This is a genomic window from Streptomyces sp. NPDC034670, from assembly GCF_055574875.1.
Window position 1 is genome coordinate 177,002 of sequence record NZ_JBVITR010000002.1, and the last position, 55,026, is coordinate 232,027.

53 protein-coding genes (1 of these 53 running past the window's edge) are annotated in these 55,026 nt (G+C 73.9%); 24 read left to right on the plus strand and 29 right to left on the minus strand.

The genetic code is table 11. The features are described 5' to 3' along the window. Window positions 1-92 precede the first annotated feature (92 nt). Together ACZ56B_RS02300 and ACZ56B_RS02305 are read right to left on the minus strand one after the other, a co-directional pair. A complete protein-coding gene (locus ACZ56B_RS02300; protein WP_468785330.1) occupies window positions 93-4,082 on the minus strand; it encodes a glycoside hydrolase family 9 protein in 3,990 nt (1,329 codons plus the stop codon). 552 nt (window positions 4,083-4,634) lie between these two features. Then, a complete protein-coding gene (locus ACZ56B_RS02305; protein WP_468785332.1) occupies window positions 4,635-5,564 on the minus strand; it encodes a zinc-binding dehydrogenase in 930 nt (309 codons plus the stop codon). Between the two features lie 98 nt (window positions 5,565-5,662). Between ACZ56B_RS02305 and ACZ56B_RS02310 the strand changes: the two genes are divergently transcribed. Next, complete coding sequence (locus ACZ56B_RS02310; protein ID WP_468785334.1) at window positions 5,663-6,322, plus strand: TetR family transcriptional regulator; 660 nt, start codon at window positions 5,663-5,665, stop codon at window positions 6,320-6,322. Between the two features lie 143 nt (window positions 6,323-6,465). On the opposite strand, the gene ACZ56B_RS02315 is transcribed toward ACZ56B_RS02310, so the two are convergent. Then, the gene (locus ACZ56B_RS02315) at window positions 6,466-7,113 is read right to left on the minus strand and encodes a phosphoribosyltransferase (RefSeq protein WP_468785336.1); all 648 of its coding nucleotides are present in this window, start codon (window positions 7,111-7,113) and stop codon (window positions 6,466-6,468) included. Window positions 7,114-7,241: 128 nt separating this feature from the next. Between ACZ56B_RS02315 and ACZ56B_RS02320 the strand changes: the two genes are divergently transcribed. Continuing rightward, on the plus strand, window positions 7,242-7,754 hold the full coding sequence (locus ACZ56B_RS02320; protein WP_468785338.1) for an archease: 513 nt from the start codon (window positions 7,242-7,244) through the stop codon (window positions 7,752-7,754). Between the two features lie 123 nt (window positions 7,755-7,877). Here the strand turns inward: ACZ56B_RS02320 and ACZ56B_RS02325 are convergent, their stop codons facing one another. Next, entirely contained in the window at window positions 7,878-8,303 is a 426-nt protein-coding gene (locus ACZ56B_RS02325) for a CBS domain-containing protein (RefSeq protein WP_468785340.1), read from the minus strand. 124 nt (window positions 8,304-8,427) lie between these two features. Continuing rightward, on the minus strand, window positions 8,428-8,856 hold the full coding sequence (locus ACZ56B_RS02330; RefSeq protein WP_468785342.1) for a VOC family protein: 429 nt from the start codon (window positions 8,854-8,856) through the stop codon (window positions 8,428-8,430). 208 nt (window positions 8,857-9,064) lie between these two features. Between ACZ56B_RS02330 and ACZ56B_RS02335 the strand changes: the two genes are divergently transcribed. After that, window positions 9,065-9,268: a hypothetical protein gene (locus ACZ56B_RS02335; protein ID WP_468785344.1), complete on the plus strand. Its 204-nt coding sequence runs from the start codon at window positions 9,065-9,067 to the stop codon at window positions 9,266-9,268. Window positions 9,269-9,319: 51 nt separating this feature from the next. On the opposite strand, the gene ACZ56B_RS02340 is transcribed toward ACZ56B_RS02335, so the two are convergent. Continuing rightward, window positions 9,320-10,120 carry an aminoglycoside adenylyltransferase domain-containing protein gene (locus tag ACZ56B_RS02340; RefSeq protein ID WP_468785345.1) on the minus strand — a complete coding sequence of 267 codons (801 nt, stop codon included), beginning with the start codon at window positions 10,118-10,120 and terminating at the stop codon, window positions 9,320-9,322. Between the two features lie 35 nt (window positions 10,121-10,155). Then, window positions 10,156-10,692, minus strand: a complete 537-nt coding sequence (locus ACZ56B_RS02345) for a cysteine hydrolase family protein (protein WP_468785347.1) — start codon at window positions 10,690-10,692, stop codon at window positions 10,156-10,158. A 152-nt stretch (window positions 10,693-10,844) separates the two neighbouring features. Between ACZ56B_RS02345 and ACZ56B_RS02350 the strand changes: the two genes are divergently transcribed. Beyond that, a complete protein-coding gene (locus ACZ56B_RS02350; RefSeq protein WP_468785349.1) occupies window positions 10,845-11,288 on the plus strand; it encodes a type II toxin-antitoxin system PemK/MazF family toxin in 444 nt (147 codons plus the stop codon). Here the strand turns inward: ACZ56B_RS02350 and ACZ56B_RS02355 are convergent. Then, window positions 11,242-12,138 carry a TIGR02452 family protein gene (locus ACZ56B_RS02355; RefSeq protein ID WP_468785351.1) on the minus strand — a complete coding sequence of 299 codons (897 nt, stop codon included), beginning with the start codon at window positions 12,136-12,138 and terminating at the stop codon, window positions 11,242-11,244. The two genes, ACZ56B_RS02350 and ACZ56B_RS02355, sit on opposite strands and share 47 nt — an antisense overlap. A gap of 298 nt (window positions 12,139-12,436) precedes the next feature. Here ACZ56B_RS02355 and egtA point away from each other — a divergent pair, with 298 nt between their 5' ends. From egtA to egtD, 4 genes are read left to right on the plus strand one after another with little or no spacing between them, the layout of a single operon-like run. After that, window positions 12,437-13,831 (plus strand): ergothioneine biosynthesis glutamate--cysteine ligase EgtA, encoded by a 1,395-nt coding sequence (egtA, locus tag ACZ56B_RS02360; protein ID WP_468785353.1) that lies wholly within the window; start codon window positions 12,437-12,439, stop codon window positions 13,829-13,831. Continuing rightward, window positions 13,828-15,144, plus strand: a complete 1,317-nt coding sequence (gene egtB, locus ACZ56B_RS02365) for an ergothioneine biosynthesis protein EgtB (RefSeq protein ID WP_468785355.1) — start codon at window positions 13,828-13,830, stop codon at window positions 15,142-15,144. Before egtA ends, egtB begins: the two co-directional genes overlap by 4 nt. Beyond that, a complete protein-coding gene (gene egtC, locus ACZ56B_RS02370; RefSeq protein WP_468785357.1) occupies window positions 15,144-16,007 on the plus strand; it encodes an ergothioneine biosynthesis protein EgtC in 864 nt (287 codons plus the stop codon). Before egtB ends, egtC begins: the two co-directional genes overlap by 1 nt. Then, window positions 16,004-16,966: an L-histidine N(alpha)-methyltransferase gene (gene egtD / locus ACZ56B_RS02375; protein WP_468785359.1), complete on the plus strand. Its 963-nt coding sequence runs from the start codon at window positions 16,004-16,006 to the stop codon at window positions 16,964-16,966. Before egtC ends, egtD begins: the two co-directional genes overlap by 4 nt. Window positions 16,967-16,987: 21 nt before the next feature. On the opposite strand, the gene ACZ56B_RS02380 is transcribed toward egtD, so the two are convergent. Continuing rightward, entirely contained in the window at window positions 16,988-18,247 is a 1,260-nt protein-coding gene (locus ACZ56B_RS02380) for an extracellular solute-binding protein (protein WP_468785361.1), read from the minus strand. A 228-nt stretch (window positions 18,248-18,475) separates the two neighbouring features. Between ACZ56B_RS02380 and ACZ56B_RS02385 the strand changes: the two genes are divergently transcribed. Continuing rightward, window positions 18,476-18,691 (plus strand): dodecin, encoded by a 216-nt coding sequence (locus ACZ56B_RS02385; RefSeq protein ID WP_468785363.1) that lies wholly within the window; start codon window positions 18,476-18,478, stop codon window positions 18,689-18,691. 28 nt (window positions 18,692-18,719) lie between these two features. Here ACZ56B_RS02385 and ACZ56B_RS02390 read toward each other — a convergent pair whose 3' ends face one another. After that, complete coding sequence (locus tag ACZ56B_RS02390) at window positions 18,720-19,211, minus strand: phosphatase domain-containing protein (RefSeq protein ID WP_468785365.1); 492 nt, start codon at window positions 19,209-19,211, stop codon at window positions 18,720-18,722. 259 nt (window positions 19,212-19,470) lie between these two features. Between ACZ56B_RS02390 and ACZ56B_RS02395 the strand changes: the two genes are divergently transcribed. Further along, a complete protein-coding gene (locus ACZ56B_RS02395; protein WP_468785367.1) occupies window positions 19,471-20,490 on the plus strand; it encodes an LLM class flavin-dependent oxidoreductase in 1,020 nt (339 codons plus the stop codon). 44 nt (window positions 20,491-20,534) lie between these two features. Here the strand turns inward: ACZ56B_RS02395 and ACZ56B_RS02400 are convergent, their stop codons facing one another. From ACZ56B_RS02400 to ACZ56B_RS02425, 6 genes are all read right to left on the minus strand, one after another. Next, on the minus strand, window positions 20,535-21,491 hold the full coding sequence (locus ACZ56B_RS02400) for a DUF2382 domain-containing protein (RefSeq protein WP_468785369.1): 957 nt from the start codon (window positions 21,489-21,491) through the stop codon (window positions 20,535-20,537). A gap of 103 nt (window positions 21,492-21,594) precedes the next feature. Then, on the minus strand, window positions 21,595-22,401 hold the full coding sequence (locus ACZ56B_RS02405; protein ID WP_468785371.1) for a lysophospholipid acyltransferase family protein: 807 nt from the start codon (window positions 22,399-22,401) through the stop codon (window positions 21,595-21,597). Further along, window positions 22,398-23,171 carry a GNAT family N-acetyltransferase gene (locus ACZ56B_RS02410; RefSeq protein WP_468785373.1) on the minus strand — a complete coding sequence of 258 codons (774 nt, stop codon included), beginning with the start codon at window positions 23,169-23,171 and terminating at the stop codon, window positions 22,398-22,400. The genes ACZ56B_RS02405 and ACZ56B_RS02410 overlap by 4 nt, the downstream gene beginning before the upstream one ends. Before the next feature lie 240 nt (window positions 23,172-23,411). Then, window positions 23,412-24,161 (minus strand): succinate dehydrogenase/fumarate reductase iron-sulfur subunit, encoded by a 750-nt coding sequence (locus ACZ56B_RS02415; protein WP_468785375.1) that lies wholly within the window; start codon window positions 24,159-24,161, stop codon window positions 23,412-23,414. After that, window positions 24,158-26,107 (minus strand): fumarate reductase/succinate dehydrogenase flavoprotein subunit, encoded by a 1,950-nt coding sequence (locus ACZ56B_RS02420; protein ID WP_468785377.1) that lies wholly within the window; start codon window positions 26,105-26,107, stop codon window positions 24,158-24,160. The genes ACZ56B_RS02415 and ACZ56B_RS02420 overlap by 4 nt, the downstream gene beginning before the upstream one ends. A gap of 2 nt (window positions 26,108-26,109) precedes the next feature. Further along, window positions 26,110-26,781 (minus strand): succinate dehydrogenase, encoded by a 672-nt coding sequence (locus tag ACZ56B_RS02425; RefSeq protein WP_468785379.1) that lies wholly within the window; start codon window positions 26,779-26,781, stop codon window positions 26,110-26,112. Window positions 26,782-26,912: 131 nt separating this feature from the next. On the opposite strand from ACZ56B_RS02425, the gene ACZ56B_RS02430 reads away from it, so the two are divergent. Further along, a complete protein-coding gene (locus ACZ56B_RS02430) occupies window positions 26,913-27,797 on the plus strand; it encodes a LysR family transcriptional regulator (protein ID WP_468785381.1) in 885 nt (294 codons plus the stop codon). An 85-nt stretch (window positions 27,798-27,882) separates the two neighbouring features. Here ACZ56B_RS02430 and ACZ56B_RS02435 read toward each other — a convergent pair whose 3' ends face one another. The 5 genes from ACZ56B_RS02435 to ACZ56B_RS02455 all read right to left on the minus strand — a co-directional run bounded on the left by ACZ56B_RS02435 (window position 27,883) and on the right by ACZ56B_RS02455 (window position 32,994). Then, complete coding sequence (locus ACZ56B_RS02435; protein WP_468785383.1) at window positions 27,883-28,269, minus strand: nuclear transport factor 2 family protein; 387 nt, start codon at window positions 28,267-28,269, stop codon at window positions 27,883-27,885. A 51-nt stretch (window positions 28,270-28,320) separates the two neighbouring features. Further along, a complete protein-coding gene (locus tag ACZ56B_RS02440; protein WP_468785385.1) occupies window positions 28,321-30,465 on the minus strand; it encodes a putative bifunctional diguanylate cyclase/phosphodiesterase in 2,145 nt (714 codons plus the stop codon). Next, window positions 30,462-31,274, minus strand: a complete 813-nt coding sequence (locus ACZ56B_RS02445; RefSeq protein ID WP_468785387.1) for an SAM-dependent methyltransferase — start codon at window positions 31,272-31,274, stop codon at window positions 30,462-30,464. Before ACZ56B_RS02445 ends, ACZ56B_RS02440 begins: the two co-directional genes overlap by 4 nt. 337 nt (window positions 31,275-31,611) lie before the next feature. After that, the gene (locus ACZ56B_RS02450) at window positions 31,612-32,541 is read right to left on the minus strand and encodes an SCO0930 family lipoprotein (protein WP_468785481.1); all 930 of its coding nucleotides are present in this window, start codon (window positions 32,539-32,541) and stop codon (window positions 31,612-31,614) included. A 231-nt stretch (window positions 32,542-32,772) separates the two neighbouring features. After that, window positions 32,773-32,994, minus strand: coding sequence for a hypothetical protein (locus tag ACZ56B_RS02455; RefSeq protein ID WP_468785389.1), 222 nt, complete (start codon window positions 32,992-32,994; stop codon window positions 32,773-32,775). Between the two features lie 259 nt (window positions 32,995-33,253). Between ACZ56B_RS02455 and ACZ56B_RS02460 the strand changes: the two genes are divergently transcribed. Both ACZ56B_RS02460 and ACZ56B_RS02465 read left to right on the plus strand, forming a co-directional pair. After that, entirely contained in the window at window positions 33,254-33,382 is a 129-nt protein-coding gene (locus ACZ56B_RS02460) for a hypothetical protein (protein WP_468785391.1), read from the plus strand. Window positions 33,383-33,407: 25 nt separating this feature from the next. Beyond that, complete coding sequence (locus ACZ56B_RS02465) at window positions 33,408-34,172, plus strand: bestrophin-like domain (protein WP_468785393.1); 765 nt, start codon at window positions 33,408-33,410, stop codon at window positions 34,170-34,172. 107 nt (window positions 34,173-34,279) lie between these two features. On the opposite strand, the gene ACZ56B_RS02470 is transcribed toward ACZ56B_RS02465, so the two are convergent. Then, window positions 34,280-35,575, minus strand: coding sequence for a hypothetical protein (locus ACZ56B_RS02470; protein WP_468785395.1), 1,296 nt, complete (start codon window positions 35,573-35,575; stop codon window positions 34,280-34,282). A gap of 332 nt (window positions 35,576-35,907) precedes the next feature. On the opposite strand from ACZ56B_RS02470, the gene ACZ56B_RS02475 reads away from it, so the two are divergent. Beyond that, window positions 35,908-36,576 carry a class F sortase gene (locus ACZ56B_RS02475; protein WP_468785397.1) on the plus strand — a complete coding sequence of 223 codons (669 nt, stop codon included), beginning with the start codon at window positions 35,908-35,910 and terminating at the stop codon, window positions 36,574-36,576. Between the two features lie 30 nt (window positions 36,577-36,606). Here the strand turns inward: ACZ56B_RS02475 and ACZ56B_RS02480 are convergent, their stop codons facing one another. Further along, complete coding sequence (locus tag ACZ56B_RS02480) at window positions 36,607-37,455, minus strand: polysaccharide deacetylase family protein (protein ID WP_468785399.1); 849 nt, start codon at window positions 37,453-37,455, stop codon at window positions 36,607-36,609. A 202-nt stretch (window positions 37,456-37,657) separates the two neighbouring features. On the opposite strand from ACZ56B_RS02480, the gene ACZ56B_RS02485 reads away from it, so the two are divergent. Both ACZ56B_RS02485 and ACZ56B_RS02490 read left to right on the plus strand, forming a co-directional pair. Then, window positions 37,658-38,119: a universal stress protein gene (locus tag ACZ56B_RS02485; RefSeq protein WP_468785401.1), complete on the plus strand. Its 462-nt coding sequence runs from the start codon at window positions 37,658-37,660 to the stop codon at window positions 38,117-38,119. A 105-nt stretch (window positions 38,120-38,224) separates the two neighbouring features. After that, window positions 38,225-39,637, plus strand: coding sequence for an amino acid permease (locus ACZ56B_RS02490; RefSeq protein ID WP_468785403.1), 1,413 nt, complete (start codon window positions 38,225-38,227; stop codon window positions 39,635-39,637). Window positions 39,638-39,708: 71 nt separating this feature from the next. Here ACZ56B_RS02490 and ACZ56B_RS02495 read toward each other — a convergent pair whose 3' ends face one another. After that, entirely contained in the window at window positions 39,709-40,524 is an 816-nt protein-coding gene (locus ACZ56B_RS02495) for an alpha/beta fold hydrolase (protein WP_468785405.1), read from the minus strand. Window positions 40,525-40,581: 57 nt separating this feature from the next. Here ACZ56B_RS02495 and ACZ56B_RS02500 point away from each other — a divergent pair, with 57 nt between their 5' ends. Continuing rightward, entirely contained in the window at window positions 40,582-41,067 is a 486-nt protein-coding gene (locus tag ACZ56B_RS02500) for a MarR family winged helix-turn-helix transcriptional regulator (protein ID WP_468785407.1), read from the plus strand. A 24-nt stretch (window positions 41,068-41,091) separates the two neighbouring features. On the opposite strand, the gene ACZ56B_RS02505 is transcribed toward ACZ56B_RS02500, so the two are convergent. Then, entirely contained in the window at window positions 41,092-42,246 is a 1,155-nt protein-coding gene (locus tag ACZ56B_RS02505; protein ID WP_468785409.1) for a CapA family protein, read from the minus strand. Between the two features lie 211 nt (window positions 42,247-42,457). Here ACZ56B_RS02505 and ACZ56B_RS02510 point away from each other — a divergent pair, with 211 nt between their 5' ends. The 3 genes from ACZ56B_RS02510 to ACZ56B_RS02520 all read left to right on the plus strand — a co-directional run bounded on the left by ACZ56B_RS02510 (window position 42,458) and on the right by ACZ56B_RS02520 (window position 44,550). Continuing rightward, window positions 42,458-43,003 carry a sigma-70 family RNA polymerase sigma factor gene (locus ACZ56B_RS02510; protein WP_468785410.1) on the plus strand — a complete coding sequence of 182 codons (546 nt, stop codon included), beginning with the start codon at window positions 42,458-42,460 and terminating at the stop codon, window positions 43,001-43,003. Window positions 43,004-43,139: 136 nt separating this feature from the next. Next, window positions 43,140-43,661: a hypothetical protein gene (locus tag ACZ56B_RS02515; RefSeq protein ID WP_468785412.1), complete on the plus strand. Its 522-nt coding sequence runs from the start codon at window positions 43,140-43,142 to the stop codon at window positions 43,659-43,661. A 235-nt stretch (window positions 43,662-43,896) separates the two neighbouring features. Continuing rightward, on the plus strand, window positions 43,897-44,550 hold the full coding sequence (locus tag ACZ56B_RS02520; RefSeq protein WP_468785413.1) for a zf-HC2 domain-containing protein: 654 nt from the start codon (window positions 43,897-43,899) through the stop codon (window positions 44,548-44,550). 22 nt (window positions 44,551-44,572) lie between these two features. Here ACZ56B_RS02520 and ACZ56B_RS02525 read toward each other — a convergent pair whose 3' ends face one another. After that, complete coding sequence (locus tag ACZ56B_RS02525; protein WP_468785414.1) at window positions 44,573-46,711, minus strand: SpoIIE family protein phosphatase; 2,139 nt, start codon at window positions 46,709-46,711, stop codon at window positions 44,573-44,575. Window positions 46,712-46,894: 183 nt separating this feature from the next. Between ACZ56B_RS02525 and ACZ56B_RS02530 the strand changes: the two genes are divergently transcribed. After that, window positions 46,895-48,316 carry a lipase maturation factor family protein gene (locus ACZ56B_RS02530; protein ID WP_468785415.1) on the plus strand — a complete coding sequence of 474 codons (1,422 nt, stop codon included), beginning with the start codon at window positions 46,895-46,897 and terminating at the stop codon, window positions 48,314-48,316. A gap of 31 nt (window positions 48,317-48,347) precedes the next feature. On the opposite strand, the gene ACZ56B_RS02535 is transcribed toward ACZ56B_RS02530, so the two are convergent. Beyond that, window positions 48,348-51,374: an alpha-mannosidase gene (locus tag ACZ56B_RS02535; RefSeq protein WP_468785416.1), complete on the minus strand. Its 3,027-nt coding sequence runs from the start codon at window positions 51,372-51,374 to the stop codon at window positions 48,348-48,350. A gap of 248 nt (window positions 51,375-51,622) precedes the next feature. Between ACZ56B_RS02535 and ACZ56B_RS02540 the strand changes: the two genes are divergently transcribed. Both ACZ56B_RS02540 and ACZ56B_RS02545 read left to right on the plus strand, forming a co-directional pair. After that, window positions 51,623-53,026: an amidase gene (locus ACZ56B_RS02540; protein WP_468785418.1), complete on the plus strand. Its 1,404-nt coding sequence runs from the start codon at window positions 51,623-51,625 to the stop codon at window positions 53,024-53,026. Between the two features lie 195 nt (window positions 53,027-53,221). Continuing rightward, entirely contained in the window at window positions 53,222-53,647 is a 426-nt protein-coding gene (locus tag ACZ56B_RS02545) for a VOC family protein (protein ID WP_468785420.1), read from the plus strand. A gap of 15 nt (window positions 53,648-53,662) precedes the next feature. Here the strand turns inward: ACZ56B_RS02545 and ACZ56B_RS02550 are convergent, their stop codons facing one another. Together ACZ56B_RS02550 and ACZ56B_RS02555 are read right to left on the minus strand one after the other, a co-directional pair. Then, on the minus strand, window positions 53,663-54,145 hold the full coding sequence (locus ACZ56B_RS02550) for a GNAT family N-acetyltransferase (protein ID WP_468785422.1): 483 nt from the start codon (window positions 54,143-54,145) through the stop codon (window positions 53,663-53,665). Between the two features lie 53 nt (window positions 54,146-54,198). After that, window positions 54,199-54,372: a hypothetical protein gene (locus ACZ56B_RS02555; protein ID WP_468785424.1), complete on the minus strand. Its 174-nt coding sequence runs from the start codon at window positions 54,370-54,372 to the stop codon at window positions 54,199-54,201. Between the two features lie 472 nt (window positions 54,373-54,844). Between ACZ56B_RS02555 and ACZ56B_RS02560 the strand changes: the two genes are divergently transcribed. Beyond that, window positions 54,845-55,026: the 5' end (the start) of a hypothetical protein gene (locus tag ACZ56B_RS02560; RefSeq protein WP_468785426.1), read on the plus strand. Its footprint extends 265 nt past the window's final position; only the first 182 of its 447 coding nucleotides appear in the window; the start codon lies at window positions 54,845-54,847; its stop codon lies off the right edge, out of view.

Consider the following 55,026-nt stretch of genomic DNA (forward strand, 5'->3'; position numbering starts at 1 on the left):
CCTCCCCCCCCCTCCCCCTCCCCCCCCCCCCCCCCCCCCCCCCCCCCCCCCCCCCCCCCCCCCCCCCCCCCCCCCCCCCCCCCCCCCCCCCCCTACGCCCTGCGGGCCACGTCGGCCGCGAAGGCGCTCACCCAGGCCAGTGCCGAGTTCCAGTTGATGGTGATCTCGTTGACCGACCAGGCCTCCAGGTTGTCGACGTAGCACAGCTGAGGTGCGCAGCCGTGCAGCCACGCGGCGGCGAGGGGGTCCTGGAGAGCGGAGTTCGGACCACCTGCGACCGACCCGGCGGGCGGGTTGGGCAGCGTCGCGTCGAAGGACTTCGCGTACCAGCGGCTGTGCTGGTTCTTCGCGTCGTTCTCACCGTACCCGGTGATGTACGACTGCCCGAGGGCGTTGCGGCCGAGCAGGTAGTCGAAGCCCTCGAAGACGGCGTCGGCGTACTTCGCGTCGCCCGTCAGGTCGTACGCGGTGGCCAGGACCACCTGGTTGTTCAGCACCGACGCGTTGGAACCCCAGTCGTACCTCCCGCTCGCCGGCGTGTACGTCTGGCCGAACCGTTCGGCCCGCTGGAAGGAGACGAGACGGTCCGCGGCGCCCGTCACCCATCCCCGGATCTGCGCCCGGTCGGCGAGGCCGTCGCCGAAGCGCGCCAGGTCGAGTTGGGCGAGTGCGGCCACCGATCCCCAGTAGAAGCCGTTCTGGCTGAACGCCTCCCCGGCGGTGTGGTGCCGGCTCGACCGGACCGCGCTGAGGTAGCCGCCGTCCTTCGTCGTGAGGTAGAGCTCGGCCGCCGCCCAGTAGAACTCGTCCGACACGTCGTCGTCGGCGTACGGGCCGCCGCCGACGCGGTCGGCGGCCGGGGCGTACAGCGCGGGATGGGCGCGGGCCGCGGCGTAGGCGCGTTCGGCGGCGGTCCGCAGTTTCGCGGCGAAGACGGGATCGAACCGCTGGTAGACACGCGCGCCCTGGGCGGCGACGGCCGCCAGGTTGAGCGTGGCCGCGGTGGAGGGACGGTGCAGTTCGCGCTTCTTCCTGTCCTGGTGCGGGAGCGTCGGCGGGCCGGTCCAGGACTCGTCGTGCACCTTGTGGTGCGCCATGCCGGCCAGGGGCCTGCCGTCCGGCACCTGCATCCTGAGCATGAACTCCAGGTTCCAGCGGGCCTCGTCGAGGATGTCCGGGACGCCGTTGCCGCGCTCGGGCACGGCGAGCGTGGAGTCGCCGAGCCGGGCCTGCGAGCCCTCCGCGGCGGCGCGTTCCCACGTGGACAGCAACTGGTGGGTGGCGATGCCGCCGTTGACCACGTACTTTCCGTGGTCGCCCGCGTCGTACCAGCCGCCGGTCACATCCAGCGTGTAGTCGCACGTCCAGTTGTCGACGTAGGCCTTCGGCGCCTGGCACGGCACCTTGCTGTCGCCGCCGCCCGGCGAAGAGGCGACGTGTCCGGCGGGCCGGGCGTACTCGGCCCCGGCGACGCCTCCGTCGATCGCGATGCCGCTGCGGTTGGTGTAGAAGAACCGCATCGAGTCGGTGCGCAGCGACTCGTACAGATCGGCCCTGATGGCGAAGGGGTGGCTCTGCTCTCCGCCGACCACGAGCATGAACTCGCCGGTGGACGAGACGTCGCCGAAGTCCACCGTGTGGACCCGGGCCCCCGCCGACCCGTCGAAGCCCGCGGGCCTCGACGTGCCCGTGGCGACGGTGCCGCCGCCGGCCCGCCGCAGGGCCCACGGCAGCGGGTCCGCCGCGTCGGTCACCACCGTCGCGCGCTTGGGCCCGTCGGGAAGGTAGCCGTGCTGGTTCACCTTGACCGCCGGTCCGGTGTCGGCCGCATGGGCGTACTCGGCTCCGTTGAGCGACACGTCGTCCATGCAGAACTCGTACGGCTTGTCCGCCCCGCCGAGACGGAACTGCAACTGGGACAGGACGTAGGGGTCGTCGAAGCCGGTCTCGAAGGTGTACTCGTACTGCTTCCACGACGTACCGGTCGTGGGGTACCGGGCCAGGTAGGTGCGGTTGCCGGGGTTGTCGAAGGGAGCCACCTGCACCGTCGGGTTCGCCGCGGTGCTGGTGCGTGCCCGGAAGCGCAGCGTGTAGGAGCCGCCGCCGCCCGGCAGGTAGATGCTGTTGTGCCCCACGATGACGTCCCACGGCTTGGCGGAGGCCGGAGCGGTGACACAGAACACGCCGCCGTGCAGTTCCGGCTCCATCCCGGCGTTGACCCACCACGGCTTGGACGTCCCGGTGAAGTTGCCGTTCTCCAGCAGCCTGCCGTCCACCTGCGGACGCGGCCGTCCGCCGCGGTACGCGGGCAGCGTGCCGGCCGGCAGCTCGGAACCGCCGGACAGGGGCGGCTGTCCGGGCCCGGGGGTACCGGCGCCGTACCTCGGCAGCAGCCAGGCGTCGACGCCCCGCGCGTTGTTGAGGAGCAGGAAGTCCGCGATCCGGTCGCCGTCGAGGTCGGCGAGGGCGCTTTCGGCCCCGTCGAACGCGTCGCCGGTGCGGATGGTGCCCAGTTCCTTCCAGCCGGAGCCGGAGCTCCACGGGCCTCCGGTGTTCCCCCAGGCCTCCACGTCGCCGGTGGCGTAGTCGACGAGCAGCACGTCGGCGCGGCCGTCTCCGGTGATGTCGGCGAAGGCGACGTCCTTCCCGGTCTGCCCCTGGCCGGGATAGCCGAAGTCGGTCTTCCGCCAGTCGCCTTCGGTGGGGAAGCCGCTCGCCCGGTTCTGCCACAGGGTGACGAAGTTGTTCCGCCCCATCACCAGGTAGTCGTCGTCGCCGTCGCCGTCGATGTCCGCGAACCGGCGGGCGTCGGAGGGGTTGTGGCCGAGGTCGCCGGCGACCTCGCGCCGCTGGGCCCAGCGGATCCCCTCGACGGAGGACTCGTTCCGCCAGGCCTGGACGGACGCCGTCCCCGAGGGGGACCCCTCCGGCCCGATGACCCTGATGTAGTCGTCCCGGTCGTCGCCGTCGAGGTCGCCGAAGAACACCTGGCGGGGGTCCACGGCCTCCTGGGCCGCGCCCTCGGGGGCTTTGTCGCCCAGCATGAGCCAGATCCGCTCGCCGTCCTCGTCGCACCCGTAGTTCTGCGCGACCTGGAGCCCTGTCCCGGACACGGTCGGGGGGTTGAGTATCCCTCCGCCGGACACGACCAGGACGCGGTCGGCGTCGCCGTCGCCGTCGAGGTCCGCGAACCGCGTCGGCGAGCCGTCGCCCGCCCCGTCCATGATCCGGCCCAGTGGCGCCCACTCCGAGCCGCCGCTGCCGACGGCGGACGCCTCCCGGCAGACTCCCGTGGTCCCGGCGATACCGCCCAGATAGGCCGGCAGGTACCTCATCGCGATGCCGATCACGGTCCCCGCCTCCGCGACCACGTCACCCGCGTACGCCCACCATGTCCTGATCGAGAGAGCCGTCTTCTTCAGGAACTCGACGAGCTTCCCCATCATCCCCGGTAGCGCGTCCTTGAAGTAGCCGGCGACACCGGCCGCGGCCAGCGCGGCGGTGATACTGCGGGCCAGGGTGTTGCCCCATGCATCGCGGTCCTTGAGGGTTCCGTCGAAGGCCTGGGAGACGGTGCCGTTCACCAGTTCCATGACGAACGCGTCAAGGGAAACGCAGGCCGTCATCGCTTCGGGGAACGCAAGGACGCAGGCGGCGAGGGCGACCTGACCGGCCGCCACACCGGTGGTCACGGCGATGATCCCCTGCCACCAGTTCGTCGTCGTCCGCACCTCGGACGCCGGGATCGTGTACGTCACGACGGTGCCCTCGACGCGCACCTCGGCGTCGAAGTCGACGATCTCGGGCGGCGGCAGTGCGTCGATGTTATGGTCCTTGACCCGGTCCCGCGCCGCGTCGCTCAGGCGTGGATACTCGTCCTCGATCCTGGCGAAGCCCTCGCGGACCCCCTCCGTCAGCGCGGGGTCCGCGAAATCGACCTCGATCACGACGTCGGTACCGTCGTCGACCAGCGGCATCCGGTCCGAGCTGACCGAGAGCCCGGCGGCGGGGGGCGATGCGCGGCCGTCCACCGGTTCGGCGTTCACCGGCGCAGCGCCCGCGAGCAGTAAGACGAGCACCATCAAGCCCGTCACAAGACCACTCGACAGCCGCCCCGTCATGGAGCGTTGGATTCTCACAAGAGCCCTTCGTGGAAAGTAGGGGCGTCGCGCACACCACCCGACGCACGCCGGGCCGACGCGCTCTCCGGCCCACGGGAAGGACACCCGGTGAAGGAGCACGGAGCCGGATCAGCTGGCGGGACCCGGTGGCGACGTCGACGGCCACGTCGTAAGTGGTGGGAGACGAGCCGGGGAACGGTTTGCGGTGTTCCCGAGCCGACCGGCACACGTCCGTCAGGGGAACGGCGTGGGGTCACGCCCGCCCCTTGGCCGGACCACCACCTCCTCGGCGGTCGAGGAGCCTGCTTCTCCGGCCCAGGTGACCGCAGCCCGCACGTCGTGAACCGGCATTCGGGCCAGGACGGCCAAGGCCGCCGGCCGGCGTAACTCGTGCCACGGCCTTCGCGGGGGGGTGTCGCCGTATCACCGATGCGTGCCGCTCTCACCGTGCGGCCACCCGCACACGGCCCGTTCCCGCCGAGGGCGGACCCCGGCAGCCGGAACGGATGCGCCTCAGCGTCCCAGTTCGAGGACCGCCTTTCCGTGCAGCCGGCGCTCCCGGAGCGCCTCGATCGCCGCCTCCGCCTCGTCCCAACCGCCGCGCCACGCGACCCCCGCGTCCAGGACGCCGGCCGCCACCCGGCTCGCCAGCCAGGTCAGGTCCGGGGCCAGTCCGGTGCAGTGACCAAGGAAGAAGGAGGTGACCGAGCGGTCGTGGTGGCCCGGCAGATGGCCGGAGAGCGCGGCGAACGGGAAGTGCTCACCCTCGCCGGTCACCCTCCCGACCGCCACGAGAGTTCCGCCCTCGGCGAGCTTTCCGTAGGCCTCGACCAACTGCTCACCACCGACCATGTCGAGAACCCCGGCCACCGGTTCGGTGATCTCGGACGGCCCGCCGACCACCTCGTCGGCGCCCAGGGCCGTCAGGCTCTCACCGTGCCGCGCCGGGTCGCCGGTGCTGGCGACGACATGCGCACCGCCGAGCCGGGCGAGTTGGACGGCGTACCGCCCGACCCCGCCGGTCGCGCCGGTGACCAGGACGCGCCTGCCGATGACCGGACCGAGCCGGCGCAGGGCACGCAGCGCGCTGCCTGCGGCCACGGGGACGGTGCTGAGAGCCCCGAGGTCGGCGCCCTCGGGCCCCGTGCCGATCCAGTCGGTGGACACGGCCCGCAGCTCGGCGGCGGCACCGTCGAAGCCGAGGGTCACCACCGGCGTGCCGACGGCGGGTCCGGAGCCGTCGTCGGCAGCCCGCTCCACCACCCCGGCGGCGTCCAGGCCGAGGACGGTTCCGTCCGCGGCCTCCGCATGGCCCAGATCGTCATGGTTCAGGGCCACCGCGGTGACGCGGACCAGCGCCTGGCCGGGGGCGGGCCGCGGGTCCGGAGCCGTGCCGAGGCGCAGCCCGCCGGGGGCGGAGCGGTCGACGAGGAGAGCACGCATGGGTCACACCTTTCCCGGAGGAACTCGGACGACGGCCATCCTGCCACTCAGTGGCACATGCCTACAAGCGGCATTGATCTCTCCGTTATGCTGCCTGCATGAGCACCACGGCACCGTCCGGCGGCCAGGAGCGCCCCACCCTCCGGGAGCGCAAGAAACAGCGCACCAGGCACGCGTTGATCGGTGCCGCTCTGGACCTGTTCACCGAGCGAGGCTTCGACAACGTGACGCTCGACGAGCTCTGCGAGAGGGTCGAGGTCTCCAAGCGCACCTTCTTCCGCACCTTCACCAGCAAGGAGGAGGTGGCGATGGCGCCGTACGAGGACATGTGGCTGGCCTTCCTCGACGACCTCGCGGTCTGCGAACCGGGCGGCCGGACGCTGGTGCACACCCTCCAGGAGAGTCTGCTGTCCGCCGTCGCCACGATGGCCGACGGCGACTGGACCCACCGCGTCCTGCTCTGCCGACAGCTCGCCGCGCGGACGCCGTCGATCGAGTCACACTGCCTGTACTTCTGCGACCACACCGTCCGGGCCGCGCTGGAGGTCCTCCACCGGCGGTTCGGCCTTCCCGGACCACCCGATCTACGCCCCCATCTCGCCCTCGACATGGCCGTCGCCGCATCCCACCGCGCGATGGATACCTGGGCCTCCCGACCCGGCACTCCGGCCCTGGCCGACCTGGCCACCGACATCCGCGACGCCTTCGAGGCCCTCCACGACGGCCTCACCCTCACCGTGCTCCCGCGGGGCACCTGAGCGGGCGGCCCCGCCCGCCCATCCCGAGCGGAGAATCGACGTCCGGCGGGGCAGGCGGCAGGGCGGAGTCCTGCCCACCGACGACCACGCGGCGAGGCGCGGCACCGGCCCCCGCGAGCCCGGCCCGAGCCGAACGAAAGGCCCTACTCCTGCCGCTGGTGCAGCGCCGCCAGGACGTCCTCGTCCGTCAGCTGCTCGAAGTCGTCGTACCACTGTCCGACGGCCATGAACGCGGCCGGCGCGTACAGGCAGACCACCTCGTCGGCCTCGGCGCGCATCAGCCGGGCGCCCTCGGGCGCGCAGACCGGGACGGCCAGCACGAGCCGGGCGGGGTCCTGCCGCCGCAGGTACCGCAGGGCGGCGCGGGCCGTGGAGCCGGTCGCCAGTCCGTCGTCGACGACGAGCGCGGTCCGTCCCCGGACGTCGGGAGCGGGCCGGCCCCGGCGGTAGAGCTGTTCGCGGCGGCGCAGTTCGCCGCGCTCGCGCTCGACGACGGGGGCGAGGTCGGCCTCGTCGAGGCCGAGCCGGCGCAGGGAGTCCGCGTCGAACAGCGGCACTCCGTCGCCCGCCATCGCGCCGACGCCGAACTCCTCGTGGCGGGGGGCGCCGACCTTCCGGACGACGAGGACGTCGAGCGGGGCGTCCAGCGCCCGGGCGACCTCCCGGGCCACGGCGACACCCCCGCGGGGCAGGGCCAGGACGACGGGGTCGGGCAGGGCCCCCTCGTCCTGCCTGGTCCGCAGCCGTTCGGCCAGTTCGCGGCCGGCGTGCCGACGATCACGGAACCGCATGGCGGACATCCTCCCTCCGCACCGGGACGGCACCCGCGTACCCGCTCCCGGACGGCCGAAGCGCGCCGCGTCCGCCGCTCGCCGGGGCGGCCCCGCATGGGTGTGCGGCCGCCGGGCAGGCGAGGTGCATGGCCGGTGACACGGACGGTTGCGGACAGGGGCGATGGCCGGGCGGCAACGGGCACCGGGCGGTGCCGCGGGAGGACGGCGTCCGGATCGAGGTGTGGGCGGGGAGCCGGGAGAACTGCCTGGCGGAGGCCGTGGCGGCGGTGGTGGAGTGCTTCGCCGACGTCTCCGGGGTACGGCCGACCGGCGTGGACCGCGTCCGGCTGGACGAGGCCGGTGACGACGACCTGCCGGCCGCGCTGCTGGACGAGGTCCTGCACCGGCTCCGGGAGCACGGGCTGGTCCCGGTGGACGTGGAGACGGACGAGGCCGGGGACGGGCTGGACGTGCGGCTGGCGGTCGCCGCCCTGGCGGACGTCCGGGTCACCGGCGCCCTGCCGACTGCTGTGACCCGGGGGGAACTGCGGATCGGGCCGGGTCCGTACGGGTGGTCCGGTGCGGTCACGGTGGACGGCCCGGGGGCGCCGCCGGCGGGGCACGCCGGGACGCCCGAGCGGCACCGGCCGCGGCGGTGACGCCCTCGCCGCCCCCCCTTCATCGCGTGCCGTCGGGCGTACGGGGGCCGGCGTCTCCCCTCCGCCGGCCGGGCGCGGGGCGCCGGGCCGGCGGAGGAGGTGCGCGAGGCGGCCGGGCGGGCGTCAGTGGGTGGGGGCCGCCCTGCTGATGTCCGCCAGCGCGGAGTGCGGGTCCTCGGCGGCGGCGAGGTCGCCGAGGCTGACCACGCCGACGGGGCATCCGCCGCGCTCGACGACCGGGAGCCGGCGCACGGCGTGCCGCCGCATCAGCTCGACGGCGTGCTCGGTGGTGTCCTCGGGACTGAGGGTCACCAGGGGCGGGCGCGTGCACAGGGAGCCGACCGTCATGGCCTCCGGGTCGTGCCCCTCGGCGACGGCCCGCAGCACGATGTCGCGGTCGGTGAGCAGGCCGAAGAGGTCGCAGTCGTACGCCACCAGCACGTCGCCGATGTCCCGCTCGCGCATCAGGCGCGCCGCCCGCGCCACCGTGGTCATGGGTTCCACGGACGTGGTGTCCGACGACATCACGTCCCGTATCCGCCGGGTCATGGGCACCTCCCGGGAACCGGTGGGCCGTTCTCTTCCCTGTCCGCCGCGTAGCCCGCGGCGCGGTGCGTAAACCGGCCGCCGGGCGGGAACCGCCCGGCGGCCGTCTCCGGGACCGGGCCCCGGTCTACACCGCCCCGGGGACTTCTTCCGTCGTGCCGTTCAGCGGGGAGTCCGGGTCACTGCCGTACGGCCGGGTGAAGGCCTCGAGGGCGTGTCCGTCCGGGTCCCGGAAGTACACGCCGCGTCCGCCGTCGTTGCGGTTGATCCGGCGCGGGTGCCGGCCGTGCGGGTCGGCCTGCACGGGGATGCCGGCGTCCACGAGCCGGGCGAGGATCCCGTCGAACTCGTCCTCGGAGACGAGGAACGCGTAGTGCTGCACGGGGACGTCGATGTCGGCGGTCGCGAAGTCCAGGGTGACGCCGTTGGCGGTCGTCACCGGCAGGAACATCCCGGCCGGCTCCCCGACCTCCAGTCCCAGGATCCCCGCGAGGAAACGGGCGGACCTCTCCCGGTCACGGGTGAGCACGATGGTGTGGTTGAACTCGACTGACATGCTGTCAATGCCTCCACGGGCATGCGCGGCGCCTCCATGCCCCACCCGGCCGGTGGCCGGCACGCGACGCCGCACACGGCACCCTAGTGACGGCACCCGCGTCCGGCGAGCCGTTTTCCCGCCGGTCGCCGGGGCGATGACACGGTGCGGCTGATTCCCGTCCTGCGGGGCACCCGGACGGCACACCGTCTCCGGGGAGGGATCCATCGTGCTCGCCGTCGCGTTCCTGCTGCTGCCCGGGCTGGGCCTGCTGCTGTTGCTCATGACGCACATCGAGGACCGGATGCTGGGGAGGGACGACTCGCCCCGGCCGCCCCGTCTGCGCGTCCTGCCGGGGGGCGGGGGCGGCCCGTTCGCCGGGTCCCCGTCGGCGGGCGGGCGCTCCGCCCGCCGGGGACGGCACGCCGCCTGACCCGGCCCGGCACCGCGAACGGCGCCCGGACCGGCGCAGCGCCCGCCCTCGTCACGGGCCGGCGGGCCCGCCCGCGGCCCCGGCCGCCTCGTCGACGCGTCCGGCCGCCCAGGCCAGGAACTCCCGCACCCGCGCCGCCGGCAGGGCGAGCGCGTCCTGCCGGGGGCGTTCGAAGCTGCGCAGCGCGTTCTCGACCAGCGGCCGGAACGCCTCCTCGGCGGCGGCGACCTCCTCGGCCGCCCCGCGCTTGGCGCGCCAGCGTCCCGTGCGGCAGTAGACCACGCAACGGCAGCCGTTGAGCACGCGGTTGTCGGCGAGGTGCCCCTCGCCGTCGGCGTGCTCCCGCACGGAGGCGCGCAGCGCGGCGAGCACGGCGGGCCGCTCCGGCGCGGCGATCACCTCCCGCACCGGCCTGCCGAACAGCGCGAGACCGCTCTGGTGGGCGATGGAACGGTCCAGGACGTACCAGAACGCCGGTGACCGGGCCGGGTCGCGGCTGACCCGCTCGGGCAGTGACGGGCCGGTGTTGAGGTCCATCAGGTAGCCCGCCTCCCCGGACGGCCGGGCGGTGAAGTCGGCCGGGTACACGACCAGTTCCAGTCCGGCCGCGGGGCAGGGCAGGGCGGGGTGGGCCAGCGCCCCGGCCAGGTCGGGCAACGCCCGCGGGGGGAGGCCGCGGTCCACCACCACCGTCACGTCGACGTCGCTGCGCCCGTGCCGGTAGTCGCCGAGCGCGAGGGACCCGACGGCGAGGACGCTCACCAGGTGGGGGCCGCAGACGGCGCGGGTGCGGCGGACCAGTTCGTCCAGGTAGGCGCGCACGGGGCGGGGCGGGGCGGGAGCGGAGCTCATGGGGCCGGTGTGGTCCGCCGGGCCGGCCGGCGCCGTCAGTTCCACAGTTCCCGGCTGTCGCACACGCGCGCGCCCATGTTGCGTTCCATCATCCGCAGGGCGGCGTCCGCGAGGTCGGCGTGGATGTGGGCGACGGCGTCCCGCGGCACGGTCACCTCGAAGTGGCGGATGTGCGCGTCGAGCGAGGAGTAGAGGACGCACTGCTCCGTCACCTGGCCGCACAGCACGAGCCGCTCGACGCCCTGCTGGTTGAGCAGGTAGCCGAGCGGGGTCTCGAAGAAGATCGAGTGGCGCGCCTTCACGACGAAGAGGGAGGAGTCGTCCGGTCGCAGCGGCTCGACGAGGTGGGAGTGCGGGCCCGCCAGGGCCTTGTCGAGCAGCTCGCCGTGGTGGGAGCGCCATTCGCCGAAGTTGTCGTTGACGTAGATCACCGGTACGTCCCGCTGCCGCGCCCGTTCCAGCAGGCCGGAGACGACGGGCACGACCGACTCCGCGGACGGGATCAGTTGCTCGGCGTCCGGGTGGTCATAGGTGTTGATCATGTCGATGACGATCAGCGCTGTCTTGCCCATGGCATCAGAGTGCCCCGTGTGCCGGGATCGAACGACGGGACGGGGGGAGGCCCACCGGCCGTCCGGGGGAACCGCGCCGTCCCGGGGCCGCCCGCTGCCGGCGGCGGACGGCCGGCGTCGGCGTCCCGGGAGGGGTCCCGTACGGTACGCCCGTGACCGCATACCGCCCTGAGCACGTCCCGGGCCGCCACGGCCCCTTCGCCACCGTCGAGGCCGCACCCCGCGAGGTGGTCCGGGTGCGCACCGAGTACGCGCCCGCGCACGACGGGGACCCCGACCCCGGGGAGATCGTCTGGACCTGGGTGCCCTACGAGGAGGACGACGGCCGGGGCAAGGACCGCCCGGTGCTGGTCGTCGCCCGCGAGCCGGCCGGGACCGTCCTCGCCGTGCGGTTGACCGGCAAGCGGCGCGACGGGCGGGACCGGGTGCCGATCGGCAGCGGACCCTGGGACCGGTCGGGCCGGCCCTCGTGGGTCGCCGTCGACCGGGTGCTGCGGCTGCACCAGGAGGGCATGCGCCGGGAGGCGTGCGCCCTGGACCGGATGCGGTTCAACCTCGTGCGTCAGCGGCTGCGGGAGCGCTACGGCTGGAGCTGACTCCCGCCGCCCGCGGTGCGAGGTCCGCGAACGTCCGCTCGAACGCGGCGCGGACCCCGCTCCCGGGCGTGCGGTCCAGGATCCCGAAGACCACGTGCGCGAAGGCGCCCGCGAAGCGTGCGCCGGGCTCCAGCAGCGACCGGAACGCCGCCGCCACCTGGGCCGGGTCGTTGCGGAAGACCCCGCAGCCCCAGGCGCCGAGCACCAGCCGCCGGTAGCCGTGGGCCACGGCGGTCTCCAGGACGCGCTCGGCCCGTACGGCCAGGGCGCGGGGCAGTTCCGCCGCGCGCTCCGGCGCCGTCCGCAGGACGACTCCCGCGTTGGGCGCGGGCGAGGTGAGGAAGCCGGCCGTGAACGGCTCGTCCAGGAGACGGCCGCGGTCGTCGCGGAAGACGGGCACGGCGGGTGAGTGGACGACCCGGTCCGTGGAGAACGGGTCGCGGTGGGTCCGGTGGTGGTCGTAGTGGTCCTGGGCCCGCAGCAGGCAGGTGTACAGCGCGGAGGCACGGCACAGCGCCTCCTCCTGGGCCTGGGCGCCGTTGAGGTACCCCCCGCCCGGGTTCCGCGCGGAGGCGAAGTTCAGCACGGCGGGCCCGCCGCCGGGGGCGGGCGGTGCGTCCGCGAGCCGTCGCGCGGCCTGGAGGCTGCTCTCGCCGGTGACCTCGATCCGGGTGTCCACCGGCCGGAACGCCGGGAACGGGACCGGCTCCGGCCCGTACGTCCGCGTGCTGTCCCGCGCGGCCCCGATCGCCGCCCCGAGGGACACCGCGCGCCCGCCCGGCGCGCGGTAGCCGCCCGCCGCCACGATCCGCTCGGTCTCGCGCGCGACGCCGCGCAGGCGCGCGCTCACGCCGCGACCCCCGTGCGCGCCGTGACCGCGCGCCGCGCGATCTCCCCCGTGGTGCTCATGCGGGCATCGTGCGCGATGCTGGTGGCGCGGCGCAACGGAGTTTCCTCCGCCCCGGGGCCCGGGGACGGGCGGGAAAGTCCCGGGAAAGCGGCCGGAACGCAGGGGTTGCCCGACCGGAACGCGCCGCCGGGCGCTCTTGTGCCGGACGGGACGAGGGCTTTGGGTGGACGCGTTGAGGCCGGCCCGGGCCACCGCACTCCGGGCCGGCGACATGGTGGAACCTCAGGAGGATCCCGACATGTCCGATCCGACGGGCGGCTCTCCCGAGCCGCGTGCCGCCGTCACGGAAGCCGACGCGGAGGCCCTGGTGCGGGGCATCTGCTTCAAGACCGGACCGCCGCGCCGCCTCGGGGTCGAGGTGGAGTGGCTCGTCCACGAGCTGCGCGACCCGCGGCTCCCCGTGTCACCCGAACGGCTCGAAGCGGCCTACGCCGCCCTGCGGGCCGTGCCCCTGGGGTCGGCGCTCACCGTCGAGCCCGGCGGCCAGCTGGAACTGAGCTCGCCGCCCGCCGCCTCCCTGACGGAGTGCATCGGTACCGTCTCCGCCGACCTCGACGCCGCCCGCGCGGTCCTGCGCGAGGACGGCCTGGTCCTCGTCGGTCTCGGCCACGAACCCTGGCAGGCACCGCGCCGGTTCCTGCGCGAGGCGCGCTACGACGCCATGGAGGCCTGTCTCGACCGCACCGGGCCCGCCGGCCGCGCGATGATGTGCGCCTCCGCCTCCGTGCAGGTGTGCCTGGACGCCGGGTACGAGGAGCCCGGCCCCCTCGGCCACGTACGGCGCTGGTGGCTGGCGCACCTGCTGGGCGCGGTCCTGGTGTCCGCGTTCGCCAACTCCCCGGTGGCCGGTGGCCGGCCGACCGGTTGGCGGTCCACGCGGCAGTTGCGCTGGACGCAGATCGGCGCGGGCCGGGCGGGCGGCCCCCCGCTGGACGCCGACCCGCGCGGTGCCTGGGCCCGGCACGTCCTGGACGCGCCGGTGATGTGCCTGCGGCGGGACGGCGGACCGTGGGACGTTCCCGAGGGGCTGACCTTCCGGGAGTGGATCAGGTCCGGCGCGCCCGGGCCGCCGACCCGGGAGGACCTGGACTACCACCTCACGACGCTGTTCCCGCCGGTCAGGCCGCGCGGTCACCTGGAGCTGCGCATGATCGACGCGCAGCCCGGCGACGACGGCTGGATCGTGCCGCTGGCGGTGACGGCGGCGCTGTTCGACGACCCGGAGGCCGGCGAGACCGCCTACCGGGCGGTGAAGCCCCTGGCCGAGCGGGCCCGGGGCCTGCCCGCGCCGCACAATCAGCTGTGGCGCGACGCGGCCCGTGCCGGGCCGGCCGACCCGGAGCTGCGCGAGGCGGCCGCCGCGTGTTTCGCGGCGGCGCTGCCGGCCCTGCCCCGGCTCGGGGCCGCCACCGAGGTCACGGACGCGGTCGCGGCGTACCACGACCGCTACGTCGCCCGGGGCCGCTGCCCGGCCGACGACCTGCTCGACGACCTGCGCGCCGGCCGGTGGGACGGGGGTCCGCGCGAGACGGCCCGCGGCGCGCGTCCGCACGGCATCCCACCGCACGGAACGCCCCTGCACGGAACGCCCCCGCACGGAACGCCCCCGCACGGGAAGGACACCCCCTCATGACCGACCCCGCCCTCGACGCCGAAGCCCTGCGTGAGCGCGCGGTCGCCTCGCTGGTCACCGCCCGGGACCGGACCGCGCTGCTGACCGGCTGCGTGGACGGGCCCGACCTGACCGCGCAGCACTCGCCGCTGATGTCGCCGCTGGTGTGGGACCTCGCGCACGTCGGCAACCAGGAGGAGCAGTGGCTGCTGCGGGCCGTCGCCGGCCAGGAGCCGATCCGGCCCGAGATCGACGGCCTCTACGACGCCTTCGAGCACCCGCGCGCCGAACGCCCGAAGCTGCCCCTGCTGTCGCCGGACGAGGCGCGCCGGTACGTCGCGGACGTGCGCGGCCGCGCGCTGGACGTCCTGGGGAACGCCGCGTTCCACGGGACGCGGCTGACGGAGGCGGGCTTCGTCTTCGGGATGGTCGCGCAGCACGAGCAGCAGCACGGCGAGACCATGCTGGTCACCCACCAGCTGCGCCGGGGGCCGCAGGCCCTGACGGCACCGGACCCGGACCCGGTGCCGCTGTTCACCGGCCCGTCCGAGGTCCTCGTCCCGGGCGGCCCGTTCACCATGGGCACCTCGACCGAGCCGTGGGCGCTGGACAACGAACGCCCCGCGCACCGGCGGGAGGTGCCGCCCTTCTTCATCGACACCACCCCGGTGACCAACGCCGCCTACCTGGCGTTCGTCGAGGACGGCGGCTACGACGACCCGCGCTGGTGGACGGCCGAGGGCTGGGCCCACGTCCGCCGCGCCTCCCTGACCGCGCCGTTGTTCTGGCGCCGTGACGGCCGGCAGTGGCTGCGCCGCCGGTTCGGGGTCACCGAGGTCGTGCCGCCCGACGAGCCGGTGCTGCACGTGTGCTGGTACGAGGCCGACGCCTACGCCCGCTGGGCCGGACGGCGGCTGCCCACCGAGGCCGAGTGGGAGAAGGCGGCCCGGTACGACCCGGCCGGCGACCGCTCGACGCGCTACCCCTGGGGCGACACCGATCCCGGGCCCGAGCACGCCAACCTCGGCCAGCGGCACCTGCGTCCGGCCCCCGCCGGGAGCTACCCGGCCGGTGCGTCGCCGCTCGGGGTGCGGCAGCTGATCGGCGACGTGTGGGAGTGGACGGCGAGCGACTTCCTGCCGTACCCGGGGTTCGAGGCGTTCCCGTACCGGGAGTACTCGGAGGTCTTCTTCGGGTCCGCGTACAAGGTGCTGCGGGGTGGTTCGTTCGCCGTGGACCCGGTCGCCTGCCGGGGCACGTTCCGCAACTGGGACCTGCCGGTCCGGCGGCAGATCTTCTCCGGGTTCCGCACGGCGCGCTCGGAGGCCCCCTGATGTGCCGTCACGTGGCGTACGTGGGGCCCGCGGAACCGCTCGGCAGGCTGCTCGTGGAGCCGGCGCACGGCCTGTACCGCCAGTCCTGGGCACCCCGGCACCAGCGGTACGGGACGGTCAACGCCGACGGCTTCGGCGTGGGCTGGTACGCACCGGGCGATCCGGTGCCCGCCCGGTACCGCAGGGCCGGCCCCGTCTGGGCCGACCTGTCGTTCGCGGACCTCGCCCGGGTGGTCCGCGCCCCGGCGCTGCTCGCCGCCGTGCGGGACGCGACGCTGTCGGGCGCGGACGCGGAGGCCGCGGCGGCGCCGTTCGCCGCGGGGACCTGGCTGTTCAGCCACAACGGGGCGGTACCGGGCTGGCCGGGCTCGCTCGCGTCCCTCGTGCCGTCCCTGTCCGCCGAGGACGTGCTGTCGCTGGAGGCCCGCAACGACTCGGCGTTCGTGTGGGCCCTGGTGCTCGCCCGCCTGCGGGCCGGTGTCCCGCAGGGGCGGGCGCTGGCCGGCGCGGTCTCGGAGGTCGCCGCGGCGGCCCCCGGCTCCCGGCTCAACCTGCTGCTCACCGACGGCACCACCGTCACCGCGACGGCCTGGGGCGACACCCTGTGGTACCTCCTGCGGCCCGGCGGCGGCACCGTCGTGGCCTCCGAGCCGTACGACGACGATCCGCGCTGGCGCGAGGTCCCCGACCGCACCCTGCTGACGGCGAGCCCCACGGACGTGCTGCTGACCCCGGTCGGGGAGCCCCCGCCCGGGGAGCCGGCACCGCGCCCGTCCCCGTCCGGCGTCCCCCTGTGCAAGGAGTCCGGCGGCGCCCCGGCGCCCGCCGACGCACCCGTCCCCTCGAAGGAGCCCCTTCCGTGAGTCCGTTCGCCCTCACCCGCACGCTGCCCGAGGACGCCGCCGGCGCCGCCCTGCGCGCCGACGTCCTCGAGGGCCTGACCGGCAGTCCCCGGACGCTGCCGCCGAAGTGGTTCTACGACGCGCGCGGCAGCGAGCTGTTCGAGGAGATCACCGCGCTGCCCGAGTACTACCCGACGCGCGCCGAGCGCGAGATCCTCGCCGCCCGCTCGGGGGAGATCGCCGCGGCCGCCGACGCCCGCACCCTGGTCGAACTGGGTTCCGGTTCCTCGGAGAAGACGCGGTACCTGCTCGACGCCCTCACCGGCCTGCGCGCCTACGTCCCCGTCGACGTCAGCGAGAGCGCCCTCACCCGGGCCGGGCGGGCGCTCGCCGCCGAACGGCCGGGGCTGGACGTGCACGCGACGGTCGCCGACTTCACCGCCCGCCTGGCGCTGCCGCGGACCCCGGGCCCGCGGCTGGTGGCGTTCCTCGGCGGCACGGTCGGCAATCTGCTGCCCGCCGAGCGGGCCGTGTTCCTCGCCTCGCTCCGCGGCCTGCTCGCGCCGGGCGACCGCCTGCTGCTGGGCACCGACCTGGTGAAGGACGAACGGGTGCTGGTCCGGGCGTACGACGACGCGGCCGGGGTGACGGCCGCCTTCAACAAGAACGTCCTGACCGTGATCAACCGGGAGCTGGGCGCCGACTTCGATCCGGCCGCCTTCGACCACGTGGCGCTGTGGGACGCCGGGCACGAGTGGATCGAGATGCGGCTGCGCTCCCGCGTCGCGCAGACGGTGAAGGTGCCCGCCCTCGACCTCGCCGTCGACTTCGCGGCGGGCGAGGACCTGCGCACCGAGGTGTCGGCGAAGTTCCGGAAGGAGGGGGTGCGCGACGAACTGGGGGCCGCGGGGCTGGAGCTGACCCGGTGGTGGACGGACGAGGCGGGGCGGTTCGCGCTGTCGCTGAGCGTCGTGCGCTGACGGCGGCGCCGCCGGGGTCCCTCATCCCGGCTCGAAGTCGAGGGTCTCGGTGATCCGGCGGGAGGCGCGGGCGGCCGCCGTCGCCGGGTCGGCCCCGGTGAGCACCTCGGTCATGTACTTCTTGATCGGGTTGTCCGCCTCGACGGCGCCCCACTCGGGTGTGATGGGGGTCGCCCGGCCCCGGGCGGCCCCGGCCGCCATGGCCTCGACCGCCTCCTCCCCCGCCACCGAGCGGGCGAGCCCGGCCTTGTTGGGAACGTAGTTCATGGTGCGGGCCAGCTCGGTGTTCCACCGGGCGCCGGTGAGCGCGGCGACGACCTCGACGGCGCCCTCCTTGTCGTCGGTGTTCGCCGGGACGACGAGGTCGGAACCGCCCGTGAAGACGGCACCGGGCCGGCCGGCGGTCCGGCCGGGGACGGGGAAGTAGCCCAACTCGTCCTCGAGTGCCGGATTCTGCTGGACGACGGCCCGCGCGAGTCCCGGCACGGCCACGATCTGCGCGACCCGCCCCTCGGCGAACACCCCTGCCTGGGGCGGGTGTTCCTCGTCGGCGTCGACCGGCCCGTCGCCCAGGGCCTGCAGCCGGCGGTAGAAGTCCATCCCGCGCAGCGCCGCGGGGCTGTCCAGGGTGCCCCGCCAGACGCCGTCGCGCTCCTCGGCGAGCTCCCCGCCCTCCTCCCAGATGAACCCGGCGAGCGTGTACCAGTCCTGTCCGGCCAGGTAGATGCCCTGGTTCCGGCCGGTGTCGAGTTTCCCGGTGACGGTGAGCCACTCGTCCCAGGACCTCGGCGGGGCGGTGATGCCGGCCTGCCGGAAGAGGTCCTTGCGGTAGATGACGACCCGGTTGGCGGCGTACCAGGGGATGCCGTACTGCTGGGTGCCCCACCGTCCCGGTTCGGCGAGGCCGGGCAGCCAGTCGTCGCGGCCCCAGTCCCGGATCGACTCCAGGGTGAGGTCGAGCAGCCCGTCGCTCTCCGCGTACTGGGCGACCTGGGTGTTTCCGACCTCGATGACGTCGGGGCCGTCCGGCCCGGCGGTCTCCAGGGCGGTCTGCACCTTCTCGCCGACACCGGTCCACTCCTGGATCCGGATGTCGACGTCGAGGTCGGGGTGGGTGCGTTCGAAGTCCTCGGTGAACCGGTCCAGGAACTCCTGCGAGGCGCTGTGCTTCATCAACCACACGGTGACCGTGCGCCGTTCGCTCTCGCCACCGGGCAGCAGGCCGCAGCCGGTGAGGAGGGAGGCGGACACGCAGACGAGGGCGAGCAGACGACGTCTCACGAGGGGTCCTGTTTCTGTCTGAACGGACAGGGCGGGGCCCGGCGTGGGGGGCGAGCGGGTGCTCGCGCGGGTTCCTGCATCTTGGTATGGACCAATGCGGAGGTCAAGGAGTCCGGGCGGACGGCGCCGACGCCTCGCGCGCCGCCGTCCCGTGGGGCACGGTGGAATCACGTGCCGCGCAGGCGCCGCCCCGTGCGGGCGGGAGCCGCCAGGGAGAGGAGCACCCGCATGTCGAACCACACCTACCGGGTCACGGAGATCGTCGGCTCCTCGCCCGACGGCGTGGACCAGGCCGTGCGCAACGGCATCGAGCGGGCCTCGCGGACCCTGCGCCACCTGGACTGGTTCGAGGTGACCCAGGTGCGGGGCCAGATCCAGGAAGGGCGGGTCGCGCACTGGCAGGTGGGGCTGAAGGTCGGCTTCCGCCTGGAGGACGCGGACTGAGCCGGGCCCGCCGCGCGGCCGCGGGACCTCAGGTGCGCCCTTCCCGTTCCTGCGCCTGCCTCAGTTCCCCGGACGGGGTGGCCCAGCGGGCCCGGACGACGGTGAAACCGGCCCGCCGGGCGTCCTCGCAGACCAGTTCGTCGTCGTCCACGAGGACCCGGACCTCCCGGGTGCGGGCGAGGCGCCGCAGGATCTCCAGCTTGGTGTACCGGGCGGGCCGGCGGTCGGCGTCGCCGCGCATGTGGACCGGTCCCTCGGGCAGCCCCTGGGCGGCCAGCCAGTCCAGCGTGTCGCGCCGGCACCGCTCGGGCCTGCCGGTGAGGTAGACGATCTCGCACTCCCGCGCGCTCTCCCGCGCCAGGGCGACGCCCTCGGCGAGCGGCGGGTCCTGCGGCGCGGCGGCGAAGAAGGCGTTCCAGTCACGCGGCCTGCGCTCCAGGAACCGCTGCCGGTGCGCGGTGTCGGCGAGGGTGTTGTCCAGGTCGAACACGGCCAGCGGGCGCCTGTTGCTCTCGGTCACCCCGCCCACCCTAAGGGCCGCCCCGCGGCCCCGGCGGACCGGGGAGCGGCCGCGGACCGCGGTGACGGCCGTGCCGCGGGCCGGACCGCGTGGACTCCGTGGACGGGGGCGGCCAGGACCGCGCCCGGGCCGGACCACCGCGCCGGCCGTGCCCGGCCGGCCGCCGTGCAGCGGCGCCGCGGCCCGCGGAACCCGCTTTGCCCCGGCCCCGACGTCGTGCCGTGCGGAATCCCCGGGCCCGGCAGGTGTTGAACCCCGTATGAGCTCCCTGATCGCCTCGGCCCGCTTCTCCGTCCTCGACCGTTCCCGCATCCGCGAGGGGCACACCGGCCCCGAGGCGCTGCGCGACACCGTGCGCCTGGCGCGGGAGGCGGAGCGGCTCGGCTACCACCGCTTCTGGGTGGCGGAGCACCACGGGGTGCCGGGGGTGGCCGGTTCGGCGCCGACCGTCCTGGCCGCCGCCGTCGCCGGGGCGACCCGGACCATCCGCGTCGGCACCGGCGGGGTCATGCTGCCCAACCACCGGCCGCTGGTGGTGGCCGAGCAGTTCGGGGTGCTCGAGTCCCTCTTCCCGGGACGCATCGACATGGGGCTGGGCCGTTCGGTCGGCTTCACCGACGGGGTGCGCAGGGCGCTGGGACGCGACAAGGGCGACGCGGAGGACTTCGCGGCCCAGCTCGACGAACTGCTCGGCTTCTTCCGCGGCGCCTCCCCGACCGGGGTGCGCGCCCGCCCGGCCGAGGGACTGGCCGTGCCGCCGTTCGTGCTGGCCATGGGCGAGGGCGCGGCGATCGCCGCCCGCGCGGGGCTGCCCCTGGTCATCGGCGACCTCCGCGACCGCGACCGGATGCGCCGCGGCATCGACCGCTACCGCGACCGGTTCCGTCCCTCGGTCTGGGCGAGCGAGCCGTACGTCGTCGTCTCGGGCACGGTCGCCGTGGCCGCCACGCCCGAGGAGGCCCGGCGGCTCCTGGTGCCGGAGGCCTGGTCGATGGCGCACTCCCGCACGCACGGCACCTTTCCCCCGCTGCCGCCCGCCGAGCGCGTCGAGTCGCTCGCCATGACGGCGAGGGAGCGCGACCTCTACGCGTCGGGGCTCGCCGGCCAGGTGGCCGGGACCGAGGAGCAGGTGGCGCACGCGCTGGAGGCGGTGCTGGAGGAGACGGGCGCCCAGGAGGTGCTGGTCACCACCAGCACCCACGACCGCGAGGCCCTGCTGGACTCCTACCGGCGGCTCGCCGCGGTCGCGGGGCTCGGCGACGGGCCGGCGCGCCGGTGACGGCTCTCACCGGCGCGCCGTGACGGAGGGCGGTGGGCGCGGGTCTACTCGCGGCCCCGTTCCGGGGTGTCACGGCCCGCCCGCCCGGTGTCGTCCTCGCGGTCGACGTCGGCCTCGCTCTCGATGCGCTCCTTGCGGACCCGGCCGTGCACGGACTCCTGCGTGGTCTGCTCCTCCGTGGTGAGCCGCACCCGCTCCACCGGTACCGCCTCGGTCTCCACGACGGGGCGCTCCTCGTGCAGCGTGACCTCGTGCTCGGCCTCGGTGATGTCCGGACCGGACATCGCCGCGTCGCGGTTGGCGTCCGTGATCGGCTCCCGTTCCACGCGCACTTCCTCGTGGCGCACCGGAACGGTCTGCTGGACCTCCTCCGTGACCACGTACTTGCGCAGCCTGGCCCGTCCGCTCTCGCGGCGTTCGACGCCGACGTGCATCCGCTCCTCGGAACGGGTCATGGCGTCGTCGCCGCGCGTGCCCGTGCGCGCCTCGCCGCGCCGGCCGGCCGTGCCCGCGGCGCCGGCCGTTCCGCCGGTGGTCCCGGGCATGTCCCCGGTCGTCCCGGTCGTGTCACCGCTCCGGGTGGACGTGCCCGCGGCTCCGGCGGTGCCCGCCGCCGCGGCCGTGCCCGTGCCGGCGGACCGTTCGCGGCCGCCCGGCTGCTCCGGCTCGGCCAGCACGCTGTCCCAGTCGATGCCGTAGTAGTCGTACAGGCGGTGCTCCTCGTCCGCCGAGAGGTGACCGCCCGCGTCGATGTCGACGTGGGGCGCGCCCTTGACCTTGTCCTTGCGGTACGGGACTTCGATGTGGTCCTGCACCCGGGCGGCGTCGCGGATGGGGATGAACGACTCGCTGGAACCGAACATGCCCGTCTTGACGGTCACCCACTCGGGGCGCCCGCTCACGTCGTCGAGGAAGACGTGCTTCGCGTCACCGATCTTGTTGCCGTCCCCGTCGTACACGGGGTGGTCCAGCAGGCTCGCAATCTCTTCGCGGGGGATCATCTTGCATCACCCTCCCTTCGGGTTCGCTGCTCCCCCGGTTCTCCGGATCAACCACCCGAAAACAGCACAACGGACACAAAGGGCGCTTAACTTTTCACAGTGCTCACCGGGGGTGACCGCCCTCCCGGACCGGGCCGGTCCCCGGCTGGGCGGCGGCGGCCAGGGCACGGCGGTCGGTGTGCTCCTCCGGCGGGATCGGGACTCCCACCTCGACCTCGGCGACCACCCCGCGGGCCGAGGCGACGCGCCACAGCGAGGCGAGCAGGGTGTCGTCGCCGACGAAGGCCACGGCGGTCGCCGGAGCCCCGCGCGCGGTCCGGTAGCGGATGCGGACGGGCTGGACCGGAACCGCCGCGTCCAGTGCGGCCTGGAAGACCGCGCGGCGGTAGCGCCCCTGGGCCCGGCCGCACCAGGTGCTGCCCTCCGGGAAGGCCCCGACCGCCGCGCCCTCGCGCAGGGCCCCGGCGATCCGGTCGACGGTGCCCGGCAGGGCGCGCAGCCGGTCCCGGTCGATGAACAGGACGCCGGCCCGCGCGGCCAGCGGTCCCGCCACGGGCCAGCGCCGTATCTCGGACTTGGCCAGCATGCGGGCGGGACGGACCGCGGCGAGCAGGGGCACGTCGAGCCAGGAGACGTGGTTGGCGACGAGCAGCAGTCCGCCCGTGGGCGCGGCGGACCCGGTGACGCGGACCCGGACCCCGGCGGCCCGCACGATCCAGCGGCACCACCGGCGCACCGGGCGCGCGGGGATCCGCCGCCCGAGCGGCAGCAGCGCGATCCCGGCGAGGAGCAGGAGGCCGACGGCGGTCAGCCGCACCGCCGCGCGCACCGCACGCGGCGGGGCCGCGGCCGCCGCCGGCTCCACACAGGCCCCTGGCGTGCAGGGCGCGGCGGGCAGCCACCGGCTCATCGGGCCGGGACGAGGGAGAGGAAGTGCCGCAGGTAGCGCGGGTCGACCCGGTGCATCGGCAGCAGCACGTAGAAGTCGGCGACGCCGAAGTCCACGTCGTGGGCGGGCTCCCCGCAGACCCAGGCGCCGAGGCGGAGGTAGCCGCGCAGGAGGGCGGGCAGTGCGGTGGGGGCGGCGGGACCCGCGGTCTTCGGCCGCCAGGGCAGCCGCGGGTGCACGCGGTACTCCTCGGGCGCGAGGTGCCGGGCCCGCACCCGGTCCCGGGTGGCGGAGGCGAGCGCGCCCCCGTCGGCCAGGGGGACGGAGCAGCAGCCGGCCAGCCAGGCGTGGCCGCGTTCGGTCATGTAGCGGGCGATGCCGGCCCAGATGAGCCCGATGACCGCGCCGTCACGGTGGCCGGGGTGCACGCAGGAGCGGCCCACCTCGACGAGGTCCGGCCGTATCGCGTCGAGCGCCGAGAGGTCGAACTCGCCCTCCGCGTAGAGCCGTCCGGCGATCCCGGCACGTTCCGGCGGCAGCAGCCGGTACGTCCCGACGACCTGGCCGCTCGTCTCCTCGCGCACCAGCAGGTGGTCGCAGTACGCGTCGAAGGGGTCGAGGTCCAGCCCCGGCTGCGGGGTGGGCAGCAGGGCTCCCATCTCCCCCGCGAAGACGTCGTGCCGCAGCCGCTGGGCGGCGCGCACGTCCTCCTCGTCACGGGCGAGGGCGACGGTGTAGCGGGTGGGTGCCGCGGGCTGCGGGGGACGGTGGAGCGCGGTGACGCCGGTCATGGCTGCCTCCTGGGCGCGGGCCGGATACGGCGGGGCGGAGACGGGCCGGGGGACGCACGGCCCGCCGCTCCTGTTCTTCCGGTACCGGTTGGCGCCCGTGTGACCTGCGCCGGGAGCACGGGTGTGGGGAGGTTGAACGACGGGCGCGCCCGGTCCCGCGCGCGATACGAGGCGGGGCCGGATGAGCACCACTCCCGGCCCCGCCCGTCCGCCCGTGCGGCGAACGCTTCTCCCGTGCGGCTACCTCTTGGACCCCTTCCGGGCCGCCCGCAGCCACTCCTTGTTCATGCTCGTGATGGAGGTGAGCGGGATGCCCTTCGGGCAGGCGGTGGCGCACTCGCCGGCGAGGGTGCAGCCGCCGAAGCCCTCCGCGTCCATCTGCTCCACCATGTCCAGCACCCGGGTCTCGCGCTCGGGCGCGCCCTGCGGCAGGACGTTGAGGTGGTTGATCTTCGCCGAGGTGAACAGCATCGCCGCGCCGTTGGGGCAGGCCGCGACGCAGGCGCCGCAGCCGATGCACTCGGCGTGCTCGAAGGCGAAGTCGGCGTCCGGCTTCGGCACCGGCGTGGCGTGGGCCTCGGGCGCGGAGCCGGTGGGGGCGGTGATGTAGCCGCCGGCCTGGATGATCCGGTCGAAGGCGGACCGGTCGACCACCAGGTCCTTGATCACCGGGAAGGCGGCGGCCCGCCACGGCTCGACGTCGATGGTGTCGCCGTCCTCGAAGGACCGCATGTGCAGCTGGCAGGTGGTGGTGCGCTCGGGCCCGTGGGCGTCGCCGTTGATGACGAGCGAGCAGGCGCCGCAGATGCCCTCGCGGCAGTCGTGGTCGAAGGCGACCGGCTCCTCGCCCTTGAGGATGAGCTCCTCGTTGAGGGTGTCGAGCATCTCGAGGAAGGACATGTCGGGTGAGATGTTGTCCACCTCGTACGTGGACATGGCACCTTCGGCGTCGGCGTTCTTCTGCCGCCAGACGCGCAGGGTGAGCTTCATGCGTAGCTCCGCTGGGTGGGGTGGACGTACTCGAAGACGAGGTCTTCCTTGTGCAGGACGGGCGCGGTGCCGGTGCCGGTGAACTCCCAGGCGGCGGCGTACGCGAACTCCTCGTCCTTGCGGGCGGCCTCGCCGTCGGGGGTCTGCGACTCCTCGCGGAAGTGGCCGCCGCAGGACTCGGTGCGGTGCAGCGCGTCGAGGCACATCAGCTCGGCGAGCTCGAGGTAGTCGACGATGCGGTTGGCCTTCTCCAGCGACTGGTTGAACTCCTCGCCGGTGCCCGGCACCCGGATGCGCCGCCAGAACTCCTCCCGGATCTGCGGGATGCGCTCCAGCGCCTTGCGCAGACCGGCGTCGGAGCGGGCCATGCCGCAGAACTCCCACATGAGCTCGCCGAGTTCGCGGTGGAAGGAGTCGGGGGTGCGGTCGCCGTCGACGGACAGCAGCAGGTTGAGCCGGTCCTCGGTCTCGGCCAGCACCTCCTGCACCACCGGGTGGTCGGGGGTGACCTCGTCCTGGCGCGGGTTGCGGGCCAGGTAGTCGTTGATGGTCGCCGGCAGCACGAAGTAGCCGTCGGCCAGGCCCTGCATCAGCGCGGAGGCGCCGAGGCGGTTGGCCCCGTGGTCGGAGAAGTTGGCCTCGCCGATCGCGAACAGGCCCGGGACGGTGGTCTGCAGGTCGTAGTCGACCCACAGGCCGCCCATCGTGTAGTGCACGGCCGGGTAGATCCGCATCGGCACCTCGTACGGATCCTCGTCGGTGATCCGCTGGTACATGTCGAAGAGGTTGCCGTACTTGGCCTCCACCGCCCCCCGTCCCATCCGCCGGATGGCGTCCGCGAAGTCCAGGTAGACGCCCTGGCCGCCGGGGCCCACGCCCCGGCCCTCGTCGCAGACGTTCTTCGCGGCGCGGGAGGCGATGTCGCGGGGCACCAGGTTGCCGAAGGAGGGGTAGATGCGCTCCAGGTAGTAGTCGCGCTCGTCCTCGGGGATCTGGTTCGGCGGGCGGGTGTCGCCCTTGGCCTTCGGCACCCAGATCCGGCCGTCGTTGCGCAGCGACTCGCTCATCAGCGTCAGCTTCGACTGGTGGTCGCCGGTGCGCGGGATGCAGGTGGGGTGGATCTGCGTGAAGCAGGGGTTGGCGAAGTACGCGCCGCGCCGGTGCGCCCGCCACACGGCGGTCGCGTTGGAGTTCATGGCGTTGGTCGACAGGTAGAAGACGTTGCCGTACCCGCCGCTCGCCAGGACGACGGCGTCGGCGACGTAGGTGTCGATCTTCCCGGTGACCAGGTCCCGGGCGACGATGCCGCGCGCCCGCCCGTCGACGACGATCAGGTCGAGCATCTCGGTGCGCGGGTGCATCTCCACGTTGCCGGCCGCGATCTGCCGCGAGAGCGCCTGGTAGGCGCCCAGCAGCAGCTGCTGTCCCGTCTGGCCGCGGGCGTAGAAAGTGCGGGAGACCTGGACGCCGCCGAAGGAGCGGGTGTCGAGCAGGCCGCCGTACTCGCGGGCGAAGGGCACGCCCTGCGCCACGCACTGGTCGATGATCTCCACGGAGATCTGCGCGAGGCGGTGCACGTTGGACTCGCGGGCGCGGAAGTCGCCGCCCTTGACGGTGTCGTAGAACAGCCGGTGGACGGAGTCGCCGTCGTTGCGGTAGTTCTTCGCCGCGTTGATGCCTCCCTGCGCGGCGATGGAGTGGGCGCGGCGCGGGGAGTCCGTGTAGCAGAACTGGACGACGTGGTAGCCCTGCTCGGCGAGCGTGGCTCCGGCGGAGCCGCCGGCCAGGCCGGTGCCGACGACGATGACCGTGTGCTTGCGCCGGTTGGCGGGGTTGACCAGCTTCGCCTCGAAGCGGCGCTTGTCCCAGCGCTCGTGGATCGGGCCGGCGGGGGCCTTGGTGTCGGTGACCGGCGCGCCGGTCGTGTAGTCGGTGTAGGACGTCATGTTCAGCTCACCACTCCGGTCATGACACCCACGGGGACGGCGAGGAAGCCGGCCGTGAGCAGCAGCGCGAGGACGTTGGCGACGGCCTTCAGGGCGCGGTCGCGGGTACGGCTGCCGACGCCGAGGGTCTGGGCGGCGCTCCAGAAGCCGTGCCGGATGTGCAGGCCGACGGCGAGCATCGCGACGATGTAGATCGCGTTGCCGTACCAGGTGGAGAAGGTGTCCACGACGTTCTGGTAGGGCTTGCCCGCCTCGAAGCCGCCGGAGTGCACGGTGCCGGTGGTCAGGTCGAGGATGTGCCAGACGATGAACAGGCCGAGGATGATCCCGCCCCAGCGCATGGTGCGCGTGGCGTAGCTGGCCCGCGGCTTTTTGTGCACGTACTTGCTGGGCCGCGCCTTGATGTCGCGGCGGCTGAGCTGGTACGCGGAGACGGCGTGGGCGACGACCGCGACGACCAGCACGACGCGGACCACCCACAGGGTCCACTCGTAGTGCATGAGCGGCTCGCCCACGGTGCGCAGCCAGTGCGCGTAGTGGTTGAACTCGGCCGCCCCGAAGAAGATCTTCAGGTTTCCGATCATGTGGGCGACCAGGTACAGCAGCATGATCAGGCCGCTGACCGCCATCACTGTCTTCTTGCCGACGGTCGAGTCCCACACGGTGCGTGCCATGGACGGCCGTCGGTCCGTCCGCGTTGCCAGAGCCATGTCACACAACGCTAGGGCCGGACGGCCCCATCGGTCCAAGACATGGTCCGCCTCGTTTCGATAGCCCTCCCCTATGGAGCGGCTACCCTGGCGGCATGCAGTTCCACCAGCTCCGGTACTTCGTGGCGGTCGCCGAGACGCGGCACTTCACCCGGGCCGCGGACCTGGTCCACGTCGCCCAGCCGTCGCTGTCGCAGCAGATCAGGGCGCTGGAGCGGGAACTGGGGGCCGACCTGTTCCTGCGGGCGCGCGGGAACATCACCCTGACCGACGCGGGCGAGGCGCTGCTGCCGCTGGCCCGGCGCATCCTGGCCGACGCGGACACCGCCCGGCACGAGGTGCAGGAGCTGGTGCAGCTGCGCGGCGGCCGGGTGCGGCTGGGCGCGACGCCGAGTCTGTGCACCGGCCTGCTGCCGGACGTGCTGCGGGCCTTCCACGACCGCTACCCGGGCATCCGGCTGCTGGTCGAGGAGAGCGGCTCGCACGACCTGGTGCGGGAGCTGGCCCGCGGCGCCCTGGACCTGGCCCTGGTCGTCCTGCCCCTGCCGACCCCCTCCCCCGCGCTCACCACGGTGGAGCTGCTGCGCGAGGACCTGGTGGTGGTCTCCTCCCCGGACGCCCCGCGGCCGGGACGCGGGCGGGGCGCCGTGCGCATCGCCGACCTGGAGGGCGAGCGCCTGGTGATGTTCCGGCACGGCTACGACCTGCGCGAGCTGACCGTGGCCGCGTGCCGCGCGGAGGGCTTCGAGCCGGAGTTCGCGGTGGAGGGCGGCGAGATGGACGCGGTGCTGGGCTTCGTGCAGGCGGGGCTGGGCGTCGCCGTCGTCCCCCGCATGGTGGCCGCGCGGTCCGGACCCGGCCTGCGGGTGACGCCCCTGGCCCGCCCGGGTCTGCACCGGACCATCGCCCTGGCCCACCGCAGCGACGTGGCGCCGCCCCGGGCCGCCCGGGAGCTCCAGCGGATGCTGCTGGAGCGGTGAGCCGGGCGTCCCGGGAGGGGCGGGGCCGTCCGCGGCCGGGCGCCCCGCGCGCCGGGCCGTCCCGTGCCCCTCGGGGGCGCGCCGGTCAGACCGGGTCCGGCGGCACCGGGGTGCCCTGGTGGTAGTACAGGCGCCAGCCCGTCTCCCCGTCCCGCCTGCGCCACAGGGAGCTGCGGCGGACCCGGCGGCCGTCGAAGCGGGTCTCGTACGTGAGGTGCACCAGGCCGGGCGCGAGGAGGACGCCGGTGATCTGTGACGGCGCGGGGACCGGGCCCTCCGCCGCGCTGCCCGGGTGGTCGGGCAGCCACGCGACCATGTCCTCGTACGTGTAGCGCCGGCCCGAGGCGCCCACCTCGGTGAACCCGGGGTCCAGCAGGCGCACGACCTCGGTGCGGGAGGACCGTACGGCGGGGTCCATGAGGCGCAGTTCGCCCTCGACCGCCGCGTTCACCGCGTCCGCTTCACAGGTCATCCGCACATGATCGCCCACGCACCCGGCACCTCGGCGACCGGGGCGCGGCCCTCACCCCGAGGCGTCCACCAGGACCAGCTCGTGCAGCCGCTCCGGCGGTCCCGGACGGGCGTAGTACCAGCCCTGGGCCGTGTCGCAGCCCAGGACGCGCAGCTGCTCGGCCTGGGCCCCGGTCTCCACGCCCTCCACCGTCACCGCCAGGTCGAGGCTGTGGGCCAGCGAGACGATCCCCTCAACGATCTTGAGGTCGACGGGGTCGGCCGGGAACTGCTGCATGCTCTGGGTGAACGAGCGGTCCAGCTTGAGCACGCTCACCGGGAGCCGGCGCAGGTTGGCGAGGTTGGAGTAGCCGGTGCCGAAGTCGTCCAGGGCGATGTCGACGCCCATCTCGGCGAGCCGGCGCAGCGGTTTGAGCAGGTCGTCGTCGGCACCGATCAGCGCCGACTCGGTCACCTCCAGGCACAGCGCCTCCGGCTCCACGCCGGTGCGCTCCAGGATGTCCACGGTGTCCTGCACCAGCCCGGGGTGGGTGAGCTGGCAGGGCGAGAGGTTGACGTTGATGCGCAGGGCGCCCACCGCCTCCTCGCCCCCGTGCCGCTCCCGCCACGCACGGGCCTGGCGCACCGACTGCTCGAGCACCCAGCGCCCCAGCGGAACGATCAGCCCGGTGTGCTCGGCGAGCGGGATGAACCGGTCCGGGGACAGCACGCCGTGCTGCGGGTGCAGCCAGCGCACCAGCGCCTCGGCGCCCCGGACGCTCCCGTCGCCGAGGTGCACCAGCGGCTGGTACTCGATGAAGAACTCGCCCCGGTCCAGGGCCGTCGGCAGCGAGGTGGTGAGCCCGTGCCGGGTGATGGCGCGGGCGTCGGCCTCCGGGTCGGCGAGCTCGGACCGGTTGCCGCCGGCCGCCTTGGCCCGGTACATGGTGATGTCGGCGCTGCGCAGCACCTCCGCCGCGCTGCGCTCCCCGGCCGGGCCCTCGACGATGCCGATGCTGCCGCGCACGGTCAGTTCCCGGCCGTCGACGCTGACGGGGGCGAGCAGCGCGTTCATGATGCGGGCGGCGAGCTCGTCGACCGTGCGCCGGGTGTCGGGACCGGTGGTCAGCGCCACGAACTCGTCGCCGCCGAGCCGCGCCACCATCTCCCCGGGCGCCGTGGCGCAGGACTGGAGCCGGTCGGCGACCTCGACGAGCAGCCGGTCCCCGGCCGCGTGCCCGAGGCTGTCGTTGACGGTCTTGAAGCCGTCCAGGTCCAGGTAGCACAGGCCGAACCGCTGGCCGTCGCCGGCGTTCAGCGCCTTCTCCAGGCGCTCGAAGAAGAACGCGCGGTTGGGCAGTCCGGTCAGCGCGTCGTGGGTGGCCTCGTAGCGCAGCCGGAGGTTGAGCAGCCGCCGCTCGGTGGTGTCCTCCATGAGGGCGAGCTGGTACTGCGGGGCGCCGTCGGCGTCGCGCAGCAGGGACACCGTCAGGTTGGTCCACAGGACCGTTCCGTCAGGGCGGTTGAACGCTTTCTCCAGGTGGTAGTGCTCGCGCTCGCCGCGCACCAGCTCCTCGTAGAGCTTCCAGGTCTGCGGGGCGTCGTCGGTGTGGGTCCACTCCGTGACGTTGCGGCCGCGCAGGGCCTGCTCGGACAGGCCGAACATGCGCCGCAGCGCGCCGTTGACCTGCAGGACGTTGCCCTCCAGGTCGGCGATGCCGATCCCTATGGCCGCGCCCTCGAAGACCGCGCGGAACCTGGCCTCGCTGGCGTGCAGCGCCTGCGCCACCACGCCCTGCGCCTGCAGCGCGGCCTGGGCGACGGCCTCCTGCTCGGCCAGGGTCCGCTGCCGCAGCGCCCGGGCGAACCCGGCGGCCACGGCGTGCTGGAGCCGGGCGCTGCGCGCCCGCAGGTCCTCGCGGTCGCCGTCCCCGCCGCAGTACAGGACGAGGTAGGCGTCCACGCAGTCCAGGCTCCGGCTGAGCGCCTCGGGATCGGTGCAGTGCGCCTCCACCAGCGCGGCTCCGACCGCCTCGCCCGCGTCCGGGTCGAAGGTCCTGGCCCGCAGCGCCTCGCTGAGCCGCCGGGCCAGCGGCAGCAGCCGCGCCTCGAACTCGGGACGGGTCGACGACGTCGAGGTCACCGGGAAGACCGCCCGGCTCCAGATCGTCGCGAACCGGCGCAGTCTGTCCTCCGGCCCGTCCGGTTCCACGCTCACGCCGTACGCCCCACGCCCGCGAAGCCGGAGAAGGCGTAGGGATCCTCGTCCTCCGGTGCGGTGTCCGGCCGCCACTGCGGCATCGGCACCAGTCCGGGTTCCACCATGTCGTACCCCTCGAAGAACCGCGCGATCTCCTCGCGCGAGCGCATGATCAGCGGATTGCGGATGTCCTTGTACACGTCCACCGCGCCCTCGGTCCGGTCCGGCGGCAGCGGGATCCTCTCGTACGAGGCGTGGGTGAGCACGAGCAGGCTGCCGGGTGCCAGGGCCTCGCGCAGTTCGGCCACCGCCGCGTACGGGTCGTCCGCGTCTTCCACGAAGTGAAGTATGGCAACGAGGAGCAGCGCCACTGGCCGATTCAGGTCGATCAGCCGCCCCACTTCGGAACTTTCCAGGATCTCCCGGGGTTTGCGCAGGTCCGCGGCCACGACGCCCGCGCGGTCGTCGCCCTCCAGGACGGCCTGGCTGTGCGCCACGGCCACCGGGTCGTGGTCGACGTACACCACGCGCGCGTCCGGGTCGGCCGCCCGGGCCACCTCGTGGACGTTGCCGAAGGTCGGGATGCCGGAACCGATGTCCAGGAACTGGGTGACGCCCTCGCCGACCGCGAAACGCACCGCCCGCCGCATGAAGGCGCGGTTCGCCTGCATGATCTTGGGCAGTCCCGGCATGAACTCCATGGCCTTGCGGGCCGCTTCCCGGTCGACCTCGAAGTTGTGCGAACCGCCCAGGTAGTAGTCGTACATCCGGGAAACGCTCGGCACCGAGATGTCGATGCTCCGTGGGGCCCAGGCGGGACGTTCCATTATCTCTCCAAGGCGTAGGCGATCCGGTGTTCGAGCAGAGGCTACTGATCACCCGCCAAGGGGGCGACCCCAAGCGGAAATTGACCATCCGTTCCCGGTCACTGCCAGTGGCACGTGCCGAATCGGGGCCGCCTTCGGGGCCACGAAAAGTACCCGCGGCATTCCGGAGAGTTCCGGCCACCCGGGAACAGCCGGAAACACACGGCGGTACGCGGAGGAGGGAACCGATGATTCCACGAGTTCGGTGGACCACGGCAAAACGGTCCGCCCCTCCGCGGGCTGCGGAGGGGCGGACCGGGCCGGCGCCGTCCGGAGTGGACGACACCCCGGGAGGTTGTTACTTCTCCGGCGCGCCGACCGGCTTTCCGTCGGGCCGCACGGCGTACCAGGTACCGCCGACGCCCTGACCGTTGGTGTCGCCGGGGGCCTTGTCCCCGGCGAAGGTGTAGATGGGCCAGCAGCCGATCGTCTGCTGCTCCACCCCGTCGGGACGGGTGAAGGTCATGTAGTTCTTCCTCGAGATGCCCTTGGTGTCCTCGATGTCGACGGGCGCCACCGCCGGCCACTTCTCCAGGCAGGCGCCGGTGCAGGCCGACACCGGTTCCGGCCAGGCCTCGTCCTTCGTGAAGCGGTAGACGGTCATGCCGTTCCGGTCGACGACGATCTCCCCGAGCTTCGGGTCCCGGCGGGTGGACAGGCCGAACCGCTCGGCCGCCTGCGCCTTCTTGCCCTCGGGGTTCAGCGCGTACCACTTGCCGCCCACGCCCTGGCCCTTGGTGTCGCCGGCGTTGACGTCCTTGACGTAGCGGTAGGCCGGCCAGCCGCCGATGGTGAGCTGCTTGGTGCCGTCGGACCGGACGACCTCGCCGAGCAGCGACTCGTCGACGCCCTTGCCGGCCGTGGCGTCGTCCGCGGGCACCGGCGGCCAGGTCTTGGCGCAGTCGCCGTCGCAGTTGGACTTGGACGGTTCCGCGGCGTCCTGGTCGAAGCGGTACAGGGTCAGGCCGAGGCCGTCGGTCACCACCTCGCCGAGTTCGGCGTTGGCGGAGACGGACAGCTCGCCCGCCGCGTCCGACGGGTCCTGCGAGGCATCGGCGCCGTCCCCGCCGGCCCCGGCCCCGATGCCGGCGTAGTCCCCGGCGCCCGCCGTGGCGCCGACATTCTGGCTGCTCGACGGCGGGGGAACGTCCTGACCGCACGCCGTCGTCAGGGCCAGCACCGCCGCGGCGCTCGCCACGAGTGAGGCGGTCCGCCAGGAGGTATTCATCGTCAACTCCAGATCATCGCAAGGATGTTGCAGCGCCCTGCTGTGCCGCCGCTCGACGTTGGGTACGCACGGGAGCACCCCCGGTGTTCAACGACGGCCCGGATTTCTTTCCGGAACCATCAATTCCGCCACCGCCCGCCGGGTAACTCCTTCGGGGCAATCATCCGGATACCGGGCGTGACCGGGCGGTTCACGACCCATGATCCTCGTCGTGCACATACTCGTATCGACTCAATCCCGCTTCCCCGCACGCGCGTTGGCCGCGGTGACGTTGATCTGGTCGCTCACCGGAGCACCCGGTGCGGCGGTGGCCGACGCCTGCGCGTACGCCTCGACGGGGCCGGGCGGCGTGGAGGCGGTGGCGATCGCGGGAAGCGCCGCCTGGCCGCTGCCCCCGCCCTGCGCACCGTCTCCACCGCCTCCACCGCCTCCCCCACCGACACCCGCTCCCACGCCCACACCCCCTCCCCCACCCACTCCCACGCCCACACCCACTCCGGCACCACCGCCCCCGCCGAAGCCACCTCCGGCCCCGTTGCCGCCGGAGCCCGGCCCCACCGCGGAACCCGAGCCACCGCCCCCGGTCCCCCCGCCGGCGGCCCGGCCGGCGCCGCTCCCCGCCCGGCCGGCGCCTCCCCTCCCGCCGTCACCGCGCCCCTCGCCGCCCCCGGCGCCCTCCGTCACGCCCGGGCCGCGCCCGTCCGCGGCGCCCGTGCACTACCCGCGGCACCGGGCGGCCCCGGTCCGGCGGCCCACCCGCGGCGCCACGTCGCCGCTCGTCTTCGTCCTGCTCATCACGACGCCCGCGGTGGTCGCCGTCGCCGCACTGCGCCCGCGCTGAACCCGACTGCTCCTGGAGGCACCTCTTGCCGGAATGGCTTGTTCTCACCCTCGCGATGCTGGCCGCCTGCGTCGTCGTGGTCGTCATCACCCTCGTACGGCACCGCCGGGCGGCCGACGACGAGGACCCCACCGAGACCCCGGACGTCATCGAGTACATGACCATGTGGATCGGCGTGGTGTACGCCATCGTCCTGGGCCTCGCCATCGCCGGCGTCTGGGAGGGACGCAGCGCCGCCCAGGAGCACGTGCGGGCGGAGGCGGTGGCGCTGCACGAGATCTCGGAGCGGGTGCGGATCTATCCCGCCGAGGTGCGCGACCGCATCCGGGACGATGTCAACACCTATGTCGGACATGTCGTCACCACCGAGTGGCGGACCATGGCGGACGACGGCCGGGTCACCGAGCACGGCACCGAACTGCTCGACCGCGTCCGCCGTGACGTCACCGACTACGAGCCGCGGACGGACTTCGAGGCGCAGGCCTACCAGCCGCTCGTGGACCAGGTGGCCGCCGCCGACCAGGCCCGCAGCGCACGGGCGGAGTCGACCGGCCGGACCATGCCGGGCGTGGTGTGGTTCGGCCTGCTCACCGGAGCCGTCATCACCATCGGGATGATCTTCGCCCTGCAGATCCGGCGCACCTCCCGCGAGCTGGTCCTCGCCGGGCTGTTCTCCGCGCTGATCGCCTTCCTGCTCTTCCTCATCTGGGACTTCGACGCGCCCTACGGCCGGGGCATGGCCGCCTCGGCCGACCCGTTCCTGCGGCTCTTCCCGCACATCGGGGGCTGAGCACCGGCGGCCGGTCCGCGGCGCGGCGCTTCGCCCCGGATCCGGCGGGGATCCGGGGCGAAGCGCCACGTCACGCGCGGACCGGCCGGCCGAAGGGGGACGGCGGTTCAGGCCTGCTTCTCGGCGCGGCGGCGCATCCAGAAGACCCCGCCGCCGACGACCGCCGCGGCCACCAGCCCGCCGCCGATGGCGACGTCGGTCGGCGTCGCCCCGCTCGTGCTGCTGCCGCCGATGCCGCCCCGGACGCCGCCGATGACGGTGAAGGCGGCCGGCCGGGTCAGGTTCCTGCCCGAGCAGTGGACCGTGACGTCGTACGAACCGGGGCGCGCGTCGTGGTCGATGGTGGCGGTGCCCCTCGCGGTGTCGCTGTTGCCGCCCCTGCCATTGTCGTCGCCCCGGCCGTTGTCATTGTTGCCGCCCCGGCCGTCGCCTCCCGCGTTGCCGCCGTTGCCGCCCCTCCCGTTGTCACCGTTGTCGCCCCTCCCGTCGCCTCCCGCGTTCCCGTGGCCGTTGCCGCCTGCGTTGTCGTTCCCCCGGCCGTTGTCGTCGTTGTTGCCCCGGCCGTCGTTGTCGTTGCCGCCTCGGCCGTCGTTGCCGCCTCGGCCGTCGTTGTCGTTGTAGCCACCCCGCCCGCCACCGTCGCCCCCCACGTTGCCGTTGTTGTCACCCCGGCCGCCGTCGTTCCCCCGACCGTCGTTGCCGTTGCCACCCCGGCCGTCGTTGTTGTCGCCCCTCCCGTCGCCCCCCGCGTTGCCGTGGCCGTTGCCGCCTACGTTGTCGTTCCCCCGGCCGTCGTTGTCGTTGCCGCCTCGGCCGTCGTTGCCGCCCCGGCCGTCGTTGCCGTTGTAGCCACCCCTCCCGTCACCCTCGCCCCCCACGTCGCCGTTGTTGTCACCCCGGCCGCCGTCGTTCCCCCGACCGTCGTTGCCGTTGCCACCCCTGCCGTTGTCGTCGTTGCCCCTCCCGTTGTCGTTGTTGTCGCCCCTCCCGTTGTCGTTGTTGTCGCCCCTCCCGTTGTCGTTGTTGTCGCCCCTCCCGTTGTCGTTGTTGTCGCCCCTCCCGTCGCCCCCCGCGTTGCCGCCGTTGCCGCCCCTCCCGTTGTCGTCGCCCCTCCCGTCGCCGTTCCCCCGGTCGTTGTCGTTGTCGTTGCCCCTGCCGCCGCCGTTGCCCCCCTGGAAGGGCGTCAGGTGGATTTTGCGGAACGCGTTGGAGGTCGCCGTGCCGCCGTTGGGGCAGCCGTCGACCGTGATGGTCAGCTGGCCGCCACGGGCGATGGCACCGGGCCGGGCGACGATGTTGGACGGATGGGAAACCCGGCCGTTGTCCGCGACGGCCGCCGGGGCGGCGATCCCGAGGACGGTGGCCGCGGCGCCCGCGGCCGCCAGGGCACGTGAGTTGCGCATGTGATCCTCCGCGGAAGACGCCCCGGGTCCCGTACCCGGTCGGTCGGCGAGAAAGCGTCTCCCGGAAAGACCCTCAGTTGCGGTGCCCGGCCCCGCATTTCGGGAATGGTCCGTATCGGTGAGACCGCACCCCGCGGAAAACCGCCGGTGGGGGATATCGCCGCAGGTCACGGCCCGTCAGAAAATCTTCGTCCGGTCCGCCTCGGATGGCGCACCTGCCGCCTCGGCGGCCACCCGTTCGCCGCCGCCCCGTCGCCGGTTTCGCGCAGGACACTTAGCGTTCTGATATGCGCGAACGACGCGGTGACGGCCGTGTCGAGAGGGGAAGGCGAATGTCTGCTTTCTGGCCGGCCGAAGCCGAGGAGGAGGCGCCGCGAAGGAAGCGTGCCCCCTGGGGCGTCGTGGCGCTGGTCCTGCTCACCGGCCTCGCGCTCATCCGGAACGGTTCCGGGGAATTCGACGTGGGCCCGCCGCAGCCGGCCGGCGCGGCCGCCACCGACAGCCGGGTGCCCGAGGCCCCCGTGATCGACACGGTCCAGCCGCTGCCGTACGCGGTGCCGGACCGGGTCCGGATCCCGACGATCCAGGTCGACGCGCCGATCGTGTCGGTGGGGCTGGACGCGGAGGGCTGGGTGGACGCCCCACCGCCCGAGGACCCGAATCTCGCGGGCTGGTTCACCGGCGCCGTCTCGCCCGGCGAGAAGGGCACGGCGGTCGTCGTCGGCCATGTCGACAACCACCAGGGGCCGGCCGTGTTCTACGGGCTCGGAGCGCTGAAGAAGGGCAACCTCGTCGAGGTCGCGCGCAGGGACGCGAAGACGGCCGTGTTCGAGATCTACGGCATCGAGGTCTTCGCGAAGGACAACTTCCCCGGCGACCGGGTGTACGCCTCCAAGGGAACCCCGGAACTGCGGGTCATCACCTGCGGCGGCGCCTTCTCCCCGCAGAACGGCTACGACGGGAACGTCGTCGTCTTCGCCCGCCTGGTCGAGGTGCGCTGAACGGTCCCCGGCCGGGCGGGCGCGGGGCTCTCAGGCGTGCTGCCGGCGGGGCACGGTGACGTGGTACCCGGAGTCCAGCAGCTCGGGCAGGTAGGTGCGCAGGGCCCGCACGCTCTGGGAGCGGTCGCCCCCGGCGTCGTGCGAGAGCACCACGACGCCGGGGGCGGCGCCGTCCTCCACCCGGTCGATGATGGTGCGGGTGCCGGGCTCGGTCCAGTCGAGGGTGTCGACCGTCCAGGCCAGGGGTTCCATGCCCAGTTCGGCGCCGAGCTGGAAGGCGGCGCGGTTCCAGGCCCCGTAGGGGGCGCGAAACCATTCGGGGCGTTCGCCGTAGGCCTCCTCGATGACGTCGCAGGTGCGCTCCATCTCCGAGCGGATCCGGCGGCGGCTCAGGTCGGTGAGCAGGGGGTGGGACCAGGTGTGGTTGCCGACGACGTGCCCCTCGTCGGCCATCCGGGCCAGCAGGTCCTCGTTCCCGGTCACCATCTCCCCGCACACGAAGAACATGGCCCGCACCTCGTACCGGGCCAGGATGTCCAGGACGTCCGGGGTATAGCGGGGGTCGGGGCCGTCGTCGAAGGTCAGCACCATGACGCGGCCGCGCCCGGACACGCGCAGCAGCGGTGCGCTGCGCACCGGGACCCGGCCGGCCGCGGTGCGCGGCGGGCCGTGATCGATCATGGGTTGGAGTCGGTACGTGGAGGGCTTGAGCGGATGGCGGGCGATCTGGGCGCCGGCGACGGGCGCGGCCGGACGGGCGGCCCGGTTCCCGGGGCGGGCCGCGAACACCCCGGCCGCGCCGGCCGCGCCCGCGGCGGCGGCACCGGCGGCGCCCGCGATCAACACCCGGCGCCGCGTGAGCAATTGATCCTTCTGCATGAGTCATCCGTCGCCCCGCGGAAGACCGGCGCACCCCGGTGGCACCGGGACGGCGGCACGATTCCACCCGCCCGGCCCACCCGCGGGACCGGCCACCGGCGGATCGTGCCGGGCCGCCGGTGGCCGCGGCGCCGGCCGCGGGCGGGTCCGCCGGCACGGGAGCGCGCTGACCGGCACGGTGGTGTCCGCTAGCCTCGGTGGTGTGACCCCACAGCCCTCCCACCGGTTCGAGCGGGGCACGGACGGTCCCAAGGTGATCGTCGTCGGAGTGGACGGTTCCGACTCCTCGCTGCGGGCGGCGGCGTACGCCTTCGGGCTGGCCCGGCGCCAGCGCGCCCTGCTCTCGGCGGTGTACGTGCAGCCGGTGATGGCCCCGGGCGTCGCACTCGGCGCCCCGGTGGCCGACGCGACCGAGGAGACCGCCGAGGAACTGGTGGCGCAGATCAGGGACGCGGCCGAGCGGGGCAAGGAGCTGGCCGACGTCCGCTGGGAGTTCCACACGTTCCGCGGTGACCCCTACAACGGCCTGGTGAAGGCGGCGGACGACCTCAGGGCGGACGCGGTGGTGGTGGGCGCCTCCGAGCGGGCGGGCCACCGGATCATCGGGTCGGTCGCGATCCGGCTGGTGAAGGCGGGGCGGTGGCCGGTGACGGTGGTGCCGTAATCACCGAAGAGCGCCCGGGATGTGCGGGGCGCCTCCCGCCGGTACCGTGACGGAGACGTCATGATCTGCCGTCAGCCGTCTGCCGGTCGTGAAGAGGTGAGGCGTATGGCCCGGCTCCGAGCGGGTGAGGGCATTCTCCGCCGCAAACCCATCGAGCGCATCGAGGAGACGGAAGCCGGTGAGGGCCCGCTGCTCGAGCGCACCCTGGGCCTGTGGCAGCTGACCGCGATCGGCGTGGGCGGCATCATCGGCGCCGGCATCTTCACGCTCGCGGGAGCCGTGGCCAACGGCACGGCCGGGCCCGCGGTGCTCGTCTCGTTCCTCATCGCGGGTGTCGCCAGCGCCGCCGCGGCGCTGTCGTACGCGGAGTTCGCGGGGCTGATCCCGAAGGCGGGCTCGGCGTACACCTACGGCTACGCGGTGCTCGGCGAGCTCGCGGGCTGGTTCATCGGCTGGGACCTGCTGCTGGAGTACACCGCGATCGTGGCGGTGGTCGCGATCGGCATCTCGGGCTACTTCAACTTCCTGGTGAACTCGCTGGGCGCGGATCTTCCGGCCTGGATGCTGGGCGCGCCGGGCACCGGGGAAGGGCACCGCATCGACCTGTTCGCGGCGCTGCTGTGCCTGCTCATCGCCTTCCTGCTGAACCTCGGCATCAAGAACGCGGCCCGGTTCGAGACGGTGGTCGTGGTGCTGAAGGTCCTGGTCGTGCTGCTGGTGATCGGGGTCGGCGTGTTCCACATCGACACCTCGAACTACCGGCCGTTCTTCCCGTACGGGGTCAGCGGGGCGTTCACCGGTGCGGCGACGGTGTTCTTCGCGGTGTTCGGCTACGACGCGCTGTCGACGGCGGCCGAGGAGTCCAAGGACGCGCAGCGGCACATGCCGAAGGCGATCATCTACTCGCTCGTGATCTCGATGGCCCTGTACGTGGCGGCCTGCCTGGTGCTGACGGGCATGCAGAACTACCAGGACATCGATCCGGAGAGCGGCTTCTCCACCGCGTTCGAGTCGGTGGGGCTGGGCGGGCTCGCGGACGTGATCGCGGTGGGCGCGATCATCGGCATCCTCACGGTGATGTTCACGTTCATGCTGGGCGTGACGCGCGTGTGGTTCGCCATGTCGCGGGACGGGCTGCTGCCCCGCTGGTTCGCCAGGACCCATCCGACGCGGCACGTGCCGACGCGGGTCACCTGGGTCGTCGGGGTGGCGTCGGCCGCCATCGCCGGGTTCCTGCCGATCGGCGAGGCGGCCGAACTCACCAACATCGGCATCCTGCTGGCGTTCGTGGTGGTGTGCACGGCGGTGATCGTGCTGCGCTACCGGCAGCCGGACCTGCCGCGCACCTTCCGCACTCCGTGGATGCCGGTGGTGCCGGCGCTGGGCGTGATCTTCTCGGTCTGGCTGATCACGTTCCTGCAGTGGCAGACCTGGGTGCGGTTCGCCGTGTGGTTCGCGCTCGGGCTGGTGATCTACTTCGCGTACTCGTACCGCCGCTCCGAGCTGGCCCGGCGGTAGGGCCTTCCGTCCGGGCCGGACCGGGCGCGGGGCCCGCGGGCCCGGCACGCTCCGGGCGGTGCGAAGGAGCGTCAGAGGGTGTTCAGGAAGTCGAGGAGGACGCGGTCGAAGACTTCCGGCCGTTCCATGTTCGGGTAGTGGCCGGCGCCCTCGACGGTCACGGCCCGGCCGTCCGGGACGGCGCCGGCGAGTCGCTCGGCCGCGGCGAGCAGGTCGTCGGGCTCGAGGCTGCCGTTGAGGGCGAGGAGCGGGACGCCGATGTCCGGCACGCGCGCCCAGGAGCCGGTCACGGGCACGTGCCGGTCCTTCTCGTCCGGCGTGTGCTTCGAGATCGTGTGGAGCGCCATCTCGCGCAGTCGGCGCAGGATGTCCGGGTCGACGTCGGCGGCGGTCCGGTGCGGGCCGGGCACGACCCGCAGGAAGGCTCCGAGCCACCCCTCGACGTCGCCGGCGCCCAGCGCACGGGCGGTCTCGGCCTGGATCTCCCGGTGCCAGGGATCGGTGGACCGGAAGTCTCCGGTCGCGGCGCCGCAGGTGACCACCGCGCGGACGAGCTCCGGGTGTTCCAGGACCGTGTCGGTGGCGATCACGCCGCCCATCGACAGGCCGACGAGGACCGCGGGCCCGGCGTCGACGTGGCGCAGCAGACCGGCGAGGTCGTCGGCCCAGCGGAACGGTGCGGTCGCGTTGGCCGACGCCCCGTGGCCGCGGACGTCCGGGGCGATCACCCGGTAGTGGGCGGCGAGGGCCGGGATCTGGGCGTCCCAGACGCGGTGGTCCGCGTACCCGGAGTGGATCAGGACGACGGGGTCGCCGGATCCGGTGTCGCGGTAGGCGAGGTCGCCGTCGGAGGAGGCGAAGAAGCGGAGTTCGGAAGCGCCATTCATGACAACCAAGGTGTCATCTTCGGGGAATTTTGACAACCAGGATGTCATGATGGCGGGATGAACGATCCCGAGAACGGCACCGCCGCCCCCCTTTCCCCCGACGAACTGGGCCCGCGCCTGATGGAGGTGTTCGATCTGGTCGGCCCGCTGTACCGGCGGGTGCAGCGCAAGGTCGAGCAGGGCGAGGCCGTCGAGGGCCTTTCCGTCGGCGTGCGCGCCGTGCTGGACCTGCTGCACAAGCACGGGCCGATGACCGTCCCGCAGATGGGCCGCGCCCAGGCGATCAGCCGCCAGTTCGTCCAGCGCATGGTCAACGACGCCGCGGCGCGGGGGCTGGTGGAGAGCATCCCCAATCCCGCGCACCAGCGGTCCTCACTGATCCGGCTGACGGACGGGGGCCGGGCGGTGATCGCGGCCGTGGTCGCCCGCGAGCACGCCGTGCTGCGGGACGTGGGCGGCGGTCTCACCGACGCCGACGTGCGGACCTGCGTGCGGGTCCTGACCGAGATGCTGAAGCTCTTCGACCACGTCGACGTGAACTGACCCCGCCCGCGGCCCGGAGGCGGCCTACTCCCCCATCACCAGTCCGTCCCGCGCCGCGCCCCGGCTCAGCACCACGTCCCGGATCCGGTCGCGCACGCCCCGCACCTCGGCGCCCTCGGCGAGCGCGCGGTTGAGGTTGACCACCCGTCCCGCGTCCACGTCGAAGAACTGCGGGACGAACTCCGCCCGGGTCACCTCCCAGCGGCCGCCGGGGCGCGCCGGCGGGGCGAAGGTGAAGCGGCCGAGCGTGGACTGGTTGCCGCGCGGGTCCTGGACGCCCTCGTGGTCGAACATCTCACCGGCGATCTGGTCGCCCATCCCGTAGACCACCCAGGTGCCGTTGACCTTCTCGTACGCCTGCGGGACGTGCGCGTGCGTGCCGAGGATCAGGTCGATGTCGGGGCGGCCCCCGGAGCGGGAGGCGGTGAGCGAGCGGGCGAGGGCGACCTGCTGCTCGTCGGGGGCCTCCTGCCACGCGGTGCCCCAGTGCAGGGAGACGACGACCACATCGGCCCCGGCCCGCCGCGCGGCCCGGGCGTCGGCGACGATCCGCGCCTCGTCGATGACGTTCACCGCCCAGGGCAGGTCCGGGGGCGGCGAGAGGTCGCCGGTGCCGTGGGTGTAGGCGAGGTGGGCGACGCGCGCCGGTCCCGCCTGCAGGACGGCCGCCGCGCGGGCCTCCCGCTCGGTGCGCGCCGACCCGGCGTGCCGCAGGCCCGCGCGGTCGAGGGCGTCCAGGGTGCGGCGGATGCCGTCCGGGCCGTCGTCCAGGGTGTGGTCGGAGGCGGTGGAGCAGCCGTCGTAGCCGGTGGCGGCGAGGCCCTGGGCCACCTCGGGCGGGGACTTGAAGAGGGGGTAGCCGGTGTAGTCGCCGTCGGCGCCGTACACGGTCTCCATGTGGCACAGCGCCACGTCGGCGGAGGCGACGACGGAGCGGATGCCGGAGAGCATCGGCCGGAAGTCGTGGCCGGCGCCGCCCGCGTCGAAGCGGGCGCGCTCGATGATCGAGTCGTGCGGCACCACGTCCCCCGAGGCCACCAGGGTGAAGCTGCGGACCGGCACGGCGGAGGGAGCCGGACGATCGGAGTCCGGTGGCCGGTGGTCACGGGCCTGACAGGCGGCGCCCGCGGCGAGGACGACGGTCAGGGCCACGGCCACCTGCCGACTGCGTGTGAGCATCACTTCACCCCGCTGTAGTCGTATAGGTAGACAAACAGGTAAAAATCTGCCGACGGGTCTTCCTCGCTCCGACACGCCCATTAGGCCGTCCGGCGTGCGAGAACCGCCGTCCCGACCGTTCGTCGAACCGTTCGTCGACGCGATCGACCGTCCGCCGCACACCCCTGCGCGCGCCCTGTCCCCGAAGGGCGTCGTGCGTTGCCATACGGCCATGACGGCCGGAATCACACTCACGAACGGGACGACCGCCGAACACGAGCTCGCCGCGCTGCAGCGCGAGCACGGTCGGCCCCTCTTCGCGCTGCTGCTCCGGCTCTGCGACGGAGACCGGCAGCGCGCGGAGGACCTGGTCCAGGAGACGCTGGTGCGCGCCTGGCAACACCCCGAGGCCCTGCGCTCCGAGAACTTCGACTCCGTGCGGCCCTGGCTGCTCACGGTGGCGCGGCGGCTCGCGATCGACGCGCGCCGGGCCCGGCAGGCGCGGCCCGCCGAGGTCGGGGACGCCGTGCTGGAGAACGCGCGGGTGATCTCCGACCACGCCGAGCGGGCCGCGGCGATGCTCGACGTCCGCGAGGCTGTGAAGACACTCACTCCGGAACACCGTGAAGTCCTGGTGCTGGTGTACTTCCAGGGGGCGAGTGTGGCGGAAGCCGCGGCGGCCCTCGGGATCCCGCCCGGTACCGTGAAGTCCCGCGCGTACTACGCGCTGCGCGCCCTGCGCCGGGTGCTTCCGGGATACGCCGCCGACCTGCGGTGAAACCGGACGTCTGGTCAAGCCTCCGTAAAGCGCCTTGCCGATGACCCCGGTTGGGTAATCGGCTGTCCTCATCCGTGTTCCGGACCGGAGGCCCGGGGGCGGGCGACGCGCACGCACCGGAGGAAGGCAGGAAGGGATGCTGCACAGAGGTCAAGAGAGCACGGACGGCACCGGTGACGGTGAACTCACCGTCCCGATGGCCTGGTTGTACGCCGAGTACATCGCCGACGAACTGCTGCGCAGCGGCGATCTCATGCCGCCGACGTCCTTCGAGTTCCGGGCCGGCCGGGACGCGCTGGCGCTGACCGTCTTCCTGTCCGACACCGACGGCGAGCTGCCCGGCATCCGGGTGGTCACCCAGCTGGAGACCTGGATGTCGCTCACCGCCTACGACCAGCCGTGGCAGGAGTGGGTCGAGGAGCGCCTGGCCCACCTGGCCGCGGGCGCCGCCGCGTCCGGCGGGCCCGCACCCGGCCCGGACCTGGCACTGGCCCGGGACGCCTGGCGCTGGCTGCAGGAGACCGAGCTGCTCGCGCCCGACCTGAACGCGGTGCCGGGCGGCGGGCCGACGGCCGGCGAGGACGAGGGACCCGAGGTGTGGACGCCGGCCTGGCAGCTCGGGCTGCCGCTCGGCCACCTCGCCATGCACCTCTTCTAGGGCCTTCCGTTCGGATCGGGCCGGGCTCGCGGGGTCCGGCCCGATCCGAACGAAAGGCCCCGGCCCTCCGGGAATCCGGTTCCAGGCCCCCGGGAATCCGGCCGGTCCGCGGGCCGGAGGGCTCCGCATCCTTTGGTCACGATTCGGCACGTCGCTTGAGTGATTCGACTGCCCGGTGCGTACCGGGGGGAGCAAGGAGTAACCCCACCCGCACTCAACGGCACGAGGATTCGGCATGAGGTCCCTGGAAAGGCATCGTGACGTCGGCGCCTATGCGCTCGGCGTGCTGGACGAGGCGGAGGCGTTCCGCTTCGAGGACCACCTCATGGAGTGCCCCAGCTGCGCTGTTCAGGTGACCGAATTCGGCCCTGCCGCACGGCAGTTGATGTTGTACCGGAGTTCGACGCCGCGGCTGGTGCACCCGCTGGCCGAGCCGGGGCCGAGGATGCTGGACCGGCTGCTCTCCCAGGTGGCGTCCCGGAAGCGGGCGGGGCGCCGCAGGATGCTGCTCGCGCTGGCCGCCTCGGTGGTGTGCGCGGTGTCCGCCCCGGCGATCGTGATCGCGGCGGACGGCGGTGGCGCGACCCCCGTGAGCGTCGCGGCGACCGACGAGCGGTCCGGGGTGTGGGCGCAGGTCACGACGGAGGGCGAGGCCTGGGGCAGTCACGTGGAGCTGAAGGTCGAGGACGGCGCAGGCCCCCGCTCCTGCCACCTGGTGGTGGTCGGCCGCGACGGCTCCGAGGAGACCGCGGCCAGCTGGAGCGTGCCCCGGCACGACGCCCGGCCCCACACGATGCGGGGCGGATCCGCCCTGCACCCCGAGGAGATCGCCCGCTACGAGGTCCGCACGGCGGACGGCGAGCACCTGGTGACCCTGCGGCCCCGGTGAGCCGGACCGGTCCGGACGCGCCTCAGCGGCCGGGAAGGTCCCCGGCCGGCCGGGCCGGTGCGGGCCCCTTGGCGACGACGAACTCGCACCACACGCACTTGCCGCCGCCGCGTGCCTCCACCCCCCACACGTCCGTGAGCATGTCGATCAGGAGCAGGCCGCGGCCGGAGACGCCCGACTCCCCCGCCTCACGGCGGCGCGGCAGGGCGCTGGAGGAGTCCTCGACCTCCACCCGCAGCCGCTGTCCGTTCCCGGTGAGGGCCCGGAGGGTGACGACCGCGGCGCCCTCGGTGTGCATCAGGGCGTTGGTGATCATCTCGTCGGCGACCAGCTCGACCTCGTCGGCGCGGTCCCCCGCGCCCCAGGCGGCGGCCGCCGTGCGGATCATGCGCCGGGCCTCGGTGAGGGCCTCGGGGTCGCCGGGCGCCACGTGCTGCTGGAGCCGGCCGCCGGGACGCGGGCTGTCCGGGGTGCGGCGGCGCAGCAGGAGCAGGGCCACGTCGTCGTCGCCGCCGCGCTCCTCGGCCACGTCGATGAGCCGGTCGGCGAGTTCGCGCACGTCGTCGGGGCCGGTGGTGATGAGCGCGGCGAGGGTCCTCATGCCGTCGTCGAGGTCGGCGCCGGGCTGCTCGACCAGGCCGTCGGTGCACAGCAGCAGGGTGTCGCCGGGGTCGAGCTCCATGGTGCCGACCGGATAGTCGAGCCGCCCGAACTCGGCGGACAGGCCGAGCGGCAGTCCGCCGGGGACGGAGACCCGGTGGCAGGAGCCGTCGGCGCGCCGCACCAGCGGGTCGATGTGGCCGGCCCGGACCACCTGGAGCACACCGGTGGACAGGTCGGCCTCGGCGTAGAGGCAGGTCGCGGAGCGGTCGGTGTCGAGTTCGTGCAGGAAGACGGAGGCGCGGGCCATCACGGTGGCCGGCGGGTGCCCCTCGGCGGCGTAGGCGCGCAGCACGATGCGCAGCTGCCCCATGACGGCGGCCGCGTGCGTGTCGTGGCCCTGGACGTCGCCGATGACGGCGCCGACCCGGCCTCCCCCGGAGGGAGTGCTCCCGGGCAGCGGGATCAGGTCGTACCAGTCGCCGCCGATGTCCCGGCCGACGGAGCCGAGGGAGGCCGCCCGGTAGCGCACGGCGACGTCGACGCCGGGCACGCTGGGGATGGTGCGCGGCAGCATGGCCCGCTGCAGCCCCTGGGCGAGGTCCATCTCCTGCTCGTAGAACATCGCGCGCTGCAGGCTCTGGGAGATGCTGCTGCCCAGGGCGACCAGGAGGTTGCGCTCCTCGGCGGAGAAGCCGCGCCGGTCGCTGTAGAGCAGGCCCATCGCGCCGATGGGGCGGGCCTGGACGATGAGCGGCAGGTAGGCGGCGGAGGTGATGTTCAGCCCGGTGATGCCCTGCCACAGCCCCGGATAGCGCTCGGCGAACTCCTCCGGCGACTCGATGAAGCGCGGGCTGAGGGTGCGCACCGCCTCGCTCATCGGGTACGGCTCGTCGATCCGGGTGACGTCGGTGCCCGGCACGAAACTGCCTTCGGGCCCCTCGGCGACGAGCCGGATCCGGCCGGCCTCGACCAGTCCGATGACCAGGCTGGTGGCGCCCAGATGGGTGAGTCCGTGGGTGTCCTTGAGGACGTCGATGACGTCCTGCACGGTGCGGGCGTGGGCCAGGGCGGCGGTGGTGAGCTGGACGACGTTGGTCTGCTGGCGGCGGGCGTCCTCCTGGGCGGCCTGCTCGCGCCGGGCCTCGATGTCGCCGAGTTCCTGGGTGGCATCCCGGACGATGCCGATGATGCGGCGGGGCCGCCCGGTCTCGTCGCGGCGGATGTAGCCCTGGGTGTGGGTCCAGCGCAGGGAGCCGTCGCGGCAGCGGACGCGGAAGTAGGCGCCGTAGTTCTCCCGGCCCTCCTTCACCGCCTGCGAGACGGCGGCGTCCAGGCGCCGGGCCTCGCCGGGCGGGACCCGCTCGCCCAGGCTCTCGGGCCGGTCGTCGTACTCGTCGGGGCGCACGTCGAAGATCTCGTGCGCCTGGGCGTCCATCTGCATCACCCCCGTGTCCAGGTCCCAGTCGAAGCTGCCCATGCGGTTGAGCGCCAGGATCGGATCCGGGTGGTCCGGCCAGTCGTCCGGGAGTGACGGGGGGCTCGCTCCCCGATCAGCCATGCGCCCACCTTGCCAGCATTCGTCCGATTCTTCGACCGCTGTACCGGAGGAGCGAGCCGCGCGGTGGTATACGGGGAGTCACGGAACGACGGGAGCCCGGCGGACCCGGAAGGTCCGGCGGATCCGACAGGACGCGTGGGTGCGACGGGCCCGGCGGGACACCGGAGGAGGGAGCGCAGTGCCGTGGAGTGGTTCACCGCATCCGACTACTGGCTGACCCGGCTGGTCTTCCAGCGGTCGCTGGCCGGGCTGTACCTGGTCGCGTTCCTGACGGCGGCGCTGCAGTTCCGCGCGCTGATCGGGGAGCGCGGCATGCTGCCGGTGCCGCGCTTCACGGCGCGGGTGCCGGCCCGCCGGTCGCCGAGCCTGTTCCACCTCCACTACTCGGACCGGTTCTTCGCGCTCTGCGCGTGGACCGGCTGCGCGGTGTCGGCGGCGCTGCTCGCGGGGCTGGACTCGCTGCTTCCGCTGTGGGGCGGGATGCTGCTGTGGCTGGTGCCGTGGGCGCTGTACCTGTCGATCGTCAACGTCGGGCAGACCTGGTACGCGTTCGGCTGGGAGTCGCTGCTGCTCGAGGTCGGCTTCCTCGCCGTCCTCCTCGGCAACGACGAGGTGGCCCCGCCGGTCGTCGTGCTGTTCCTGCTGCGGTGGATCCTGTTCCGGGTGGAGTTCGGCGCGGGACTGATCAAGATGCGCGGTGACGCGTGCTGGCGGAAGCTGACCTGCCTGGACCACCACCACGAGACCCAGCCGATGCCGGGACCGCTGAGCTGGTTCTTCCACCACCTGCCCAAGCCGCTGCACCGGGTCGAGGTGGCGGCGAACCACGTCACCCAGCTCGTCGTGCCGTTCCTGCTGTTCGCCCCGCAGCCGGTCGCCACGGCCGCCGCCGCGCTGATGATCCTCACCCAGCTGTGGCTGGTGCTCTCGGGCAACTTCGCCTGGCTGAACTGGATCACGATCGTGCTGGCCCTGTCGGCGGTCGCGTTCCCGGCCGATCCGCCCGAGGTGCCCGACGCGCCGCTGTGGTACGTGGTGGTCGTCCTCGCGGTGTCCGCGCTGCTGCTCGGCCTCTCCTGGCGGCCGGTGCGCAACATGCTCTCCCGCCGCCAGGTGATGAACCGCTCCTTCGACCCGCTGCACCTGGTCAACACCTACGGGGCGTTCGGCAGCGTCAGCCGGATCCGGTACGAGGTGGTGCTCGAGGGCACGGCGGACGAACCGGCCCGGGAGGACTCCGACTGGCGGGAGTACGAGTTCAAGGGCAAGCCGGGCGATCCGCGGCGCTGGCCGCGTCAGTTCGCCCCGTACCACCTGCGGCTCGACTGGCTGGTGTGGTTCGCCGCGCTGTCGCCCGCGTACGCCGGGCCGTGGTTCGGCGCGCTGGTGGAGCGCCTGCTGGAGGGCGACCGCGACACGCTGGGGCTGCTGCGCCGCTCCCCGTTCCCGCCGGGCGCGCCGCCCCGGTACGTCCGCGCCCGCCTGTTCCGCTACCGCTACACGACCTGGCGGGAGCTGCGGGAGACGGGGGCGTGCTGGCGGCGGACGTACGTGCGGGAGTTCCTGCCGCCGACCCGGCTGGCGCGGGCGGCCCGGGATCCGTAGGCACGGGTGGCGGCGCCCCGCGGGGCGCGGGTCAGGCCCGCTTCAGCCGCAGTGTCATCAGCTCGAAGGGACGCAGCCGCACGGGGATCCGGTCGCCGTCGAGAGCCGGCGGCTCCGTGTCCGCCAGGGGACGCTCCAGCAGGTCGGTCACCTGGACGCCGGTGGCCGCGAACCCGGTGGTGAGGGTGGCGCGGGCGCGGCCCCCGTGGGCCTCGTGGAAGCGGACGACGACGTCGCCGCTGCCGTCGTCGGCCAGCTTGACCGCCGTGACCACCACGGACTCCCGGTCGACCGTCACCAGCGGGGCGACCTCGCCGGCTCCGGTGAGCCGCCGCTCGGGCAGGTTGATCCGCCAGCCCTCGCGCACCGCGTCGCCGATGTCCGCGCCCGGCACCAGCGCGTGCCGGAAGCGGTGCACGCCCTGGTCGGTCCCGGGGTCGGGGAAGCGCGGGGCGCGCAGCAGGGACACCCGGACGGTGGTGGTCGTCCCCCGGTCGCCGTCGGTGCGGACGGTCCGGGTCACGTCGTGGCCGTACGTCGAGTCGTTGACGACCGCGACGCCCCAGCCCGGTTCCCGAAGGTGGACGAAGCGGTGGTTGCACGCCTCGAACCGGGCCGCCTCCCAGGAGGTGTTGGTGTGCGTGGGCCGGTGGACGTGCCCGAACTGCGTCTCGGCCGCGTACCGTTCGGCGTGCAGGTCGAGCGGGAAGGCGAGTTTGAGGAACTTCTCCGTCTCGTGCCAGTCGACCTCGGTGTCCACCACGAGCCGTCGCTCCCCCGGCGGGAGCGACAGCACCTGGGTGACCCGGGAGTCGCCGAAGGAGCGCGTGATCCGCACCGACGCGCCGTCCTGACCGGCGGTGATCCCGTCCACGCCGGTCAGGTCGGTGACCGTGTTGCGGTAGAACGCGTCGACGTCCCAGGCGTCCCACATGTTCGGGAGGTCCGGGTGCAGCTGGAGGAGGTTGCCGGCCTGCCCGGGGGCGATGGTCTCCCGGTCGGCCCCGATGTCGTGGGCGGACACCACCAGGCCCCGGGTGTCGATCTCGACCCGCAGGATCCCGTCGGTCAGGACGTACCCGCCGCCGCGGCGGTCCGACAGCTCGGTGCGCCCCCGCTCCGCGGGGGTGCGCGCACCGCCCGCCGGGACGCCCGCGCGGGCGTGCGGGGCCGCGTTGAAGACGAGCGGGGTGGCGCCCTCGCCGGCCAGGGAGCGCTGGGCGGCCTCGACGACGCCCTCCAGTTCGCCGGCGATCCGGTCGTAGGCGGCGCGGGCCTCGCGGTGCACCCAGGCGATGGAGGAGCCGGGCAGGATGTCGTGGAACTGGTGCAGCAGCACCGTCTTCCAGATCCGGTCCAGCTCCGCGTGGGGATAGGGGAACCCGGTCCGCACGGCCGCCGTGGCCGCCCACAGCTCGGCCTCGTGCAGGAGGTGTTCGCTGCGCCGGTTGCCCCGTTTGGTCCCGGCCTGGCTGGTGAGGGTGGCGCGGTGCAGTTCGAGGTAGAGCTCGCCGACCCAGACCGGCGGCTCGGGGTACTCGGCCTCGGCCCGGGCGAAGAACGCGGACGGCGTCTCCCAGGTGACGGTCGCCGAGCCCTCGAGGCTGCGCAGCCGGGCCGCCTTGGCGACCATCTCCCGGGTGGTGCCGCCGCCCCCGTCGCCCCAGCCGGTGGGGGCGAGGGAGTGCCGGGCGGCGCCCTTGTCCCGGAAGGTGCGGACCGCGTGGGCGATCTCGCCGCCCGTCATCGAGCAGGTGTAGGTGTCGACGGGCGGGAAGTGGGTGAAGATCCGGGTGCCGTCGATGCCCTCCCACCGGAAGGTGTGGTGCGGGAACCTGTTCGTCCGCGACCAGGAGATCTTCTGCGTCAGCAGGTACCGGGAGCCCGCCGCCCGGATGATCTGGGGCAGGCCCGCGGCGAAGCCGAAGGTGTCCGGCAGCCACACCTCGTCGTTCTCGATGCCGAACTCGTCGAGGAAGAACCGCTTTCCGTGCACGAACTGCCGGGCCATCGCCTCCGCGCCGGGCATGTTGGTGTCCGACTCCACCCACATGCCCCCGGCCGGTACGAACCGCCCGTCGGCCACGGCCTTCTTCACCCGGGCCCACACCTCGGGCCGGTGTTCCTTCAGCCACGCCCACTGCTGGGCCTGGGACATGGCGAAGACGAACTCCGGCTCGTCGTCGAGCAGCGCGGTCATGCTGGCCGCCGTGCGGGCCACCTTGCGCACGGTCTCGCGCAGCGGCCACAGCCACGCCGAGTCGATGTGCGCGTGCCCGACGGCGCCGATGCGGTGGGCGGAGGGCACGGCGGGCGCGGCGAGCACGTCGGTGAGCCGTGAACGGGCGTGCCGTGCGGTGCCGTTGACGTCCTGGAGGTCGATCGCGTCGAGTGCCCGCTCCACCGCCCGCAGGATCTCCCAGCGGCGCGGCGACTCCACCGGCAGTTCGGCCATCAGCTCGCCGAGCACCTCCAGGTCCATCACCAGCCGCCAGACGTCCTCGTCGAAGACGGCGAGGTCCATCCGGGCGAGCGTGTACTGCGGCGCGCTGCCGGCGGTGTCCCGGTCGCCGAGCGGTGTGGGCCGGAACAGGAAGGGGCGGTGGGCGAGGACGACGGGGTTGGAGGCGGCCTCGATGTGCAGGCGCACCTCCTCACCGCCCTCGGCGGGGGCGCCGACCCGCACCCACTGGTTGCGCGGGTTCAGGCCCTTCACCGGGGTGCCGTCGGGCCGGTAGACCAGGCCCTCGCACTGGAAGCCGGGCAGGTTCTCGTCGAAGCCGAGGTCGAGGACCGCCTCGACGGTCCTGCCGGCCCACGCCTCGGGGACGGTCCCGGTGACCCGGAACCAGCTGGTGCCCCAGGGGGCTCCCCAGCGGGTGCCCACCGCGACGGGCCCGGGCTCGGCCGCGAGGCCCTCGGCGACCGGCACGGGTTCTCCGGGGGCGTGCCACACGGCGACCTCGAGGGGGACGGACTCGGGGTACACGGCGGGGCGGACGCGCTCGTCGAGGACACGCCTGAGGCGGGCCTCGACCAGGGTGCGGTCGTCATGCATGCGGGTGCTCCGTGGCGGTGGCGGGCGGGCGGGGGGCGGGCGGCCGCTCGGCGCGGCGGTCGCCGGGTGCGCGGGGGCCGGGGATGCGGTCGTGGTGTACGGCTCCCCCACCGCGCGCGGTCCGAATCACGTCCGGTTCCCCTCTTCGCCCGGGCGCGCGGGCTCTCGACGCGCGGCCCCGGCCGGGGCACAGTTCTCCCTGCGTACCCGCCGGTACGCACCGCCCCCCTTGCCACGAGGAGCCGAAGGTGACCAGTTGGGCCGGCCGGACCGCCGCCGAGATCGCCGCCGCCGTACGGGAGAAGCGCGTCACCGCGCGGGAGGTGGTCGCGGAACACCTCACGCGGATCGAGCGGCTCGACGGGCGTGTCGGGGCCTTCCGCACGGTACGGGCCGGGGCCGCGCTCGCCGAGGCCGACGAGGTGGCCGCCCGCCCCGGTCTGGGGGACCTGCCCCTGGCCGGGGTGCCCGTGGCGGTCAAGGACAACATCGCCGTGCGCGGCGAGAGCATGCGCGTCGGGTCCGCCGCGACCCCGGACACGCCCGCCGGGCGGGACCACGAGACGGTGGCGCGGCTGCGGGCGGCGGGCGCGGTGGTCGTGGGGCTGACGAACGTGCCGGAGCTGTGCGTCTTCGGCACCACCGACGGCGTCCACGGCACCGCCCGCAACCCCTGGGACCTCACGCGCAGCGCGGGCGGTTCGTCCGGGGGCAGCGCGGCCGCCGTCGCCGCCGGGATGGTGCCGGTCGCCCTCGGCAACGACGGCATGGGCTCGCTGCGCATACCGGCCGCCAACTGCGGTCTGGTGACCCTCAAGCCGGGGCACGGGGTCGTGCCGGCGGGGATCGGGGACGGCGACTGGTTCGGGATGTCGGAGAACGGGCCGCTCGCCACGACGGTCGAGGACGTCCGCCTGGTGCTCGGGGTCCTCGCCGGCACCGGGGCCGTGCCCCGTCCCGGGGCCGCCGCCCGCAGGATCGCCGTGTCCCTGCGCAGCCCGCTGGCCGGCGTTCCCGTCGCCGGGCCGTACGCGGCGGCCGCCCGGGAGGCCGCCGAGGCGCTGATGAGGGCCGGGCACCAGGTGCGGCGGGCCGATCCGCCGTATCCGGTGTCGCTGGGCGTGACCGCGCTGGTCCACTGGACGGCGGGGACGGCCGTGGACGCACGCGGTGTCGACGCCCGTCTGCTGGCGCGGCGCACCCGGGTGCACGCGGCCATCGGCCGGCGCTGCGAGCGCACCGCGCGTTCCGGGGCCGGCCGGGAGCGGCTGAGGCGGCGGCTGGAGCCGTTCTTCGCCGAGCACGACGTCCTGCTCACCCCGGCCCTGGCCCGCCGCTCCCCCGAGGCGGGGCCCTGGCACGAGCGGGGCTGGCTGCGGAACATGGTCGCCAACTCGGCGTACTCACCGCTGACACCGCCCTGGAACCTGACGGGCCGGCCCGCGATGTCCGTGCCGTTCGGCACCCTGCCGTCCGGTGCGCCCCGCGCGGTCCAGCTGGTGGGCCGCCCGGGGTCGGAGGCCGATCTGCTGGAGATAGCGGGGCAGTTGGAACAGCGGCACCCGTGGCGGCGGACCGCGCCCCTGGAGCAGCGGCCCGCCGGAAACGGTGTTGCCGCGGTCCGCGGCGGTCGCCTAGGGTCGGCCGGGTGACTGCCGGGTCGGCCACGGGCCATACACGTGAGGTGCTCCCGGCCTCGGAGTGAGGCCGTCCGGGGCGCCCCCGCCCGAGGGCGGCCGGGAGCCGGGGAGGGCACGCGCCCCGCCTCCCCCTCCGCGTTTCCACGTCCCCCCGCCGCGCTCCCGCGCGGCTCCCCGACGAGAACGAGACCGGAGACGAATCCAGCCGTGCCCGAGACACAGCACCCTTCCACGACCGAACCGCCCGTCACGGCGGTTCAGTTGAACCACATCGCCGTCCCCGCCCACGACCGGCGGCTGTCGGCGGAGTTCCTCGCCGCGGTCCTGGGCCTGGAGGTCGGCGCCCCGTTCGGACCGTTCCTGCCCGTCGACCTCGGCAACGGGGTGACGCTCGACTACTACGAGAAGCGGGACGAGCCGATACAGCCGCAGCACTACGCGTTCCTCGTGCCCGAGGAGCGGTTCGACACGATGATCACCCGCCTGGAGGCGGTCGGGGTCACCCACTACGCCGATCCGGGCCACACCGAGCCCGGCCGGGTCAACGACCTGTTCGGCGGTCGCGGCGCCTACTTCGACGACCCGGACGGCCACAACATGGAGATCATGACCCGGCCCTACGTCCGGCCGTAGGAGAGGACCCCCCGGTCACAGCGCCCGGTACATGACGTGCAGCCCGACCCGGCCGTGCCGGGGATGCTCGAACGCCTCGGGAACCGTCCCGAGGACCTCGAACCCCAGGGACGTCCACAGCCCCACGGCCGGGTTGGTCTCGACGACGGCGTTGAACACCATGCCCCGGTAGCCGGCCGCCCGGGCCTCGGCCAGGACGTGCTCGGCGAGGACGCGGCCGAGCCCCCGGCCGGCCCGCTCCGGGTCGACCATGAAACCGGCGTTGGCGATCCGCGCGGCCGGCCCGCCGTAGTTGGGGGTGAGGTAGGCGGAGGCGACGAGGGCCCCGGTGTCGTCCTCGACGACGTAGACCCGTTTCGCCGGGCTCATCCACAGGGCCCGGGCGTCCTCCTCGGAGGTGTCCGGGTCCCAGGTGTAGGTGTCGCCCGCGGCGACGATGCGGTGCCAGAACGGCCAGATGCGCGGCCAGTCGTCAGCGGCGGCTTCCCTGATCTGCATGGATGCGAGTCTGGCACGCCCGTGGGTCCGGTGGAGGCGAGGGGAGGGCGGTGTCAGTCGACACTGGGGAGGATGTGGGGCTCGGCGAGGTCGTCCTCGTAGCCCGCGAGGCGGATCGGGGCCGACCGGGCCCACACCTCCAGGCAGCCGAGCTGCCCGGGTCGTCGGCCCGGGGGCTCCGGGCGTTCCTCGGGGCGCTGTTCGCGACTGGTCATCTCCGGCGTCACCGCGCACTCCTTATGTGTCGGTCACCCTGGGACGTGCTGCGCCGGCCCCGTCGCGCCGTGCGCCCGACGTCCGCCCGGGCCTGGATTGAAAGCGGTTCGGACGCGGTGGCGCCGGCGACTCGAGGGAGGGCAGCCCGTTGTGAACCGGCTTGTCCCATGACGGACCGTGGGTGCGGGTAGGACCCTTTGCTGCTGTCCGTCCGCATCAGGTTAACCAAATGAGCGACCCCCCGCTCGATGGGGCTGAAAACCGTGGGTAACAATCACGTGTCCGGCAACCCCGTTGGCCCTCGATATGCCGGTATGCGGCTCTTGGTGCCCTTACCTTCAGTCACTCCTTCGGACTACATCCCGTAGACGTCTTCGAGGAGATCGCACCGTCCCGGCGGAGTTCAGGCCTCGTTGGCCGGCCCGCAAGCCGGTCGTGGTCTGCTGCCGGACGGCAACGGCTGTCTCCCGGGAGGACCGGCGCATGGAACCGCGCACCGTCGAGGAGCTGATGGACCTGCTGTACGCGTGCCGGGGCGTCCGGGAGGCGTCCCGGGGCGGCGCTCCGGTCGACGTCCACGACCACGCGCTGCGGACCGCCGCGTTGCTGCGCCGGGGCCGCCCCGCGGACAAGGAGCTCCAGGTCGCCGGTCTGGTGCGGCCCGT

Bases quoted from the DNA above. Each gene is read 5' to 3' on its own strand.
- ACZ56B_RS02420 (WP_468785377.1), bottom strand. From the start codon at position 26,107: ATGACGTCCTACACCGACTACACGACCGGCGCGCCGGTCACCGACACC.
- ACZ56B_RS02340 (WP_468785345.1), bottom strand. From the start codon at position 10,120: ATGAGCTCCGCTCCCGCCCCGCCCCGCCCCGTGCGCGCCTACCTGGAC.
- ACZ56B_RS02475 (WP_468785397.1), top strand. From the start codon at position 35,908: ATGTCTGCTTTCTGGCCGGCCGAAGCCGAGGAGGAGGCGCCGCGAAGG.
- ACZ56B_RS02415 (WP_468785375.1), bottom strand. From the start codon at position 24,161: ATGAAGCTCACCCTGCGCGTCTGGCGGCAGAAGAACGCCGACGCCGAA.
- ACZ56B_RS02320 (WP_468785338.1), top strand. From the start codon at position 7,242: ATGGCCGGTGACACGGACGGTTGCGGACAGGGGCGATGGCCGGGCGGC.
- ACZ56B_RS02500 (WP_468785407.1), top strand. From the start codon at position 40,582: ATGAACGATCCCGAGAACGGCACCGCCGCCCCCCTTTCCCCCGACGAA.
- ACZ56B_RS02300 (WP_468785330.1), bottom strand. From the start codon at position 4,082: ATGGTGCTCGTCTTACTGCTCGCGGGCGCTGCGCCGGTGAACGCCGAA.
- ACZ56B_RS02395 (WP_468785367.1), top strand. From the start codon at position 19,471: ATGAGCTCCCTGATCGCCTCGGCCCGCTTCTCCGTCCTCGACCGTTCC.
- egtB (WP_468785355.1), top strand. From the start codon at position 13,828: ATGACCGACCCCGCCCTCGACGCCGAAGCCCTGCGTGAGCGCGCGGTC.
- ACZ56B_RS02520 (WP_468785413.1), top strand. From the start codon at position 43,897: ATGAGGTCCCTGGAAAGGCATCGTGACGTCGGCGCCTATGCGCTCGGC.
- ACZ56B_RS02550 (WP_468785422.1), bottom strand. From the start codon at position 54,145: ATGCAGATCAGGGAAGCCGCCGCTGACGACTGGCCGCGCATCTGGCCG.
- ACZ56B_RS02305 (WP_468785332.1), bottom strand. From the start codon at position 5,564: ATGCGTGCTCTCCTCGTCGACCGCTCCGCCCCCGGCGGGCTGCGCCTC.
- ACZ56B_RS02385 (WP_468785363.1), top strand. From the start codon at position 18,476: ATGTCGAACCACACCTACCGGGTCACGGAGATCGTCGGCTCCTCGCCC.
- ACZ56B_RS02470 (WP_468785395.1), bottom strand. From the start codon at position 35,575: ATGCGCAACTCACGTGCCCTGGCGGCCGCGGGCGCCGCGGCCACCGTC.
- ACZ56B_RS02525 (WP_468785414.1), bottom strand. From the start codon at position 46,711: ATGGCTGATCGGGGAGCGAGCCCCCCGTCACTCCCGGACGACTGGCCG.
- ACZ56B_RS02325 (WP_468785340.1), bottom strand. From the start codon at position 8,303: ATGACCCGGCGGATACGGGACGTGATGTCGTCGGACACCACGTCCGTG.
- ACZ56B_RS02405 (WP_468785371.1), bottom strand. From the start codon at position 22,401: ATGAGCCGGTGGCTGCCCGCCGCGCCCTGCACGCCAGGGGCCTGTGTG.
- egtA (WP_468785353.1), top strand. From the start codon at position 12,437: ATGTCCGATCCGACGGGCGGCTCTCCCGAGCCGCGTGCCGCCGTCACG.
- ACZ56B_RS02515 (WP_468785412.1), top strand. From the start codon at position 43,140: ATGCTGCACAGAGGTCAAGAGAGCACGGACGGCACCGGTGACGGTGAA.
- ACZ56B_RS02445 (WP_468785387.1), bottom strand. From the start codon at position 31,274: ATGGAACGTCCCGCCTGGGCCCCACGGAGCATCGACATCTCGGTGCCG.
- ACZ56B_RS02425 (WP_468785379.1), bottom strand. From the start codon at position 26,781: ATGGCACGCACCGTGTGGGACTCGACCGTCGGCAAGAAGACAGTGATG.
- ACZ56B_RS02480 (WP_468785399.1), bottom strand. From the start codon at position 37,455: ATGCAGAAGGATCAATTGCTCACGCGGCGCCGGGTGTTGATCGCGGGC.
- ACZ56B_RS02330 (WP_468785342.1), bottom strand. From the start codon at position 8,856: ATGTCAGTCGAGTTCAACCACACCATCGTGCTCACCCGTGACCGGGAG.
- ACZ56B_RS02450 (WP_468785481.1), bottom strand. From the start codon at position 32,541: ATGAATACCTCCTGGCGGACCGCCTCACTCGTGGCGAGCGCCGCGGCG.
- egtC (WP_468785357.1), top strand. From the start codon at position 15,144: ATGTGCCGTCACGTGGCGTACGTGGGGCCCGCGGAACCGCTCGGCAGG.
- ACZ56B_RS02490 (WP_468785403.1), top strand. From the start codon at position 38,225: ATGGCCCGGCTCCGAGCGGGTGAGGGCATTCTCCGCCGCAAACCCATC.
- ACZ56B_RS02430 (WP_468785381.1), top strand. From the start codon at position 26,913: ATGCAGTTCCACCAGCTCCGGTACTTCGTGGCGGTCGCCGAGACGCGG.
- ACZ56B_RS02435 (WP_468785383.1), bottom strand. From the start codon at position 28,269: ATGACCTGTGAAGCGGACGCGGTGAACGCGGCGGTCGAGGGCGAACTG.
- ACZ56B_RS02400 (WP_468785369.1), bottom strand. From the start codon at position 21,491: ATGATCCCCCGCGAAGAGATTGCGAGCCTGCTGGACCACCCCGTGTAC.
- ACZ56B_RS02510 (WP_468785410.1), top strand. From the start codon at position 42,458: ATGACGGCCGGAATCACACTCACGAACGGGACGACCGCCGAACACGAG.
- ACZ56B_RS02505 (WP_468785409.1), bottom strand. From the start codon at position 42,246: ATGCTCACACGCAGTCGGCAGGTGGCCGTGGCCCTGACCGTCGTCCTC.
- ACZ56B_RS02345 (WP_468785347.1), bottom strand. From the start codon at position 10,692: ATGGGCAAGACAGCGCTGATCGTCATCGACATGATCAACACCTATGAC.
- ACZ56B_RS02410 (WP_468785373.1), bottom strand. From the start codon at position 23,171: ATGACCGGCGTCACCGCGCTCCACCGTCCCCCGCAGCCCGCGGCACCC.
- ACZ56B_RS02535 (WP_468785416.1), bottom strand. From the start codon at position 51,374: ATGCATGACGACCGCACCCTGGTCGAGGCCCGCCTCAGGCGTGTCCTC.
- ACZ56B_RS02310 (WP_468785334.1), top strand. From the start codon at position 5,663: ATGAGCACCACGGCACCGTCCGGCGGCCAGGAGCGCCCCACCCTCCGG.
- ACZ56B_RS02495 (WP_468785405.1), bottom strand. From the start codon at position 40,524: ATGAATGGCGCTTCCGAACTCCGCTTCTTCGCCTCCTCCGACGGCGAC.
- ACZ56B_RS02315 (WP_468785336.1), bottom strand. From the start codon at position 7,113: ATGCGGTTCCGTGATCGTCGGCACGCCGGCCGCGAACTGGCCGAACGG.